The sequence below is a fragment of the Micromonospora musae genome (assembly GCF_003626635.1).
GTDB lineage: Bacteria > Actinomycetota > Actinomycetes > Mycobacteriales > Micromonosporaceae > Micromonospora > Micromonospora musae.
This window is the reverse complement of sequence record NZ_RAZT01000011.1, coordinates 56,973-113,788: the sequence shown is the minus strand read 5'-3', so window position 1 is coordinate 113,788 and position 56,816 is coordinate 56,973. Positions and strand designations below refer to the sequence as shown.

55 protein-coding genes and 2 tRNA genes (2 of these 57 cut by a window edge) are annotated in these 56,816 nt (G+C 71.9%); 33 read left to right on the top strand and 24 right to left on the bottom strand.

The genetic code is table 11. The annotated features are described in order from the left end of the window. From D7044_RS22135 to D7044_RS22110, 6 genes are all read left to right on the top strand, one after another. Positions 1-959: the 3' portion of a protein kinase family protein gene (locus tag D7044_RS22135; RefSeq protein WP_120683077.1), read on the top strand. Its footprint begins 643 nt before the window's first position; 959 of the gene's 1,602 nt are visible here — the last part of the coding sequence; its start codon lies off the left edge, out of view; its stop codon occupies positions 957-959. Between the two features lie 43 nt (positions 960-1,002). Beyond that, positions 1,003-1,764 (top strand): RNA polymerase sigma factor SigM, encoded by a 762-nt coding sequence (gene sigM / locus D7044_RS22130; protein ID WP_120690087.1) that lies wholly within the window; start codon positions 1,003-1,005, stop codon positions 1,762-1,764. Further along, positions 1,761-2,840, top strand: a complete 1,080-nt coding sequence (locus D7044_RS22125; protein WP_120690086.1) for a hypothetical protein — start codon at positions 1,761-1,763, stop codon at positions 2,838-2,840. Before sigM ends, D7044_RS22125 begins: the two co-directional genes overlap by 4 nt. Before the next feature lie 182 nt (positions 2,841-3,022). Further along, positions 3,023-3,976, top strand: coding sequence for a thioredoxin-disulfide reductase (gene trxB / locus D7044_RS22120; RefSeq protein WP_120690085.1), 954 nt, complete (start codon positions 3,023-3,025; stop codon positions 3,974-3,976). 31 nt (positions 3,977-4,007) lie between these two features. Further along, a complete protein-coding gene (trxA, locus tag D7044_RS22115; protein WP_120683085.1) occupies positions 4,008-4,331 on the top strand; it encodes a thioredoxin in 324 nt (107 codons plus the stop codon). 147 nt (positions 4,332-4,478) lie between these two features. Next, positions 4,479-5,645, top strand: a complete 1,167-nt coding sequence (locus D7044_RS22110; protein WP_120683087.1) for an N-acetylmuramoyl-L-alanine amidase — start codon at positions 4,479-4,481, stop codon at positions 5,643-5,645. Positions 5,646-5,656: 11 nt separating this feature from the next. On the opposite strand, the gene D7044_RS22105 is transcribed toward D7044_RS22110, so the two are convergent. After that, positions 5,657-6,322, bottom strand: a complete 666-nt coding sequence (locus D7044_RS22105) for a GNAT family N-acetyltransferase (RefSeq protein WP_120683089.1) — start codon at positions 6,320-6,322, stop codon at positions 5,657-5,659. Between the two features lie 283 nt (positions 6,323-6,605). On the opposite strand from D7044_RS22105, the gene D7044_RS22100 reads away from it, so the two are divergent. Both D7044_RS22100 and D7044_RS22095 read left to right on the top strand, forming a co-directional pair. Next, a complete protein-coding gene (locus D7044_RS22100; protein ID WP_120683091.1) occupies positions 6,606-7,916 on the top strand; it encodes an aminotransferase-like domain-containing protein in 1,311 nt (436 codons plus the stop codon). Positions 7,917-7,923: 7 nt separating this feature from the next. Next, the gene (locus tag D7044_RS22095; RefSeq protein ID WP_120690084.1) at positions 7,924-8,922 is read left to right on the top strand and encodes a D-alanine--D-alanine ligase family protein; all 999 of its coding nucleotides are present in this window, start codon (positions 7,924-7,926) and stop codon (positions 8,920-8,922) included. A gap of 273 nt (positions 8,923-9,195) precedes the next feature. On the opposite strand, the gene D7044_RS22090 is transcribed toward D7044_RS22095, so the two are convergent. The 9 genes from D7044_RS22090 to rpmH form a co-directional block, all read right to left on the bottom strand. Continuing rightward, complete coding sequence (locus D7044_RS22090) at positions 9,196-10,173, bottom strand: hypothetical protein (protein ID WP_233563536.1); 978 nt, start codon at positions 10,171-10,173, stop codon at positions 9,196-9,198. A 572-nt stretch (positions 10,174-10,745) separates the two neighbouring features. After that, positions 10,746-11,759, bottom strand: a complete 1,014-nt coding sequence (locus tag D7044_RS22085; RefSeq protein ID WP_120683095.1) for a ParB/RepB/Spo0J family partition protein — start codon at positions 11,757-11,759, stop codon at positions 10,746-10,748. A gap of 27 nt (positions 11,760-11,786) precedes the next feature. Further along, positions 11,787-13,019 (bottom strand): ParA family protein, encoded by a 1,233-nt coding sequence (locus D7044_RS22080; RefSeq protein WP_120683097.1) that lies wholly within the window; start codon positions 13,017-13,019, stop codon positions 11,787-11,789. Positions 13,020-13,402: 383 nt separating this feature from the next. Then, positions 13,403-14,113, bottom strand: a complete 711-nt coding sequence (gene rsmG, locus D7044_RS22075; RefSeq protein ID WP_233565089.1) for a 16S rRNA (guanine(527)-N(7))-methyltransferase RsmG — start codon at positions 14,111-14,113, stop codon at positions 13,403-13,405. Positions 14,114-14,264: 151 nt separating this feature from the next. Next, complete coding sequence (locus tag D7044_RS22070; protein ID WP_120690082.1) at positions 14,265-14,873, bottom strand: Jag family protein; 609 nt, start codon at positions 14,871-14,873, stop codon at positions 14,265-14,267. A gap of 212 nt (positions 14,874-15,085) precedes the next feature. After that, positions 15,086-16,060, bottom strand: coding sequence for a membrane protein insertase YidC (gene yidC, locus D7044_RS22065; protein WP_120683105.1), 975 nt, complete (start codon positions 16,058-16,060; stop codon positions 15,086-15,088). Positions 16,061-16,063: 3 nt separating this feature from the next. Continuing rightward, complete coding sequence (gene yidD / locus D7044_RS22060) at positions 16,064-16,303, bottom strand: membrane protein insertion efficiency factor YidD (protein ID WP_222864393.1); 240 nt, start codon at positions 16,301-16,303, stop codon at positions 16,064-16,066. A gap of 44 nt (positions 16,304-16,347) precedes the next feature. Then, complete coding sequence (gene rnpA / locus D7044_RS22055) at positions 16,348-16,761, bottom strand: ribonuclease P protein component (protein ID WP_120683110.1); 414 nt, start codon at positions 16,759-16,761, stop codon at positions 16,348-16,350. Between the two features lie 37 nt (positions 16,762-16,798). Beyond that, complete coding sequence (gene rpmH, locus D7044_RS22050; protein ID WP_007073824.1) at positions 16,799-16,936, bottom strand: 50S ribosomal protein L34; 138 nt, start codon at positions 16,934-16,936, stop codon at positions 16,799-16,801. 628 nt (positions 16,937-17,564) lie between these two features. Between rpmH and dnaA the strand changes: the two genes are divergently transcribed. From dnaA to D7044_RS22025, 5 genes are all read left to right on the top strand, one after another. Then, entirely contained in the window at positions 17,565-19,379 is a 1,815-nt protein-coding gene (gene dnaA / locus D7044_RS22045) for a chromosomal replication initiator protein DnaA (RefSeq protein ID WP_120690151.1), read from the top strand. Between the two features lie 780 nt (positions 19,380-20,159). Next, complete coding sequence (dnaN, locus tag D7044_RS22040) at positions 20,160-21,293, top strand: DNA polymerase III subunit beta (protein ID WP_120683112.1); 1,134 nt, start codon at positions 20,160-20,162, stop codon at positions 21,291-21,293. 38 nt (positions 21,294-21,331) lie between these two features. Next, positions 21,332-22,204: a phosphogluconate dehydrogenase (NAD(+)-dependent, decarboxylating) gene (gene gnd / locus D7044_RS22035; RefSeq protein WP_120683114.1), complete on the top strand. Its 873-nt coding sequence runs from the start codon at positions 21,332-21,334 to the stop codon at positions 22,202-22,204. Positions 22,205-22,219: 15 nt separating this feature from the next. After that, the gene (gene recF / locus D7044_RS22030) at positions 22,220-23,353 is read left to right on the top strand and encodes a DNA replication/repair protein RecF (RefSeq protein WP_120683116.1); all 1,134 of its coding nucleotides are present in this window, start codon (positions 22,220-22,222) and stop codon (positions 23,351-23,353) included. A gap of 184 nt (positions 23,354-23,537) precedes the next feature. After that, on the top strand, positions 23,538-24,095 hold the full coding sequence (locus D7044_RS22025; protein WP_120683194.1) for a DciA family protein: 558 nt from the start codon (positions 23,538-23,540) through the stop codon (positions 24,093-24,095). Between the two features lie 10 nt (positions 24,096-24,105). Here D7044_RS22025 and D7044_RS22020 read toward each other — a convergent pair whose 3' ends face one another. Continuing rightward, on the bottom strand, positions 24,106-24,327 hold the full coding sequence (locus D7044_RS22020) for a hypothetical protein (RefSeq protein WP_120683118.1): 222 nt from the start codon (positions 24,325-24,327) through the stop codon (positions 24,106-24,108). A 102-nt stretch (positions 24,328-24,429) separates the two neighbouring features. Here D7044_RS22020 and D7044_RS22015 point away from each other — a divergent pair, with 102 nt between their 5' ends. Continuing rightward, positions 24,430-24,897: a MarR family winged helix-turn-helix transcriptional regulator gene (locus D7044_RS22015; RefSeq protein WP_120690081.1), complete on the top strand. Its 468-nt coding sequence runs from the start codon at positions 24,430-24,432 to the stop codon at positions 24,895-24,897. An 88-nt stretch (positions 24,898-24,985) separates the two neighbouring features. Here the strand turns inward: D7044_RS22015 and D7044_RS22010 are convergent, their stop codons facing one another. Then, complete coding sequence (locus D7044_RS22010; RefSeq protein WP_120683121.1) at positions 24,986-25,567, bottom strand: hypothetical protein; 582 nt, start codon at positions 25,565-25,567, stop codon at positions 24,986-24,988. Positions 25,568-26,096: 529 nt separating this feature from the next. Between D7044_RS22010 and gyrB the strand changes: the two genes are divergently transcribed. The 6 genes from gyrB (at position 26,097) to D7044_RS21980 (ending at position 32,069) form a co-directional block, all read left to right on the top strand. Further along, a complete protein-coding gene (gyrB, locus tag D7044_RS22000) occupies positions 26,097-28,043 on the top strand; it encodes a DNA topoisomerase (ATP-hydrolyzing) subunit B (RefSeq protein WP_120683125.1) in 1,947 nt (648 codons plus the stop codon). 130 nt (positions 28,044-28,173) lie between these two features. Further along, positions 28,174-30,693 (top strand): DNA gyrase subunit A, encoded by a 2,520-nt coding sequence (gyrA, locus tag D7044_RS21995; RefSeq protein ID WP_120683127.1) that lies wholly within the window; start codon positions 28,174-28,176, stop codon positions 30,691-30,693. Positions 30,694-30,697: 4 nt separating this feature from the next. Next, entirely contained in the window at positions 30,698-31,558 is an 861-nt protein-coding gene (locus D7044_RS21990) for a DUF3566 domain-containing protein (RefSeq protein ID WP_120683129.1), read from the top strand. Between the two features lie 145 nt (positions 31,559-31,703). Further along, a tRNA-Ile gene (locus D7044_RS21985) sits at positions 31,704-31,777 on the top strand. A gap of 44 nt (positions 31,778-31,821) precedes the next feature. Next, positions 31,822-31,950: a DLW-39 family protein gene (locus tag D7044_RS33065; RefSeq protein WP_222864512.1), complete on the top strand. Its 129-nt coding sequence runs from the start codon at positions 31,822-31,824 to the stop codon at positions 31,948-31,950. A gap of 43 nt (positions 31,951-31,993) precedes the next feature. Next, positions 31,994-32,069, top strand: a tRNA-Ala gene (locus D7044_RS21980). 49 nt (positions 32,070-32,118) lie between these two features. On the opposite strand, the gene D7044_RS21975 is transcribed toward D7044_RS21980, so the two are convergent. The 3 genes from D7044_RS21975 to D7044_RS21965 all read right to left on the bottom strand — a co-directional run bounded on the left by D7044_RS21975 (position 32,119) and on the right by D7044_RS21965 (position 34,347). After that, entirely contained in the window at positions 32,119-32,631 is a 513-nt protein-coding gene (locus D7044_RS21975; RefSeq protein WP_120690079.1) for an NUDIX domain-containing protein, read from the bottom strand. Positions 32,632-32,796: 165 nt separating this feature from the next. Continuing rightward, on the bottom strand, positions 32,797-33,408 hold the full coding sequence (locus D7044_RS21970; RefSeq protein ID WP_120690078.1) for a cadmium resistance transporter: 612 nt from the start codon (positions 33,406-33,408) through the stop codon (positions 32,797-32,799). A gap of 27 nt (positions 33,409-33,435) precedes the next feature. Continuing rightward, entirely contained in the window at positions 33,436-34,347 is a 912-nt protein-coding gene (locus D7044_RS21965; RefSeq protein WP_120690077.1) for an alpha/beta hydrolase family protein, read from the bottom strand. A gap of 135 nt (positions 34,348-34,482) precedes the next feature. On the opposite strand from D7044_RS21965, the gene D7044_RS21960 reads away from it, so the two are divergent. Then, complete coding sequence (locus D7044_RS21960) at positions 34,483-34,980, top strand: cupin domain-containing protein (protein ID WP_120683501.1); 498 nt, start codon at positions 34,483-34,485, stop codon at positions 34,978-34,980. A gap of 75 nt (positions 34,981-35,055) precedes the next feature. After that, positions 35,056-35,451: a VOC family protein gene (locus tag D7044_RS21955; RefSeq protein ID WP_120690076.1), complete on the top strand. Its 396-nt coding sequence runs from the start codon at positions 35,056-35,058 to the stop codon at positions 35,449-35,451. A 135-nt stretch (positions 35,452-35,586) separates the two neighbouring features. Here D7044_RS21955 and D7044_RS21950 read toward each other — a convergent pair whose 3' ends face one another. Both D7044_RS21950 and D7044_RS21945 read right to left on the bottom strand, forming a co-directional pair. Continuing rightward, positions 35,587-36,798 (bottom strand): FUSC family protein, encoded by a 1,212-nt coding sequence (locus D7044_RS21950; RefSeq protein WP_120690075.1) that lies wholly within the window; start codon positions 36,796-36,798, stop codon positions 35,587-35,589. A 94-nt stretch (positions 36,799-36,892) separates the two neighbouring features. Beyond that, positions 36,893-41,389, bottom strand: a complete 4,497-nt coding sequence (locus tag D7044_RS21945; RefSeq protein WP_120690074.1) for a cation-translocating P-type ATPase — start codon at positions 41,387-41,389, stop codon at positions 36,893-36,895. 216 nt (positions 41,390-41,605) lie between these two features. Between D7044_RS21945 and D7044_RS21940 the strand changes: the two genes are divergently transcribed. The 6 genes from D7044_RS21940 (at position 41,606) to D7044_RS21915 (ending at position 45,920) form a co-directional block, all read left to right on the top strand. Continuing rightward, entirely contained in the window at positions 41,606-41,866 is a 261-nt protein-coding gene (locus D7044_RS21940) for a hypothetical protein (RefSeq protein WP_233563563.1), read from the top strand. A gap of 156 nt (positions 41,867-42,022) precedes the next feature. Continuing rightward, positions 42,023-43,330, top strand: a complete 1,308-nt coding sequence (locus D7044_RS21935; RefSeq protein ID WP_120690073.1) for an MFS transporter — start codon at positions 42,023-42,025, stop codon at positions 43,328-43,330. Between the two features lie 204 nt (positions 43,331-43,534). Further along, positions 43,535-44,185 carry a GAP family protein gene (locus D7044_RS21930; protein WP_120690072.1) on the top strand — a complete coding sequence of 217 codons (651 nt, stop codon included), beginning with the start codon at positions 43,535-43,537 and terminating at the stop codon, positions 44,183-44,185. Positions 44,186-44,203: 18 nt separating this feature from the next. Further along, on the top strand, positions 44,204-44,989 hold the full coding sequence (locus D7044_RS21925) for an SDR family oxidoreductase (protein ID WP_120690071.1): 786 nt from the start codon (positions 44,204-44,206) through the stop codon (positions 44,987-44,989). A gap of 37 nt (positions 44,990-45,026) precedes the next feature. Beyond that, positions 45,027-45,221: a hypothetical protein gene (locus D7044_RS21920; RefSeq protein WP_120683517.1), complete on the top strand. Its 195-nt coding sequence runs from the start codon at positions 45,027-45,029 to the stop codon at positions 45,219-45,221. A gap of 150 nt (positions 45,222-45,371) precedes the next feature. After that, positions 45,372-45,920: a YbaK/EbsC family protein gene (locus D7044_RS21915; protein WP_120690070.1), complete on the top strand. Its 549-nt coding sequence runs from the start codon at positions 45,372-45,374 to the stop codon at positions 45,918-45,920. 118 nt (positions 45,921-46,038) lie between these two features. Here D7044_RS21915 and D7044_RS21910 read toward each other — a convergent pair whose 3' ends face one another. From D7044_RS21910 to D7044_RS21895, 4 genes are read right to left on the bottom strand one after another with little or no spacing between them, the layout of a single operon-like run. After that, positions 46,039-46,674, bottom strand: a complete 636-nt coding sequence (locus D7044_RS21910; protein WP_120683521.1) for a DsbA family oxidoreductase — start codon at positions 46,672-46,674, stop codon at positions 46,039-46,041. A gap of 20 nt (positions 46,675-46,694) precedes the next feature. Continuing rightward, positions 46,695-47,123: a SufE family protein gene (locus D7044_RS21905; RefSeq protein WP_120683523.1), complete on the bottom strand. Its 429-nt coding sequence runs from the start codon at positions 47,121-47,123 to the stop codon at positions 46,695-46,697. Between the two features lie 56 nt (positions 47,124-47,179). Continuing rightward, positions 47,180-47,605: a CBS domain-containing protein gene (locus D7044_RS21900; protein ID WP_120683526.1), complete on the bottom strand. Its 426-nt coding sequence runs from the start codon at positions 47,603-47,605 to the stop codon at positions 47,180-47,182. A 58-nt stretch (positions 47,606-47,663) separates the two neighbouring features. Then, a complete protein-coding gene (locus tag D7044_RS21895; RefSeq protein ID WP_120683528.1) occupies positions 47,664-49,427 on the bottom strand; it encodes a proline--tRNA ligase in 1,764 nt (587 codons plus the stop codon). 154 nt (positions 49,428-49,581) lie between these two features. Here D7044_RS21895 and D7044_RS21890 point away from each other — a divergent pair, with 154 nt between their 5' ends. The 5 genes from D7044_RS21890 to D7044_RS21870 all read left to right on the top strand — a co-directional run bounded on the left by D7044_RS21890 (position 49,582) and on the right by D7044_RS21870 (position 54,657). Then, positions 49,582-50,112, top strand: a complete 531-nt coding sequence (locus D7044_RS21890) for a SigE family RNA polymerase sigma factor (protein WP_120683530.1) — start codon at positions 49,582-49,584, stop codon at positions 50,110-50,112. Beyond that, positions 50,109-51,290, top strand: coding sequence for a TolB-like translocation protein (locus D7044_RS21885; protein ID WP_120683532.1), 1,182 nt, complete (start codon positions 50,109-50,111; stop codon positions 51,288-51,290). The genes D7044_RS21890 and D7044_RS21885 overlap by 4 nt, the downstream gene beginning before the upstream one ends. Before the next feature lie 326 nt (positions 51,291-51,616). Beyond that, on the top strand, positions 51,617-52,744 hold the full coding sequence (locus D7044_RS21880; protein ID WP_120690069.1) for a hypothetical protein: 1,128 nt from the start codon (positions 51,617-51,619) through the stop codon (positions 52,742-52,744). Between the two features lie 171 nt (positions 52,745-52,915). Beyond that, on the top strand, positions 52,916-53,683 hold the full coding sequence (locus tag D7044_RS21875; protein WP_120683536.1) for an SGNH/GDSL hydrolase family protein: 768 nt from the start codon (positions 52,916-52,918) through the stop codon (positions 53,681-53,683). 71 nt (positions 53,684-53,754) lie between these two features. Continuing rightward, positions 53,755-54,657 carry a sulfurtransferase gene (locus D7044_RS21870; protein ID WP_120683538.1) on the top strand — a complete coding sequence of 301 codons (903 nt, stop codon included), beginning with the start codon at positions 53,755-53,757 and terminating at the stop codon, positions 54,655-54,657. 72 nt (positions 54,658-54,729) lie between these two features. Here the strand turns inward: D7044_RS21870 and D7044_RS21865 are convergent, their stop codons facing one another. The 3 genes from D7044_RS21865 to D7044_RS21855 all read right to left on the bottom strand — a co-directional run. Further along, on the bottom strand, positions 54,730-55,914 hold the full coding sequence (locus D7044_RS21865; protein WP_120690068.1) for a hypothetical protein: 1,185 nt from the start codon (positions 55,912-55,914) through the stop codon (positions 54,730-54,732). Further along, a complete protein-coding gene (locus D7044_RS21860; protein ID WP_120683542.1) occupies positions 55,911-56,438 on the bottom strand; it encodes a SigE family RNA polymerase sigma factor in 528 nt (175 codons plus the stop codon). Before D7044_RS21860 ends, D7044_RS21865 begins: the two co-directional genes overlap by 4 nt. 70 nt (positions 56,439-56,508) lie before the next feature. Then, positions 56,509-56,816, bottom strand: partial view of a TetR/AcrR family transcriptional regulator gene (locus D7044_RS21855; RefSeq protein WP_120690067.1) — the 3' portion only. The gene runs 274 nt beyond the window's last position; the window shows 308 of its 582 coding nt (coding positions 275-582); the start codon falls outside the window, past its right edge; the stop codon is at positions 56,509-56,511.

Below are 56,816 nucleotides of genomic sequence, written 5' to 3'. Positions count from 1 at the left end.
GGCCGCACACCGAGGCTCCGTTGCGGGGTGCCACCGCCGGACACGGCCGGGCCGGCATCGCCGACGCGGTCCGGGACGCCGACGGCGCGCTCGCCGCGCCCCGGCAGGTACGCGCGGGCGTGCCCGCCTACCTGGACGACCTGACCATGGACCTGCTCGACACCGAGATCGCTCCGCCGTCGTCGGACGTGCTCTCCGCCGAGCTGGCCCGGCTCGACGTGCCGGCCGAGGATCAGTTCCTCGAGAACAGCGGCCCGCTGCGCTTCTCGGCCGAGGCCGGGGAGGAGCCGTCGCCGCTGGCCGCCGCGGGCGGCCGCAAGGTCGCCATCGGCATCGCCGGGCTGCTGGCGGTCGCCCTGGTCGGTCTCCTGATCGGCATCAGCACCCTGGGCGGCGACGACAAGGACCCGCAGACCAACCCGGTGGCCGCGCCCAGCTCCAGCGCGCCCGCCCAGGCCGACCCGCCGGCCGCGGCCGTCGGTCCGCTGCGCATCGAGGACGTCCGGATCATCGACCCGGACAGCACCAAGCGCGACGAGCTGGATGACGCCGACAAGATCACCGACGGCGACAAGGACAAGGGCTGGCGGACCGACAACTACCCGAACAACAAGTACGGCAACCTCAAGCGCGGCATGGGGGTCTGGCTGGACCTCGGCGCCCCGCACACGGTGAAGTCCGTACAGGTCACCCTCTCCGCCACCGGCGCGACCGCCGCGCTCTACGCGGGTACGACCAACCCGCCGTCCACCTCCTCCGGTGACAAGCAGGTGCTGCGCGACTTCAAGACCCGGATCGGGCAGCCGTTCGAGGAGCACGACGGCACCACGATGGCCTTCGACGGCTTCAACGCCGACCAGAAGTACCAGTACCTCTTCTTCTGGGTCACCCAGCTGCCGGCCGAGGACGACGGCGGCTTCCGGCTCGGGGTCCAGGAGATCACGGTTCAGGGGTCGTGAGCCGGCCACCGCGCTCCGGGCACCGCCTCCGCCGGACGTGGTGATGGAGGAGCGCGAGACCCGTACGACGACCGCGCCTTCGGCGGGTCCGCCCACTCCGGCCGGGCCCGCCGACCCGTCCGACGACCTGGCGCTGCTGCGCGCGCACGTCGCCGGCGACCGGGATGCCTTCGCTCAGCTCTTCCACCGGCACCGCGACCGTCTCTGGGCGGTGGCGCTGCGGACGATGGGCGACCGCGAGGAGGCCGCCGACGCGCTCCAGGACGCCCTGCTCTCCGCCCACCGGGCCGCGAGCCGGTTCCGCGGTGACTCGGCCGTCACCACCTGGCTGCACCGGATCGTGGTGAACGCCTGCCTCGACCGCATCCGCCGCCGGCAGGCTCATCCGACGGTGCCGCTGCCCGACGGGGTACGCACCGACAGCGGATCCGCCACGGGAGGTGTGGAGCCGGCCGCCCCGACGCACGACCACGACACCGCGCTGGTCGTACGGGAAGCGCTCGCCGCGTTGCCGGCGGAGCAGCGTGCCGCGCTCGTCCTGGTGGACGTGCAGGGTTACCCGGTCGCCGAGGTGGCGAAGATCCTCGGCGTGGCGGAGGGGACGGTGAAGAGCCGCTGCTCCCGGGGCCGGGCTCGGCTGGCCGTGCTGCTGGGTCACCTCCGCCCCACGGCGGGTGACGCGGCGACGCCGGTCGGCGGCGGCTCCGACGTGCCCCCGGTCACGCTGGGGAACCCGCGCCGGGCCGACGGCGTCGGATCGGGGTCGGGGCGATCCCGGCGGGACGCCAAGCAGGAGGACTCGTGACGGTCGGGCGGTTCCGGGAGGTCGACCACGACCTGCTCGCCGACTACCTCGGTGGCGCGCTGGACGGCACGCCGGAGCACGTGGTGGTCGCGCGGCTGGTCGCCGAGGACGTCGCCTGGGCCGAGGCGTACGCGCGGCTCGCACCGGCCGTGGCGGCCGTCGAGGGGGACCTGGCCCGCTGGGGGGAGCCGGTGGCCGAGATGCCGCCGGAGGTCGTCGACAGGATCACCGGGGCGCTCGCCGCGGCACCTCCGCCAGCCGATGAACTCGCGACCGGCCGATCCGCGATCGACGACGCCCCCACTCAGCCGGACCTGGACGCGGAGACCGCTCCCGGCGAAGGCGCCGGGTTCGACGGAGGCGCGACGTCCGGTACGCCCACGGAGGAGCCCTCCAGGCCGGGCGGAAGCCCGCTCGTTCCGGCGCAGGGCGGTCCGCGAAGGCCGGCTGCCGGCGTACCGCGCTCGGATCGGGGCGTGGCCACCGGGCCCGGCCGCCGGCGGCGGCGTCTGATCCGGATGGCCGGTCCGGTGGCGCTGGCCGCGGTCGCCGTGGTGGCCGTCGGCATCGGCCTCGACCGGCTGGCCGGCGGTGGCGACGACACCGGGACCTCCGGCACCGCGCTGGAGGCGCCCGCGAACGCTCCCGAGGCGGCGGCCGCGCCGGTCCGGACCACCGGGCCGTCGCTGCGCAGCGGCACCGACTACACACCCCAGAACCTCGGCTCGGTCTTCGCCTCCGACCTGCCCAAGACCCTGGAGGGCAACCCCGCCCCGACCAACCGGAGTGCCGGCGACGCGAACGGCGACCGGATGTCGGCGCCCGACGGAAGGGACCGGCTCGTCCGGCTCGCCGACCCGGCGGCCCTCAACACCTGCCTGGGCGAGATCGCCCTGGAGCATCGGGGGGGTCCGCTCGTGGCCGATCTGGTCGACTACGCGGCCTTCCAGGGGGAGCAGGCCCTGGTCGTACGCTTCACCGACGCGGCGGGTGCCCGGTGGGCCTGGGTGACCGGACCGGAGTGCGGAGTGCCGGGCTCCGGCGCGGACACCCGCTACCGCACGCGGGTAGGGTGAGTTCACGGTCATCCGGGCGTTCGGGCATCCGCGTGACCTGACCCACCGAACGACCGGCGCGGGAATTCCCGGTTCGTACGATGACGTTTCGCAAGTAGCTGCCGGCACCTTCAGGCGCCGGTAACTCGGATCGGCATCGTGCGCGCGTCGATGCCGAAACACACACAACTCGGGAGACGGCAGTGGACGAGGTCCGCAACCTGATCATCATCGGCTCCGGGCCGGCCGGTTACACGGCGGCGGTCTATGCCGCACGCGCCAACCTGAAGCCCCTCATCATCGAGGGCGTGCAGTCGGGTGGCGCGTTGATGACGACGACCGAGGTGGAGAACTTCCCCGGCTTCGCCGACGGCATCCTCGGCCCTGAGCTGATGGACAACATGCGCAAGCAGGCCGAGCGGTTCGGCGCCGAGTTCCTGACCGACGACGTGACCCGGGTCGAGCTGGTGGACACCGGCGACACCGGCTCCGGCGCGGTCAGCACCGTCTGGGTCGGCGAGACCGCCTACCGGGCGCACGCGGTCATCCTCGCCACCGGTTCCGCCTGGCGGCCGCTGGGCGTGCCGGGCGAGCAGGAGTACCTCGGCCACGGCGTCTCGTCGTGCGCGACCTGTGACGGTTTCTTCTTCCGTAACCAGCACATCGTCGTCGTCGGCGGTGGTGACTCGGCGATGGAGGAGGCGAGCTTCCTCACCCGCTTCGCCGACTCGGTGACCATCATCCACCGGCGTGACTCGTTCCGCGCCAGCAAGATCATGGCCGACCGGGCGCTGAACAACGACAAGATCAAGGTGGAGTGGGACACCGTGGTCGAGGAGGTCCTCGGCGCCGACGGCAAGGTCACCGGCGTCCGCCTCCGGAACGTGCACACCGGGGAGACCAAGCAGCTCGACGTGACAGGCGTCTTCGTGGCGATCGGCCACGACCCGCGCAGCGAACTCTTCCGTGGGCAGGTGGAGGTCGACGACGAGGGGTACGTGAAGGTGCAGGACCCCAGCACCCGGACCAGCGTGCCTGGCGTGTTCGCGGCCGGAGACCTGGTAGACCACACCTACCGGCAGGCGATCACCGCCGCCGGTACGGGCTGCGCCGCCGCCCTCGACGCCGAGCGCTTCATCGCGACTTTGCAGGGCTGAGAACCGAAACAACCCCCGGAGGAGGGCCATAGTGGGAACAACCAAGGCGGTCACCGACAAGAGCTTCGTCAGCGACGTCCTGCAGTCCGACAAGCCGGTGCTGGTCGACTTCTGGGCCGAGTGGTGCGGCCCGTGCCGCAAGGTGTCGCCGCTGCTCGAGGAGATCGCCGGCGAGATGAGCGACCAGGTCACCATCGTCAAGGTCAACATCGACGAGAACCCGGAGACCGCGCGGGCGTACCGGGTGATGTCGGTGCCGACCCTGACGATCTTCAAGAACGGCCAGCCGGTGCAGTCCGTGGCCGGCGCCAGGCCGAAGGGCGAGCTGCTCAAGCTGATCGAATCGGCGCTCTGACCACCGCTTACGCCGCGACCCCGTACCCGGTTGACCCGGGTGCGGGGTCGCGTTTTTTCGCCGGGCGAGCCACCTCACCGGGCCGGAACGCATAACCTCAAGCACGGGCCGCCCGGCCAGCCAGCATCCGTGCAGAGGGGGTCGTGCGTGCGTCCGATCCGTCCCGGTGACCGCGGGCCTGCGGTCACGGAGATCCGTACGGTCCTGGCCGGTCTCGACCTGCTCCCGCCCGCGGACGGCGCGCAGCTCGACGAGTTCGACAGCACGACCGAGCGGGCGGTACGCGCCTTCCAGCAGTCCCGCGGTCTGAGTGTGGACGGCCGGGTCGGCGCGGAGACGTGGCGAGCCCTGGAGGCGGCCCGCTGGCGGCTCGGCGCGCGCACCCTCTACCACGCGGTGCCCGAGCCGCTCACCGGCGAGGACGTCCGTTCCCTGCAGGAACGCCTGCTGGAGATGGGGTACGACGCGGGCCGGGCGGACGCCATCTACGGCATCCGGACCTCCCGGGCGGTCGCCCAGTTCCAGCGGGAGGTCGGCCTGACCCCGGACGGCGCGTGCGGGCCGCACACCATGAACGCGCTACGCCGGCTCGGCCGGAAGGTGGTCGGCGGGCGCCCCCAGTGGCTTCGCGAGTCCGACGCGATCCGGCAGTCCGGCCCGACCCTCGTCGGCCGTACCGTGGTCATCGACCCGGGGCACGGCGGCACCGACCCCGGCGTGGTGGTGCCGGACGGGACGCTGCGCTGGACCGAGGCGGAGCTGGTGCACGACCTGGCGAGCCGGCTGGAGGGGCGGCTGGCGGCCTCCGGGGTGCGGGTACAGCTCACCCGCGGCCCCGCCCCCGGCGAGTGCCTGCCGGACACCGACCGGGCCCAGCTGGCCAACGCGCTCGGCGCCGACGTGTTCATCTCGTTGCACACCGACGGGCACGTCAATCCCGCCGCCGACGGCGTGGCGACCTACCACTACGGCACCGACAACGGGGTGACCTCGGCGACCGGTGAACGGCTGGCGGGGCTCGTGCAGCGGGAGATCGTGGCGCGTACCGGGCTGCGGAACTGCGGCACCCACGCCAAGGCGTGGGACCTGCTCCGGTTGACCCGGATGCCGGCCGTCCGGGTGGAGGTCGGCTACCTCACCTCGCCGACGGACCGCGCCCGGCTGGTCGACCCGCGGTTCCGCGACCGGGTCGTCGAGGCGATCGTGGCGGCCGTGCAGCGGATGTACTTCCCGATCGAACGGGACGTGCCGACCGGCTCGATCGACGTCAGCGAGCTACGGGCCGTGGTGGCGGCCGGCACGGTGGTCGACTGACGAGGCGCTGCTCAGTTCGTGCCGGACCGGGTGGCCGCGGCGGGCCGGACGGGGCGGAGCAGGCTCTCCGGGCTCATCGAGCCGAGCAGCTTCTCCAACGCGTACTCGACGTCGGACTTCCAGCTCAGCGCGGTACGCAGCTCCAGGCGGAGCCGCGGGAAGCGCGGATGCGGACGTACCGTCTTGAAGCCGACGGAGAGGAAGAAGTCGGCCGGCGCGACGCAGGCCCGGGAATCGTCCGGAGCGTCACCGAACTTGGCGTCACCGAACGCCTCGATCGCCTTGATCCCGCGCTTGGTGAGGTCCCGCGCGACACCCTGGACGAGCATCCGCCCCAGACCACCACCGGCGAACGACGACACCACGTTCGCCGTCATCAGCAACGCGGCGTCGGCGGAGACCGGTGAGGTGGGGAAGGCCATCGAGCGGGGAACGTACGCCGGCGGGGCGTACATGACGAAGCCGGCCGGCATGCCGTCGACGTAGGCGAGCTTGCCGCACGACCCCCACTCGAGCAGCGTCTGGGAAACCCAGGCCTCCTTCTCCAGGCCCGGGTCACCGGCGGCGCAGGCCCGATCGGCGGAGACCGGATCCAGCTCCCAGTAGACGCACTGTCGGCAGGGGCGCGGCAGGTCCTCCAGCGTGTCCAGGGTCAGGTTGACCAGACGTCGCGACATTGGCGCACCCCACACTAGGCTCGGTGGTGAACCGGCACGGAACGACAGCGCCGCCTTCCTGCCCCCGACGAGCGATCGTACGCCGCCGGCCGACCGTACGGGAGGGGACGCGCAAAGGGCCCCCGCGCGGGTGACCTGTCCGGGGAGTGGACGCACCTGATGTCCGGTGCCCAGCTCCGCCCCGGCGGTCTAGGATCGAAAATCGGCGTCCCCTGCCGCCATGGTCGCCGGTGTCCGGGGTACGCCTGGGACGGAAGTCCGCCTTAGCGATCGAGGTGATGTCATGGCCGGCACGACGCTCGACGACTACACCGACCGGTACGCCCGGCGCGTGCGCGGCATGACGGCCTCCGAGATCCGGGCCCTCTTCGCGGTGGCGAGTCGTCCCGAGGTCGTGTCGCTGGCCGGAGGCGCCCCCTACATCGCCGCGCTGCCGCTGGACGCGGTGGGCGAGATGCTCGGCCGCCTCGGCTCCGAACACGGCGCGACGACCCTCCAGTACGGCATCGGTCAGGGCACGCTGGAGCTGCGCGAGGGAATCTGCGAGGTGATGGCCCTCTCCGGAATCGACGCCGCCTGCGGCGCGTCGCCGGACGACGTGGTCGTCACGGTCGGCGGGCAGCAGGCGCTCGACCTGGTGGCCCGACTCTTCCTCGACCCGGGCGACGTGGTGCTCGCCGAGGGCCCGACCTACGTCGGTGCGCTCGGGGTGTTCCAGGCCGCCCAGGCCCAGGTGGTCCACGTGCCGATGGACTCCGACGGGCTCATTCCGGAGGCGCTGGAGACCGCCATCGCCGAACAGGCCCGCGCCGGGCGGCGGGTCAAGTTCCTCTACACCATCCCCACCTACCAGAACCCGGCCGGCGTCACGCTGACCGAGGAGCGCCGGGAACGGGTCCTCGACATCTGCGAGCGGGCCGGTCTGCTCGTGATCGAGGACGACCCGTACGGCCAGCTGGGTTTCGAGGGCGAGGCGCCGGCCCCGCTGCGGGCCCGGCGGCGGGAGGGCGTCTTCTACCTCAGCACCTTCTCCAAGACCTTCGCTCCCGGCCTGCGGGTGGGCTGGATCCTGGCGCCGCACGCAGTCCGCGACAAGCTGGTGATCGCGAGCGAGGCGCAGATCCTCTGCCCCAGCGGCTTCGCGCAGGCGGCCGTGGCGACGTACCTGAACACCATGCCGTGGCGGGAGCAGCTGAAGGTCTACCGGGAGGTCTACCGGGAGCGTCGGGACGCGCTGCTCGACGCGCTCGCCGACCTGATGCCGGCCGGCACCAGCTGGACCAGGCCCGGCGGCGGTCTCTTCGTCTGGGCCACGCTCCCCGACGGCCTCGACTCGAAGGCGATGATGCCGCGTGCCGTCGCCGCCCGCGTCGCGTACGTGCCGGGCACCGGCTTCTACGCCGACGGCTCCGGCGGCGGCCACATGCGATTGAACTTCAGCTTCCCGCCGCCGGAGCGGATCCGGGAGGGCGTTCGTCGGCTCGCCGGGGTGATGGAGCAGGAGATCGCGACGCGGCAGGTCTTCGGCGCGGTACGTGGCGAGGGTCCCCGCCGCCGGGCCGGTTCGGACGCGCCGGGTCCGGCCTTGGCATGATTCCGGCATGGGTAAGACCGCTGCCGAACGCCCCGAGCTGACCGAACCCGCCGGAATCGACGACCTGCACGTCCTGGTCCTCGCCGGCGGACTCTCGTACGAGCGGGACGTCTCGCTGCGCTCCGGCCGCCGGGTGCTCGACGCGCTCCGGGCTGTCGGCATGGACGTCGAGCTCCGGGACGCCGACATCGCGCTGCTGCCGGCGTTGGCCGCCGACCCGCCGGACGCCGTCGTCATCGCCCTGCACGGCGCGACCGGGGAGGACGGGTCGCTGCGCGGTGTCCTCGACCTCTGCGACGTCCCGTACGTCGGCTGTGACGCCCGCGCGTCCCGGCTGGCCTGGGACAAGCCCTCGGCGAAGACGGTGCTCCGCGAGGCGGGCATCCCGACCCCCGACTGGGTCGCTCTGCCGCACGACCGCTTCTCCGAGTTGGGCGCCGTGGCGGTGCTCGACCGGATCGCCGACCGGCTCGGACTCCCGCTGATGGTGAAGCCGGCGCAGGGTGGTTCCGGCCTGGGTGCTGCCGTGGTCCGGGAGAGCGCGGCCCTACCGGCCGCCATGGTGGGTTGCTTCGCGTACGGCTCGACGGCGCTCGTCGAGCGGTACGTGCCGGGGATGGACGTGGCGGTCTCCGTCATCGATCTCGGCGGCGGCCCGCAGGCCCTGCCGGCGGTGGAGATCGTGCCCCGCAACGGCGTGTACGACTACGCCGCCCGGTACACCGCCGGCCGGACCACCTGGCACGCGCCCGCCCGTCTCGACTCCGGGGTCGCGGCGAACGTGGCGGAGGTGGCCCTCGCCGCGCACCGCGCCCTGGGCCTGCGGGACCTGTCCCGGGTCGACCTCATCGTCGACGCCGACGGGCAGCCGCACGTGCTGGAGGTCAACGTGTCGCCGGGGATGACCGAGACGTCGCTGCTGCCGCTCGCCGTCGCCGCCTCGGGGCTGGATTTCGGGCAGGTGCTGAGCGCGCTCGTGGCCCGCGCAGCCGCCCGTCGGCCCTGACCTAGTCGTCCCAGGCGCACCGTCGCGGGCGGTCCTCGGCTCAGTGCGGCTAAGGCCTCGTCCCCCGCCGTACGACACCGGGGGCCGCACGGTGGCCCGGTTGCGGCCCGGGCCGAACGCTCGCGGCCGGATCCGCGCCGATCCCGCGCACTCGGCCCAGGCCGACGGGTCACACCGGCGCGACCCGTGTGCGACCCGGCCGACGCGATCGACGCGGTCGAACCGCTACCGACCAGACCGAGGCGGGCCGGCGCCGGCGAGTTCCGGCAGGGTCTAACTGGCGGTGGTCGGCTTCGCCGCGGCTACGTCGTCGTCGGGGCGCCTCGGTGACGGCACCTTCGGCTGCTGCCCGGCATCCCCGTCCGAGGCGTTCTCCGCGGCCGCAGAGCCCGCCACAGGCGTCGGGATCTCCGTCGCCTCCTCAACCACCGGGCGCCCCGTTTCGACCCCGCTGACGGGCACCTCGCCCGGGGAAAGCGCCTTCGCGTCGCCGTCGTCCCAGCCGTCCTGGGCCGCGCCGAGGGCCGAGCGGTCGGCACCCAAGTCGGCGTCAGCGTTCCCGTCGGCCGGCTCGTCGTCGATCGGCCTCTCCTCGGCTGCCTCGATCACCGAGGTCTCCGCGGCGGCCTCGGCGTCCGTGTCGGGAATCGACGAGGCGATGCTGGACGGCGCCTGCCACTGGATCCGGGGCGGCTCCGCGAGCGGGCGGCCGCCGAAGTCGGCGAGCCAGGCGGCGACCAGCGCGAGGTTCTCTCGCCACTTGGCCTCGGGAATCGGTGGCAGGATCGAGTCCCAGAGGGACAGGAACGTGCCGCGCAGCTGCAGATAGCCGCGTGGGCGGGCGAGGAACCACAGGTGCAGGTGGGCTGAGCCGTCGCCCCACCGGTTCACGTGCACCCGGGCCACATCGTCCAGCGACCGGATCGCGCGCTCCAGCCGTACCGTCATCACACCCAGCTCGGCGGCGAGCAGGTTCGGCAGGTCGCCGAGGTCGAGGTGGGATCGGGTCTCCAGGATGAGGACCATCGGCAGACCGGTGGGCCGGTCCATGGCGCGTACCCGCCACCGCTCGCCGACCCAGATGTACGCCTCGTCGGGAGCGCTGCACGTGATGCACTCCCGGCTGCCCTCGCCCTTGCGAGGCGGCTCGACCGGGACCGGATCGTCGAGTTGCTTGACGCGAAGATCGCCCTCGAAGGGGAACGAGGGCCACTGGGTGAAGTCCGGAACTGCGGGAGGGGTGTCTTGCACGAGGGTGACCCTAGTCGAGTCCGGCACCGCTGTCCCTACTCCGCACCGACCGTTGTGGCGGGCCCTCCAGAGCCTTCCCGGCGGGCCCGAGACGGGGATATCCACAGGCCCCCGGAGGCTCCGTGTTCGGGCGTAATCCACAGGTACGCAAGGGGTTCCACGCGCTGTTTCACGTGAAACGGCAGTCGCCTGTGGATAACCGGTGTGGATAAGTTCGCCCGCTGCCGTCGCCCCGGCCGCACCCCGCTCCGGAGGCCCCGGGCGCCTCCGTTTCACGTGAAACGAGGAGGGTCGCGGTGGGTGCCCGGGCGTCGCCCCTCCGGCCGCATACGTCACTCGTGAGGGCGGCATCATCGCGGGTTCAGGGCTGCCGTTCGCTAGGTGGGCAGGCCGACCCGGGGCCGCGTACCTTCGCGGGGCGCGGGACCGAACGGCGCTGCCGAAGCTCGGCCTGACCGTTCCGGCTTCGCCGGAATACGCGCGGCAGGGCAGCAGGGGCGGGTCCGTGGCTGCCCTGACAGCCTGACGGCCGCACACCCGGCGAGGGTATGCGGCCGTCAGGTGCGTTCAAGTCAGGACTCGGGCGTCTCCTCTTCGACGCCGATGATCCCGACGATCCGCTCCAGGTCGTCGACCGTGGCGAACTCGATGGTGATCTTGCCCTTGCTCCGGCCGATGTCCACCTTCACCCGGGTGTCGAAACGGTCCGAGAGCCGGTCGGCCAGATCGTTGAGCGCAGGCGCGTGCGGCTTCGTACGCGCTCTCGCCGCCGGAGTCTTCGCCGGCCCGTCGCTCAGGGCCAGAGCCACGATCTCCTCGGTCGCGCGTACCGAGAGACCCTCGGCGACGATCCGCTTGGCCAGCTGCTCCTGAGCCTCGGCGTCGTCGAGGCTCAGGAGGGCCCGGGCATGCCCGGCGGAGAGGATGCCGGCGGCCACCCGGCGCTGCACCTGAGCGGGGAGGTTGAGCAGCCGGATGGTGTTGGAGATCTGCGGTCGACTACGCCCGATCCGGCGGGCCAGCTCCTCGTGGGTGGCCCCGAACTCCTCCAGCAGCTGCTGATAGGCCGCCGCCTCTTCCAGCGGGTTGAGGTTCGCCCGGTGGATGTTCTCCAGCAGGGCATCCCGGAGCATCGCGTCGTCCCGGGTGTCCCGCACGATCGCCGGAATGGACTCCCGGCCGACCGCCTGGGCGGCACGCCACCGGCGCTCGCCCATAACCAGCTCGTACTTCTCGTCGTCGAGCTGGCGTACGACGATGGGCTGGAGGAAACCGACCTCCTGGATCGAGGTCTTCAGCTCCTCGAGCGCCTCCTCGTCGAAGACCTGTCGGGGCTGCTTCGGGTTCGGCACGATCGCGTCGACCGAGATCTCGGCGAACCGTGCTCCCGGCACCGGGCTCAGCGTCGAATCGGGCTGCGCCGGAACGACCGGGGCTTCCGAGATCGGCACGCCGGTGGCCGCCGGCTCCGCGGCCGGCAGACCGTTCGGCGGCTCGGCGAGCTCCGTGCCGGTGCCCGCCACCGGGCCGGTCGGAATGAGCGCCCCCAGGCCTCGACCCAGGCCGCCCCGAGGACGGTTCTTCATGCCACGCCTCCAGACGACTTCCCCGCACTACGCATTGCGGCCCACCGGTTCCTTGACACCGCGCTCGGCGATCTCCTGGGCCGCCTCGAAGTAGCTCGTCGCGCCCCGCGACCCGGGATCGTAGGTCATCACCGACTGGCCGTAGCTGGGCGCCTCGGAGACGCGTACGTTCCGCGGGATGACCGACCGGAGGACCTTGTCGCCGAAGTGGTTACGGACGTCCTGCTCGACCGCGTCGGCGAGGCGGGTACGCCTGTCGTACATGGTGAGCAGGATCGTGGAGACCTCGAGCCGCGGGTTGAGGTGCTGGCGGACCAGGTTGATGTTGTTGATGAGCTGGTTCAGCCCTTCGAGCGCGTAGTACTCGCACTGGATCGGGATCAGCACCTCCTGCGCGGCCACCAGAGCGTTCACGGTGAGCAGGCCGAGCGACGGCGGGCAGTCGATGAAGACGTAGTCGAAGTGGCCCGGGTACGCCTCGATCGCGCGGGAGAGCCGGGACTCCCGGGCCACCACTGAGACGAGCTCGATCTCGGCACCCGCGAGGTCGATGGTCGCCGGTACGCACCAGAGGTTCGGGATGCCCTCGACCGGCTGGGCCACCTCCTCCAGCGGCAGGCTGTTGATGAGGCAGTCGTAGACGTCCGGCACACCGGTGTGGTGCGGCACGTTCAGGCCGGTCGAGGCGTTGCCCTGGGGGTCGAGGTCCACCACCAGCACCCGATTGCCGTGCAGCGCGAGCGCCACGGCCAGGTTGACGGTGGTGGTCGTCTTCCCCACGCCGCCCTTCTGGTTCGCGACGCACATGACCCGGGTCCGCTCCGGTCGAGGCATCGTCACCTCGCCACTGGGGTTCAGGATCTGCACGGCGCGCATCGCCTCCATTGCCAACGGTGGGTCATCATCTTCGGCTGTTTCACGTGAAACGTACGAGGGGTCAACCGGCTCGGGCTCGTACGGCTCGGCCGGAACGGTGGGGGCGTCGGGCGCGACGGCCGCGTCCCGTACCGCGTCGGGGGTGGGCTGCTGCGGGACGGCCTGCTCGAATCGGGCCGACGCCGTGGTGTTGCGCCGGTTCGCGGCGGACCGCGACTCCGACGGTGCGTTCACCGGCCGGGCTGCGGGGTCGGCCGGGCGATTCGCCGCCTGCTCCGACCCGGACCCGTCAGGGGACCAGCCGGGGTAGCTGGTTTCACGTGAAACATGGTCGTTGGCCGACCTGTTCGCTCGTGGGTCGTCGTACCTGCCGTCGTCATGCACCTGTCATCCCCGCCCGCTCCGGATGGTCGGTCCGCACCCGTCAACTGGCCACGCCCTCGCACGCTTCCGCGGTGTCCGTAGCCAGCGGGAGCGGCCGGGACCGTCAACGTCCGTCGCCATCCGCTCCACACTATCGACGCGCGGTCAGCCTACGGCGCACGGGCGCGGCCGGTCCACGTCGGGTTCTCATCCCTTCCCTCCACCCGCACCGGTTCAACGACCAAGGCACCAACCGGGAAAGGCTTGTGCCACAACGGATCCGCTGGTCATTCGCCGCCCTGCGGCGCGCCCGAGGCGCCTCCACCTGCAGGGGGGCGACAGGCGTCACAGCCGTGCAGGCATCAGGACCGGCAGCCCCACGCGGCGGCATCCGGGCGCGCCCCTCAGCGACGGCGGGAGCGTCCGCCCTGGGACCGTTTGCCGGCCGCCGCGCGGGCCCGACCTACCAGCCGTTCCCGCACCACCTCGACGACCGTGGTCGGCGGGTCGATGACGCCGACGCCACACCTGTGCACGGCAGGCTCCCCGCCGCCGAGCTTCGCCACCGCGGCCGCGTGCTCGGCGATCTCCTCGGCGGCCGACGCCCCCTTGAGCGCGACCAGCCGTCCGTTCGGCACGGCGAGCGGCAGGCACCAGGCGGCGAGCCGATCCAGCGGGGCAACCGCGCGGGCGGTGACCACGTCGGCGCGCAGTGGGGCAAGCCCGGGCGAACCCGTGGCCGCCTCCTCGGCCCGACCACGGAACACGCGGACGGTCCCACCCAGTCCGAGCCGCTCCACCGCCTCGATCAGGAACGAGGTGCGCCGGGCCAGCGGCTCGACCAGCGTCACGGCGAGGTCGGGACGCGCGATCGCCAGGACGATTCCGGGCAGGCCGGCACCCGACCCGACGTCCAGCACCTCGACCCCCTCCGGGATCCGCTCGGCCACCGCCGCGCAGTTGAGCAGGTGGCGGTCCCAGATCCTGGGTGCCTCGCGCGGACCGATCAGACCGCGCACCACCCCGTCGGTGGCGAGCAGTTCGGCGTACGCGGCGGCGATGTCGAGGCGGTCGCCGAAGAGGGTGCGGGCCGCGCCGGCCAGGTCGACCGGCAGGACGGCGACCGTCGGGTCGGGAGCCTCCGCGCCACCGCCGTCGGACGATCGCGAGTCGGCGGGGCCGGCGGAGTGTGCGTCGGGCCGGACAGCCGACGGCCCGGGTGAGGTACCACCCGGGCCGGTCGGGGCGTCGTCGTGGGTCACCCGGTCAGTCCACCGGCCGGACGACGATGCGGCGGTTCGGCTCGACGCCCTCCGACTCGCTCTCCACGCCGGCGATGGCGTTGACCACGTCGTGCACGCACTTGCGCTCGAAGGCGGACATCGGGTCCAGCCGGACCGCCTCGCCGTACTCCTTGACCTTCTCCACCGCGTTGCGGGCCACGGCCGCGAGCTCCTTGCGCCGGGTGGCGCGGTAGCCGCCAACGTCGAGCAGCAGCCGGCTCGGCGTACCGGTCTGCCGGAAGACGGCGAGCCGGGTCAGCTCCTGCAACGCCTCCAGGGTGGCGCCGCGCTGGCCGACGAGGCTCTGCAGCCGACCGCCGACGACCTCGACCACCGGGCGACCGGCGGAGACCAACTCGTCGATGTCGCCGTCGTAGTCGAGGATGTCGAGCAGACCCTCCACGTAGTCGGCCGCGATCTCGCTCTGCCGGAACAGCTCGCTGTCGGCCGGAGACTTCTTCTCCCGGCCCGCGCCGTTGGCCTCCTCGGCGTCGACGTCGGTCTCCTCGTCGATCTCCTCGTCCACGGCGACGGGGGTGGTCGCCTCGTCGTCCAGGGACTCGTCGGCGCGGGGGATGCTGGTATCGGTCACGGTCTCATCTCCGTACTCGCTCGGCCGGACCGTCGGGTCCGTTGGTCTCCCGAGGCCCGGCGGGAGGTCGCCGGTGCCACGGGCACGTCTGTACGGGCAGTTTCGCCCGTGCCCGCGTCGCGCGCGGTGCGTTCCGCTCGGCGCCGGCCGTACGGCGGCTGCACGGTGCGGAAACGGGCCGCCGGCGGTCTCCCGCGGCGGCCCGCATCAGGTCAGCCCTGCCGCTTGGCGGGGCGCCCCTTCTTGGGGTTGGCCGGCTTCGCGCCCGGCTTCGGAGCGGCGACCTTCGGCGCGGTGGCCTTGGTCGGCGGCTGCGCGGCGGGCTTGCGACCGAAGAGGCCACCGGTCTTCGCCGGCTGCACCGGGTTCCGGGCCGACGTGGTGGTCTTGGCGGTGACCGGCGGCGGGTACTTGCGGAGCACCCACTGCTGCTGGCCGAGGGTGAAGAGGTTGTTGGTGACCCAGTAGATGATCACACCGATGGGGAAGATCGCACCGGAGACGAGCAGAGAGAGCGGGATGCCGTAGAGCATCAGGCGCTGGATCATCCGCTGCTGCGGGTCCTCGGCCCAGCCGGTCTTCAGGATCATCTGGCGGCTGGTGAGGTAGGTGGTGCCCATCATCACCAGGACCAGGACGCCAGCAATGATCTTGACGGTGGTGCCGTTCGCGCCGAGGCGCGCCAGCTCGTCGACGGTCGAGCCGAACTTGCCGGCGATCGGCGCGGTGAAGAGCTTCGCGTTGGAGGCGCTGTCGAACTGGTCGACCGACCAGCCGTACAGCGTCTTGGCCTGCTTGGCCGGGTCGAGCCGGCGCAGCACGTGGAAGAGGCCCAGGAAGACGGGGATCTGGAGGAACATCGGAAGGCAGCCCATGAGCGGGTTGGCCTTTTCCTTCCGATAGAGCTCCATCATCTCCTTCTGGAGCGTCTCCCGGTCACCCTTGTGCTTCTCCTGCAGCGCCTTGACCTGCGGCTGCAGCGCCTGCATGGCGCGCTGCGACTTGATCTGCTTGACGAAGACCGGGAAGAGGATCACCCGGACGGTGACCACCAGGAAGATGATCGCCAGAATCCAGGCGAAGTTCGTGCCGAGAACGGCGTCGACGGGCACCCCGATGGCATCCCAGGCCGAGTGCCAGGTCAGCAGGATCCACGAAATCGCGTAGTAGACCCAGTCGAGACTCAATTCTCAGGCTCCAGTCACTTCGGCACGGCGGCGACCGCCCGGCTCCGGCACCGGGTCATGCCCACCTGGATGGAAGGGGTGACAGCGCAACAACCGCCGGACCGCCAGCCAGGTTCCGCGGACCGCGCCGTGCCGGGACACCGCCTCGAGGGCGTACGCACTGCACGACGGGTAGAACCGACAGCGGGCCGGCAGTGCCGGACTTATCCAACGACGGTACGCGATGATGGGCCCGATCAGCACACGGGCGGCCAGGCTGCGGGGCCGGAAGGCGGCCGAACCGACACTCACCGGTGCCGCCTCCGGGGTTTCTGGGCGGCCGCGATCGCGTCGTCCAGATCGGCGCCGAGCCGTGGGTAGGAGGCGTCGGCGGCCTCGGGGAGTGCCCGGACGACCAGGGTGCTGCCCGCGGGAAGCTCGCCCAACCGCTCCCGAACCAGGTGCCGCAGGCGCCGACGGACCCGGTTGCGGACCACCGCCGGTCCGACGGCCTTGGATACGACGAAGCCGGCGCGGGTCGGCACGGAGGGGTGCTCCGCGCCGGCTTCCCGCGCCGGCTCCGGCGATGTCGACGTCGCCGCCTCGGGGGAGATCGGCAGGGTCAGGTGCACCACGACTGCGCCACGGCCGGCGCGTCGGCCACCCCGGACCGCTGCGGCGAACTCGCTGCTGCGCCGCAGTCGCTGCGCGGCGGCCAGCACGACTGCCCCACGTCCCCCCGGCCCTGCCCGGTCGGCCTCAGGCCGACAGGCGGGCGCGGCCCTTGGCGCGACGGGTCGAGAGGATGGCCCGCCCGGCCCGGGTGCGCATGCGCAGCCGGAAGCCGTGGGTCTTGGCACGCCGGCGGTTGTTCGGCTGGTAGGTGCGCTTGCTCACGTCAGGCTCTCCGTTGTCCTACGTCCCGGGTTCTTGCGGACCCGGGAGTCGTGTGGTGGTCCAGGCCACTGCGGGGTGGCCTCCGATCGGCGCTGCCGGGCGACCGGGGAACCCCCTTGACGCGGGGGATCCAGTCGGGCAGCGAGCACCCATCACCCTAACAGAGGGCGTGAGAGCAGCCGCTCCAGCCTACGCAGGGGGGCAATGACCGTCAAACAGCACACCCCCGGTCCTCGCGGACGCGCCGACGACCGAAGCGGCGGTTTTCACTCATACCGAGAACGTACGGGCCGCGTCGCCGGTTGATGGCGCAGGGACAACGCTGTTACCGTGCCCGATTGCGGTCGGCGTCGGGGGTTGAGGCGTCGCCGCCCGGCAAGACCGGACAAGGTAGTTAATCGTTCGGCACGGTGTACCCGCTTCAGCGCTCGATCAGGCAGGGGCAGGTCCCACCCGCGTCCGACGAACGGCCACAATCGGTCGGTACACAGGCTGTGGATAACTTGTGGACGACGACTGGTCGGCCGTTCGGGTGGTGAAGCGCCATCCGCGCGAACGCGGCGGGCCCGCGACGGCCGGCTGGCAGACAGCCACGGCCGGGGAGCAGAGGCGAGGGGGTGGCACGACGGTGGCCGGTTCGACCGATCTTGCCGCGGTATGGACGGCGACGACCGACGAGCTCGCCGACGAGATCATCTCCGCCCAGCAGCGGGCCTACCTCCGGCTGACCCGACTGCGCGCGATAGTCGAGGACACCGCGCTGCTCTCCGTACCGGACGCCTTCACCCGGGACGTGATCGAGTCGAGGCTGCGCCCGGCGATCACCGAGGCGCTCACCCGGCGTCTCGGCCGGCCGATCCAGGTGGCGGTCACCGTCCGGGTCCCCGAGGATCCCGCCGGGCGACCGGCCGGAACCGTCTACCGCAGCACCCCGGAACCGGGGCCGGTCGGGCCGGCGACCCTGCTCGACGCGGCGTACCCCGCTGACGCCGCTGCGCACGGCGGCCCCGCCCGACCGGCGGCGCAGATCCCCGAACAGCCGCACGCCGAGCACGCCCTGGAGCATCCGGCGCTCGGCGAACCCCACCACGCCGACTTCGGCGGGCGGGACGCGCAGGAGACGCTCTTCAGCGCCGCCTTCGGCGACCCGACGCCGCCCCCGCCGGCTCCGACCCCGCTGAGCGGACCGGAGCGCCGCAGTTTCGACGAGCAGGCGGCCCGACTCGACCCGCCGGGGCCGGACACCAGCCCCTACGAGCCCCGGTACCGCGACGACGGGCCGTCGCCCCGTGATCAGCACGTGATCCGGGCGCTGCCGCGCGACAACGGCACCGACAGCGGACCCGGCCGTGGTGGTACGGATCACCGACCGGGCGGGCGGGACGAGCGACGACTCCCCGGCGCCGACACGGGCGGCAACCGGCTCAACCCGAAGTACATGTTCGAGACGTTCGTCATCGGCTCGTCGAACCGCTTCGCGCACGCCGCTGCGGTCGCGGTGGCGGAGTCTCCGGCGAAGGCGTACAACCCGCTCTTCATCTACGGCCACTCCGGGCTCGGCAAGACCCACCTGCTGCACGCCATCGGGCACTACGCCACGACCCTCGGCAACGCCCGCTCGGTCCGGTACGTCTCGACCGAGGAGTTCACCAACGACTTCATCAACTCGCTGCGGGACGACAAGACCAGCGCGTTCCAGCGGCGCTACCGGGATGTGGACATCCTCCTGATCGACGACATCCAGTTCCTGGAGAACCGGGAACGGACGCAGGAGGAGTTCTTCCACACCTTCAACACCCTGCACAACGCCAACAAGCAGATCGTGATCACCTCCGACCGGTCACCGCGCCAGCTCGCCACCCTCGAGGACCGGATGCGAACCCGGTTCGAGTGGGGGCTGCTGGCCGACATCCAGCCGCCGGACCTGGAGACCCGGATCGCGATCCTGCAGAAGAAGGCAGCGCAGGAGCGGATGTACGCCCCGCCGGACGTGCTGGAGTTCATCGCCTCGCGGGTGTCGAACTCGATCCGGGAACTGGAGGGTGCGCTGATCCGGGTGACCGCCTTCGCGAGCCTCACCCGGTCGACGGTCGAGCTGTCGCTGGCGGAGGAGGTGCTCCGGGACTTCATGCCCGACGGCGCCGGGCCGGAGATCAACGCCGACCAGATCATGGCCTCGACGGCCGACTACTTCGGGGTGAGTCTGGAGGACCTGCGCGGTCAGTCCAGGTCCCGGGTGCTCGTCAACGCCCGGCAGGTGGCCATGTACCTGTGTCGGGAGCTGACCGAGCTGTCACTGCCCCGGATCGGGCAGGCGTTCGGTGGACGCGACCACACCACGGTGATGCACGCCGACCGGAAGATCCGTCAGCAGATGGCCGAGCGCCGTTCGCTCTACAACCAGATCGCCGAGCTGACCAACCGGATCAAGCAGAACACCTGAGACGTACGCGGCCCGACCCGCTACCGCAGCGGCACCGATCCACGCGAGCCCCGCCCACGGCGGGGCTCGACGCTTTCCACAGCCCGGTCGGCTTGACCTTCGAGCCGGTCGAGCCCCCAGGATCGGCCCGTGTCCGTCCACCGCCCCCGCTCGTTGTCCACATCCCGTTCTCCACCGTCGGTGGATAACTACGGTCGGTCCGGGCTCCGTTACCCACAGGTTGTGGACAAACCCTGGGGACGGCGTGTGGACGGCTGGGGACAACGGCGTCGTCATCCACCGATGACGGCCGACCTGTGGGCAAGCTGTTGAAGGTTCTGGGGATGACGGCGGTCGAGACGGTCTGCGTAGTCCACAGGCCTGGGGAGAAAGTCGGTGGATTGTCGGTGGATAACCGGTGGACGACGGTGGACAACCTGGGGGCGGAGGCGGCCTGTGGACACAACCCCCGGGTTACACCCCGGTTCTCCACAGCTAAATCACCGGTGGATAACCTGTCTCACCTGCGCAAACGTCGGTTCTCCACAGTTTGCACAGGTGCGATGAAGACGATGAGTTATCTCTTCTGAAAGAACAAAAACCAATCATCACCGTTGGACTTTCTGTGGATCGGGCCGGACGCTGCCTCGGCAGCGGTGAGCAGGGGCTCCCTCCGTGGGGTCGGGCACACAGCCGATGTCGTCGCGTCTTAAGGTGCGATGAGCACCCGCACGGTCGGGCGGGTCGGCAGGCAGCGGTCGGCATGAGAGAGTGGTCGTCGACGTCGACGCGGAGGCATTGATGAAGTTCCGAGTGGAGCGCGACGCGCTCGCCGAGGCCGTGGCCTGGACCGCGAAGAGCCTGCCCAGCCGGCCGTCCGTTCCTGTACTGGCCGGCGTGATGCTCCGGGTCACCGACGGCAACCTGCAGGTCTCCGGGTTCGACTACGAGGTCTCCAGCCAGGTGACCGTCGAGGTCCAGGGGGACGCCGACGGGGCCGCGCTGGTCTCCGGCCGGCTCCTCGCCGAGATCACCAAGGCGCTGCCGGCGAAGCCGGTGGACATCGCCGCGGTCGGGGCGCACCTCGAACTGGTCTGCGGCAGCGCCCGGTTCACCCTGCCCACCATGCCGGTGGAGGACTACCCGTCGCTGCCGGAGATGCCGGAGAGCGCCGGCACGGTCGACGCGGCCACCTTCGCCGCCGCGGTCGCCCAGGTGGCCATCGCCGCCGGGCGTGACGAGACCCTGCCGATGATGACCGGCGTACGGATCGAGCTCTCCGGATCCACTCTGGCGATGCTCGCCACCGACCGCTACCGGCTGGCGCTGCGCGAGATCCAGTGGAACCCGGACGACCCCGAGGTGAGCATCAACGCCCTGGTGCCCGCGCGCACCCTGCACGACACCGCCAAGGCACTGGGCCCGCTCGGTGGCGAGGTCACCATGGCGCTGGCCGCCGGCGGCGCGGGCGAAGGCATGATCGGCTTCGCCGGCGGGACCCGGCGTACGACCAGTCGCCTGCTCGACGGCGCCAACTACCCGCCGGTCCGCTCGCTCTTCCCGAGCAGCCACAACGCCGACGCGCGGGTGTCGGTGAGCACCCTGATCGAGGTCGTCAAGCGCGTGGCGCTGGTCGCCGAGCGGACCACTCCGGTGCTGCTCAGCTTCAGCGCCGACGGGCTGGTCGTGGAGGCCGGCGGCTCGGAGGAGGCGCGGGCGAGCGAGGCGATGGAGGCCACCTTCACCGGCGACCCGCTCACCATCGGCTTCAACCCGCAGTACCTGATCGACGGCCTCACCAACCTGGGCGCGCAGACCGCGGTGCTCTCGTTCGTCGATGCCTTCAAGCCCGCGGTGATTTCACCCGCCGGCGAGGATGGCGAGGTCGTCCCCGGGTATCGCTACCTCATCATGCCGATCCGCGTGTCTCGCTGATCGAGCCCGCAACACCCACGCACCGGAGGTAAGAACACATGCAGCTCGGCCTGGTAGGACTCGGCCGGATGGGCGGCAACATGCGCGAGCGGTTGCGCGCTGCCGGCCACGAGGTGGTCGGTTTCGACCACAACGCGGAGCTGAGCGACGTCGCCACTCTCGGGGCGCTGGCCGAGAAGCTCGAGTCGCCGCGGGCGATCTGGGTGATGGTGCCGGCCGGCGTGACCGACGAGACGATCGACGCGCTGGCCGAGGTGCTCGACGCGGGCGACATCATCATCGACGGTGGCAACTCGCGGTTCAGCGACGACGCTCCCCGCGCCGAGCGCCTCAACGAGCAGGGCATCGGCTACATCGACGTCGGCGTCTCCGGTGGCGTCTGGGGCCGGCAGAACGGGTACGCGCTGATGGTCGGCGGCTCCGAGGAGCATGTCGCCCGGCTGATGCCGATCTTCGAGTCGCTCAAGCCGGAAGGCGAGTTCGGCTTCGTGCACGCCGGGCCGGTCGGTGCCGGTCACTACGCGAAGATGGTGCACAACGGCATCGAGTACGGCCTGATGCACGCCTACGCCGAGGGCTACGAGCTGCTGGCCGCCTCAGAGCTGGTCACCAACGTGCCCGGCGTCTTCAAGTCGTGGCGTGAGGGCACCGTGGTCCGCTCCTGGCTGCTCGACCTGCTCGACCGGGCCCTCGACGAGGACCCGGAGCTGGCCGAGCTGAGCGGCTACACCGAGGACACCGGCGAGGGCCGGTGGACGGTGGACGAGGCGGTCCGGTTGGCCGTGCCGTTGAACGTCATTACCGCCTCGCTCTTCGCCCGGTTCGCGTCGCGTCAGGACGACTCGCCCGCGATGAAGGCGGTGGCCGCGCTGCGCCAGCAGTTCGGCGGGCACGCCGTTCGTAAGCGCTGACGGTAACCACAACCTGTGTACGTCCGCCGGCTGGAACTGGTCGACTTCCGCTCGTACGAGCGGGTCGGCGTCGACCTGGAGCCGGGGGCGAACGTCCTGATCGGGGCCAACGGCGTCGGCAAGACGAACCTGGTCGAGGCGCTCGGCTACGTGGCGACCCTGGACAGCCACCGGGTCGCCACGGACGCGCCGCTGGTGCGGATGGGCGCAAGCTCGGCGGTGATCCGCTGCGCGGTCGTGCACGACGGGCGGGAGCTGCTCGTAGAGCTGGAGATCGTTCCGGGCAAGGCGAACCGGGCACGGCTGGGCCGTTCGCCGGCCCGCCGGGCCCGGGACGTCCTCGGCGCGCTGCGGCTGGTGCTCTTCGCCCCGGAGGATCTGGAGCTCGTCCGGGGCGACCCGGCGGAGCGGCGCCGCTACCTGGACGACCTGCTGGTCAGCCGGCAGCCCCGGTTCGCCGGGGTGCGGGCCGACTACGAGCGGGTGGTCAAGCAGCGCAACGCCCTGCTGCGCACCGCGTACCTGGCTCGTAAGACGGGTGGGTCGCGGGGTGGTGACCTCTCGACGCTCGCCGTCTGGGACACCCACCTGGCCCGCCACGGGGCGGAGTTGCTCGCCGGCCGGCTGGAGCTGGTCGCGGCGCTGACGCCGCACGTGGCGAAGGCGTACGACGCGGTGGCCGCCGGGCGTGGTGCGGCCGCCATCGCGTACCGGCCGTCGGTGGAGCTGACCGAGCCGACCGTGGACCGGACGGTGCTCGCCGAGGCGTTGACGACCGCGCTGGCCGAGTCGCGGTCGGCGGAGATCGAGCGGGGTACGACGCTGGTCGGCCCGCACCGGGACGAGTTGGCCCTCACCCTCGGTCCGCTGCCCGCGAAGGGGTACGCCAGCCACGGCGAGTCCTGGTCCTTTGCGCTGGCGCTGCGCCTGGCCGGGTACGACCTGCTGCGCGCCGACGGGGTCGAGCCGGTGCTGGTGCTCGACGACGTGTTCGCCGAGTTGGACGCAGGACGCCGCGAGCGGCTGGCCGAGCTGGTCGCCGGGGCGAGTCAGCTGCTGGTGACCTGCGCCGTAGACGACGACGTGCCGGCGGCCCTGCGCGGCGCCCGGTACGAGGTGGGCGAGGGGACGGTACGCCGTGCCGAATGATCCGGAACGGATGCCGGAGGGGCGCCCGCAGGCGGGGCGACGGAGCCGCACCGCCTCGACCGGTGACCCCGGTGCGCGTACCGAAGCGGGTGGCGTGCCGGGCGGCGGTGGCCCCGGCGCCCGACGGGGCGGGACCGCGGCGGACGGTGGGGCCACCCCGGGCTCCGGCACCCGGCGGGACGCGGTGCCCGAGGCGGGCCCGGCGGGCGACGGCGCCGAGGCGGGCGGGTCGGACGGAGTGTCGGGGCCGCAGCTGGCGCGGGCGGTGCTGGACGCGGCGAGGGCCCGGCGGGAGTCGACGGCGAAGACCCGCCGGCGGGCCGCCCCCGGGGGAGCCGGTGGTGGCGAGCGGAGGCTGCGCGGCTACTCGGGCCCCGGGCCGGATCCGCGTGACCCGCAGCCGCTGGGTGCGGTGCTGAACCGGCTGATGAAGGCCCGCGGCTGGCAGCAGCCGGCCGCCGAGGCGACCGTCTTCGGCGCCTGGGAGCGGGTGGTGGGGCCGGAGGTGGCCCAGAACAGCCGCCCGGTCAAGCTGGAGAACGGTGAGCTGACGGTCGAGGCCCGCTCCACCGCCTGGGCGACCCAGCTGCGCCTGCTCGCCGGCTCACTGTTGAAGCAGATCGCCCGGGAAGTCGGTCACAACGTGGTGCGCAAGCTGCACATCCACGGTCCGGCGGCGCCGTCGTGGTCCCGTGGGCCGCGCCGGGTCCGTGGCCGCGGCCCACGCGACACGTACGGCTGATCGCGGCGGCTCAGCCGCCGTTGCGGGCCTCGCGCGCCGCGCGCTTGCGTTCGCGCTGCTCCCGGCTGTAGCGCTTGCGGTTCTCCAGGTCCTGCTTCCACAGTTCCCGGGCCATCGCCGAGCCGCCCTGGACGGCGCCCTGGACCTCGGCCGGGCCGGCCAGGTGCCGGTACGCCCACCTCATGAGCCGGCCGCCCTCACCCGGTGCCGGGACCGGCTTCTGCTCACCCATGCCACCCACCTCCCTGATGGTTGGACCCCCAACAGTTGGTGTACCAATTATTGGGGCACCAAATGACGGTACGATAGCACCGGTCTACGAGGGAGGCGAGCAGTGCGCGACGAGGTGGCGGGGCGGGATCCGCTGGCCCTGGAGGAGCAGGTGTGCTTCGCGCTCTCGGTCGCCGCGCGCAGCGTCGTCGCGGTCTACCGCCCGCTGTTGGAGCCGATGGGGCTGACCCACCCGCAGTACCTGGTCATGCTGGCGCTCTGGCAGCACGCCCCGCTCTCCGTGCGCGAACTCAGCCGGCTGCTGCAGCTCGACCCGGGCACCCTCTCCCCGTTGCTGAAGCGGCTGGAGGCGACCGGTTACGTCCGCCGGGAGCGGGCGGCCGGCGACGAGCGCAGCCTCGCGGTCACGTTGACCGCCGCCGGGGCGGCGCTGCGGGCCCAGGCAGAGCAGATCCCGGCCGCGGTCGTGGCCCGGCTCGGACTTCCGGTGGCGGAGTTGCAGCAGCTGCACGCCGCGCTGACCACCGTGATCGCCGCCGCGAACCGGGCCGGCGCCGAGCCGGCCTCCTGAGGAGCGGACCGGGCTCGCTTCGGCGGACCGGGCCGGCCTCTTGGGGAACCGGCCGGGCTCACTTCGGCGGACCGGGCCGGGCGCGCGGTCAGGAGTGGGTGGCCCGGCGTGGGGCGGCGGACTCGGCGTAGACGGCGAAGCCCCGGTCGGCGCAGCGCCGGTAGAACGCGGCCAGGACGCTGAGCTCGGCGCAGGTGAAGTTCCACTGCGGCGGCTCGCCGCTCTCGTCGCGCAGCGCGTCGAGTCGCCCGTCCAGCCAGCGCAGCTGCTGCTCGGCGAGGCGTCCGTCGGCGAGCAGCTTGCCCAGCACCTCGCTCACCGACTCGAACGTGACCGCCTCGCCGTACGCCCGGTGCCCGGCGACGAAACGCTCGATGCCGTCGGCGATCCAACCGCAGCCGTCCGGGTCGATCACCGGATCCTCGTCCTCGGCCGCGGCGTCCGTGGCGTAAAGCACACCCTCCAGGCCGAGCAGCAGATCGACCAGCTCCGTGTACCCGGTCGCGCGGACCGTGCCGGTCTTGGCGATCAACTCGGCCAGCGCGGCTGTCGGCGCGGAGATATTCGGCAGATCGACGATCTCGCCGAAGTCGACGAACTCGGCCGGCGCGACCGGATCGTAGAAGCGGCCGGTACGCGGCCAGTGGACCGCGACGTTGTCCAGCCCCATCTGGGGTCACCTCTTAACAGCACGTGTGGGGTCGATCGACTCGATCGTCCGGTTCCGGGCCAGAAAGATCAAGTCCTGTCGGGGACCGCCGCCAAGGTACGGCACCACCGCCCACTCCGCGACCCCTCGACCCGCCCGACCCCGGGTGCACCCGCGAGCGGCCCGGCCCGTCGATCTTGGCTTCTCGCGTGGGGGGAGTCGCGGACGCGGCGATTCGGCCCGCTACGGAGTTCTCAGCCGCTTTGCGAGGGTGCCGAGTGGCGGTTCTACCCCCAACGCACAGTAAGATTGGCGTAGAGACGAAGACCCGATGCGGAGCGAGGAGACCCGGGCCCCAGAAAGGGCCCGCGATCATTGTCCACGTCGGGTTGAGCCGATCGCGATCCGCGGGCAACCGCGGCGACCGGCGCGTACCGACCCGTGACCGGACTATCCGGTGCCGGTCCGCGCCGACGTCGCGTCCTGTCCGCCGAACCCCGCGCCCGAAGCGCCCACCTGCGGTGCTGACGGTGCGAGAAAGTGGCCGAGGGTGGCAGCGCAGGACAACCAGCAGTACGGCGCAGAATCGATCACCGTTCTCGAAGGGCTTGAAGCGGTCCGGAAGCGGCCCGGTATGTACATCGGGTCGACCGGCGAGCGGGGTCTGCACCACCTCGTCTGGGAGGTAGTGGACAACGCGGTCGATGAGGCCCTCGCCGGCTACTGCGACACCATCGACGTGGTGCTGCTGGCCGACGGTGGCGTCCGGGTGACCGACAACGGTCGTGGCTTCCCGGTCGACCTGCACCCGAAGCTGAAGAAGCCCGGTGTCGAGGTGGCGCTCACCGTGCTGCACGCCGGTGGCAAGTTCGACGGCAAGGCCTACGCGGTCTCCGGCGGCCTGCACGGCGTCGGCGTCTCGGTGGTGAACGCCCTCTCCACCAGGATGGCGGTGGAGATCCAGAAGGACGGCTTCTACTGGCGGCAGCAGTACGCCAACTCCAAGCCCAGCCCGCTGGAGAAGGGTGAGCCGACCGACCGGAGCGGCTCGGCGGTCTCCTTCTGGCCGGACGCGACGGTCTTCGAGACCGTCGACTTCGACTTCCAGACCATTTACCGGCGCCTCCAGGAGATGGCCTTCCTCAACCGCGGCCTCACCATCCACCTGCTCGACGAGCGGGTCGCGGAGGGTGAGGAGGGCAAGCCGCGCGAGGTGACCTTCCTCTACAAGGGCGGTATCGCCGACTTCGTCCGGCACCTCAACGCCTCGAAGAACCCGATCCACCGGACGGTGGTCGAGTTCGGCGCCGAGGAGGAGGGCATGTCGGTCGAGATCGCCATGCAGTGGAACGAGTCGTACGGCGAGTCGGTCTACACCTTCGCCAACACGATCAACACCCACGAGGGCGGTACCCACGAGGAGGGCTTCCGGGCCGCGCTGACCAGCGTGGTCAACCGGTACGGCACCGACCGCAAGCTGCTCAAGGGTGACGAGAAGCTCTCCGGCGAGGACATCCGCGAGGGGCTCGCGGCGATCATCTCGGTGAAGCTCGCCAACCCGCAGTTCGAGGGGCAGACCAAGACCAAGCTCGGCAACACCCCGGTCAAGAGTTTCGTGCAGCGGGTCTGCAACGAGTGGCTGGTCGACTGGTTCGACCGCAACCCCGCCGAGGCGAAGACCATCATCCAGAAGGCCTCCCAGGCGGCCCGGGCCCGGATCGCCGCGCAGCAGGCGCGCAAGCTGGCCCGGCGCAAGTCGCTGCTGGAGTCCGGCTCGATGCCCGGCAAGCTGGCCGACTGCCAGTCCACCGACCCGCGCGAGTCCGAGGTCTTCATCGTCGAGGGCGACTCGGCCGGCGGCTCGGCGAAGCAGGGTCGCGACCCGCGGACCCAGGCGATCCTGCCGATCCGCGGCAAGATCCTCAACGTGGAGAAGGCCCGGATCGACCGGGTGCTGAAGAACAACGAGGTCCAGGCGCTCATCACCGCGCTCGGCACCGGCATCCACGACGACTTCGACATCGAGAAGCTGCGCTACCACAAGATCGTGCTGATGGCGGACGCCGACGTCGACGGTCAGCACATTCAGACGCTGCTGCTCACCCTGCTCTTCCGCTTCATGCGGCCGCTGGTCGAGCTGGGGCACGTCTACCTGGCCGCCCCGCCGCTCTACAAGATCAAGTGGAACAAGCGGGGCGACGACGCCCAGTACGCGTACTCCGACCGGGAGCGCGACGGCCTGATCGCGCTGCGCCAGCAGCAGAAGCCGAACGCGAAGCCGGACGACATCCAGCGGTTCAAGGGTCTCGGCGAGATGAACTACCCCGAGCTGTGGGAGACCACGATGAACCCGGCGACCCGCACCCTGCGTCAGGTCACGCTCGACGACGCGGCAACCGCCGACGAGTTGTTCAGCGTGCTCATGGGTGAGGACGTCGAGGCACGCCGGTCGTTCATCCAGCGCAACGCCAAGGACGTCCGGTTCCTGGACATCTGACGGTCGCCGGCGGGTCGGCCGGACATCCACCGATCGACCCGCCGGTCCACAGAGTTATCCACAGCTAGGCCGGTTTCCACAGCGGTTATCCACAGCACGAAAACGACTCTCAGTCTGATAAGGGTAAACAGTGACCGATTCTCCCGAGTCCACACCGAACGAGCCCGAGGCCGCCGAGGCCGCCGGTGCCGTGGTCGCGCACGACCGGATCGAACCGGTCGGGCTCGAGGTGGAGATGCAGCGCTCCTACCTCGACTACGCGATGAGCGTCATCGTCGGGCGTGCGCTGCCGGATGTCCGGGACGGGCTCAAGCCGGTCCACCGCAAGATCCTCTACGCGATGTTCGACTCCGGCTACCGGCCGGACCGCGGCTACGTGAAGTGTTCCCGGGTCGTCGGCGACGTGATGGGTCAGTTCCACCCGCACGGCGACTCGGCGATCTACGACGCGCTGGTCCGGATGGCCCAGCCGTGGTCGCTGCGCTACCCGCTCGTCGACGGCAACGGCAACTTCGGCTCACCGGGCAACGACCCGGCCGCGGCCATGCGGTACACCGAGTGCAAGCTCGACCCGCTGGCCATGGAGATGCTGCGGGACATCGACGAGGACACCGTCGACCTGCAGGACAACTACGACGGCCGGGCCAAGGAGCCCACCATCCTGCCGTCCCGGATCCCGAACCTGCTGATCAACGGCTCCGAGGGCATCGCGGTCGGCATGGCCACGAAGATCCCGCCGCACAACCTGCGCGAGATCGGCGCGGCGGTGCAGTGGTGCCTGGAGAACCCGGAGGCCGACGAGGCGACCACCCTCGAGGCGCTGCTGGAGATCGTCAAGGGCCCCGACTTCCCGACCCACGGCCTGATCGTCGGCCAGGCCGGCATCCAGGACGCCTACCGGACCGGCCGCGGATCGATCCGGATGCGGGCCGTGGTGGAGGTCGAGGAGGACAAGCGCGGCCGCCCCGCGCTGGTCGTGAGCGAGCTGCCCTACCAGGTCAACCCGGACAACCTCGCCGAGCGGATCGCCGATCTGATCAAGGAGGGCAAGCTCGGCGGCATCGCCGACATCCGCGACGAGTCCTCCGGGCGTACCGGCATGCGGATCGTGCTCGTGCTCAAGCGCGACGCGGTCGCCAAGGTGGTGCTCAACAACCTCTACAAGCACACCCAGCTCCAGGAGACGTTCGGCGCCAACATGCTGGCGCTGGTCGACGGGGTGCCGCGCACGCTCAACCTCGCCCAGTTCATCCGCTACTACGTCGAGCACCAGATCGAGGTCATCCGCCGGCGCACCGCGTTCCGGCTGCGCAAGGCGGAGGAGCGGGCCCACATCCTGCGCGGTCTGTCCAAGGCGCTGGACGCCCTCGACGAGGTGATCGCCCTGATCCGGCGCTCGCCCACGGTCGAGGACGCCCGGCAGGGCCTGGTCCGGCTGCTGGAGATCGACGAGATCCAGGCGACCGCGATCCTGGACATGCAGCTGCGCCGCCTCGCGGCGCTGGAGCGGCAGCGGATCCTCGACGACCTGGCCAAGCTGGAAATCGAGATCGCCGACCTCAAGGACATCCTCGCCAAGCCCGAGCGGCAGCGGAAGATCGTCTCCGAGGAGCTGGGCGAGATCGTCGCCAAGTGGGGCGACGACCGGCGGACGAAGATCATCCCGTTCGAGGGCGAGGTCTCGATGGAGGACCTCATCGCCCGCGAGGACGTGGTGGTCACCATCACCCGCACCGGGTACGCCAAGCGCACGCGGGTCGACCAGTACCGCTCGCAGCGCCGAGGCGGCAAGGGCGTCAGCGGCGCGACCCTGCGCCAGGACGACATCGTCAGCCACTTCTTCGTCTGCTCGACGCACGACTGGATCCTGTTCTTCACCAACCAGGGTCGGGTCTACCGGGCCAAGGCGTACGAGCTTCCGGAAGCCAGTAGGGTGGCCAAGGGCCAGCACGTGGCCAACCTGCTCGCGTTCCAGCCCGATGAGCAGATCGCACAGATCATCGAGATTCCGAACTACCAGGTGGCTCCCTACCTGGTACTGGCCACGAAGAACGGCCTGGTGAAGAAGACGCGGCTTGAGGAGTTCGACTCCAACCGTTCCGGCGGCATCATCGCCATCAACCTGCGCGATGAGGACGAGTTGGTCGGCGCTGCGCTGGTGGGGCCGGAGGACGACCTGCTGCTGGTCTCCAAGAAGGCGCAGGCGATCCGGTTCAACGCCACCGACGAGGCGCTGCGGCCGATGGGTCGCGCCACCTCTGGCGTGATCGGGATGCGCTTCACCGAGGACGACGTGCTGCTGGCCATGGAGGTCGTCCGGCCGGGTCTGGACGTCCTGGTCGCGACGAACGGGGGATATGCGAAACGTACCCCCATCGAGGAATACCCGGTCCAGGGCCGGGGAGGTAAAGGCGTGCTGACTGCGAAGATCACAGAGCGACGCGGTGGTCTGGTCGGCGCGGTGGTGATCGATCCGGACGACGAGCTGTTCGCGATCACCAGTAACGGTGGCGTCATCCGGACTCCCGTGAAGCCTGTACGCCGTACGCGTGACCGGAACACAATGGGGGTCAAGCTGATGGACCTTCCGGACGGCGTGACTATCGTGGCGATTGCTCGCAATGCCGACGAGCCTGACGAACAGGACTAGTTGAATGACGGAGACACAGGCGAAGTCGGGGAACGCGGGGTCCTCGGCCAACCCGGTCGACGAGGAGGCCGCAGGAGGCGGCGCATCGGCGACCGGCCGAGCGGCCGTGGGCCGCGCGACGGTCCCCGCCGACGCGCCTGCCCCGAAATTCACCCGGGCTCCCGGGATGACACCGCCGCCGGACAAGCCGACCGACGACGAGGGGTCCAGCGAGAAGACCCAGGCGGTGCCGGCCGAGGCGGCCAAGGCGGCCGCCGCCCGGCCGTCGAGCAGCAGCACCCAGCAGATCCCGGTCCGGGCCGGCGCGGCCAGCACCGGCACCCAGACCCGGGTCAGCGGTACGGCCAATCCGGAGGCCACCCGGCCGGGACCCGGGGGCCGGCCACCGAACGGCGGCAGCCTCCCCGCCGGCCTCGGCAACCCGTCCGCCGTCGGGGCGGCGCGGGTGGGTGACGCGGTACGCGCCGCGCGTTCGTCCGTGAGTTCGGCCGCGTCCCGCGGACCGCGCCGGGCCCGGCTGAACCTGAAGCGGATCGACCCCTGGTCCGTGATGAAGTTCGCATTCGCCGTCTCGGTGGTGCTCTTCATCGTGGTCGTGGTGGCCACCTCGGTGCTGTACCTGGCCCTGGACGCCATGGGCGTCTTCCAGAGCGTCAACGACAGCCTCACCGACCTGTTCAACGCCGGCGGGCAGAGCACGGACGGCTTCCAGGTCACTGCGAAGGGCGTGATCCTCAGCTCGGCGCTGATCGGTCTGGTCAACGTCGTGCTGTTCACGGCGCTGGCCACCCTCGGGGCGTTCGTCTACAACGTCTGCGCCGACATGGTCGGCGGAATCGAGCTGACCCTCGCCGAGCGGGACTGATCGACATCGGACGCCGGGGCGCCGCGAAAAGCGGTCGTCCCGGCGTTCGGCGTTCCGGTAGGTTCGACGGCGACGGGCAGCGCGCGGGGCCACCCCCGATTTGGGGCGGCGCGCGCGGATGGGTTAACCTTGCTCGTCGCTACGCGGGGCTATAGCTCAGTCGGTTAGAGCGCAGAGCTGATAACTCTGAGGTCGCTGGTTCGATTCCAGCTAGCCCCACCGCACGTCCTCCGACGGCCAGTCGAGCGCAAGGGGTCACCCCAATGGTCAAGAAGCTTCTGATTCTCGCCGGTGTCATCGGCGTGGCCGCGGTCGTGGCCAAGAAGATCAAGGCTTCCAACGACGAGCGTGCCCTCTGGCATGAGGCGACCACCGCGCCCGACCTGCGCTGAACCGACCGTCGGCCACAATTGACCAGCGGCGTCGTCCGCTTCCGGGGCCCTAGCTCAACTGGCAGAGCACTGCCTTTGCAAGGCAGGGGTTAGGGGTTCGAGTCCCCTGGGCTCCACCAGCACTTCCCTTGGTTGTTCTCTGTACCGAGTCGTAGCTGCGACCGCCGCCTACCGCACTCCGTCGCTCGACGAATCCATCCCGGCACATGCACGACAGTCGGCCTTGGTTCCTCGGTCGTCCTGGATACAGCCGGTGATATCCGAGTGCCTGGGGGCATATTCAAACTCAGGCAGAGCAGGAACCATGGCCGCCAAGACACCGTGCACGAGGGGAAGGCCGCCCAGCTCGCTGATCTTGACCCAGGCGATGTCGTCATGCTCGTCAGGTGCACGGTTGGTGGGAGAGCCGACCCATTCTCCGATTTGCCAGACGCCCACGTGAACGGCGTCGTCACCACTGCCGTCATGCACGACGTCCAACCGTGAAGCGGACTCCGCCACGATGTGAACACCGAGCTCCTCGTGCATCTCACGCGCGAGGGCTTGCAGTTCCGACTCACCCGCTTCGACCTGCCCCCCGGGCAGATCCCAGACATCTGGGTACGCCCGTTTGGTCGGCCTGCGGTGTACCAGCAGGATCGCACCGTCTTCAACGAGCGCGCCTGTGACGACGACATGCATGACGGGATTAGAGCACGGGCATAGGACATGCTCGATCCAGCCGGACGGGGCACCCGGAGGTCCGGATCTGCCACGATTCGATTGCTACGGGATGTGGCAGCCCATCGCCAGCGGTTCGGCCAGGCCGCGACGCGCGCCCGAGCCGCGGTCCAGACTGTCGAATGGCTATCGCCCGCCTGCGTGGGCCAGGACGCCGGACTCGATCACGATGACCGCGCCGATGGTCATGAAGACCGCCGGCACGATCCAGTGCCCGAATCGCTGCACCACGTCGATGATCCTCCGGTGGGAGCCCAGCCAGGATCCCGCCGCGCACCAGACGGCGACGCCGACGGCGAAGACGGCCACGGTGACCAGGGTGTTTCCCAGACCGATGGCACGGAACACAGGCGTGTAGACGGAGAGGTTGTCAGCGCCGTTGGCGGTGGTCACCGCCATCACCGACACCAACCCGGTGGCCACTGCCGGATTCGGCGGATCCTCCTGGCCGCGCGTTCGGATCGCACCGATCATGCCGCGTACGCCCAGGGCGAAGGGGATCAGGCCGAGCAGCCCCACCCACCGGTCCGGCACGATCGTCAGACCCAGAGCGGCCACCGCGGAGAGCGCCACCAGGACCGAGATGCCGGCGTACTGCCCGGCCCAGATCTGCCACGGCCGAGGCCGCCCGGAAGCCCGGGCGGAGAGGAACAGCACCGTCAACACGATGATGTCGTCGACGTTGGTGCCGACGAACACGCCGACTGCCGTGCCCAGGGTGCCCGCAAGATCCCCCACAGTCGGGCAGCTTACGGCGATCAGGGCTCAATCAGTGATCGTCGAACCGAGTCGACCGAGCTGGGAGCCGAGCCAGCTGAGCAGTTCGGCGCTGTACTGCCCGCTGATGGCGGCGAGGTCTTCACCGCCGTCGAGCGTGGGCAGGTGATCACAACCGTCGAGCCGGCATACGCTCACCGGCGTCCCGCTGGCGGCAGTCGCACGTCGCCAGGCCGCGATGCTGGCATCGATCGGCACCCACGCGTCCGTCGTGCCGTAGCAGAGCAGCACCGGGCAGGACACCCGCGCGAAGATCGGCTCCGGGTCGAAATCCAGGTCGGCCCAGGTGCCGGGGCGTGGCGCGAGCTGCCGAGGCACCCACGCCAACGGAAACCAGGCCCGCTCGGCCACGCCGTCCACGACGCGTTGGGCGGTCTGCCTATCGAGGCGTCCTCGCTGGTAGTCCTCCACGGCGGCCCGGAGGTGGTGCAGCTCGGCGACGTCCGGCTCCGGGAAGCCGGAACGGCGCAGCTGCTCGGCGGTGCCATAACGCATCTGCGCCGCCGGGCTGACTCCGCTGGACGACACCAGGATTAGGAAGTCGACCAGGTCGGGTTGGCGGGTAGCGGTCAGCGAGGCCGCCCAGGCCCCCTGGCTCCAGCCCCACAGGCCGATGGGGGCGTCCCCCACGTACCGCCGCGCGCACTGGATGGCGGCGGCGGCGTCGTCGGACTGCCGGGACAGCGGCACGTCGGCTCCGCGCACCCCCGGCCGGCGGTCGAAGCGAAGCACCGCGATGCCGGAGCCGGGCAGGAGCTGAGCCAGGTGCGTGTAGCAGAAGTACGAGCGTTCCCCGGCCGCGGCGCCGTGCAGGGCGACCACCGCACCGCGAACCGGACCTGCCGGTAGGTCCAGCGTTGCCGGGAGCTGCCCGCCGTCGACGTCGATGCTCAGCTCCATGCCCGGCAGTCAAGCACGACCGGACTGCTAGCGTCGGGCTGGTCCGCGCCGTCCGGCAGATCGGCATCGGCCGACCGAGACCCGGAGCAGCCAACCCCGGGCGGCAGGCAAACTGCACCTGGGAGGGAACCCCCTTTGTCAGCACCCGACTATCCGCCTCCCCGCTACCACGGGGAGCAGGGGCACACCCACACGCACCTGCGCCGGGCGGACCAACCACCGGACATCACCTATCCGAACGGGGTGAGGGTCACCTACCTCGCTCGCGGCTCGGAGACGTCCGGCGACTTCGGCCTCTACCGGTGGGACTTCAGCCCGGAGCCGAGCGGACCGGGCCCGCACTTCCACCGGGGAATATCCGAATCGTTCTTCGTCCTCAGCGGACGTGTGCGGCTGTATTCGGGCGACCGTTGGATCGATGGCACCGCCGGTGACTTCATGCACGTACCGCCGGGCGGTCTGCACGGCTTCCGCAACGAGTCCGGCGAGCCGGCGTCGATGCTGCTCATGTTCACTCCGGGAGCGCCCCGGGAGTCGTACTTCGAGACCCTGCTGAAGCTGCGGGACGGGTCGTTGGAGCTGACCGAACCGGAGCTGGACGCCTTCGGAGAGCGGCATGACAACTGGACTTGACCGCCGGGCGGAGGGTGGTGGCGCCGACGTCAGCCAGCCATTGGCCGGTCGCTTGCGCGCTGCTAGCGTCGGCGGATATTCTCCGCGCCGCAGGTCAACATCTACTCGGCCGACGTCGTCCGCGCGGTCGAGTTCTATCGCGAGATCGGCTTCGAGGAGTCCTTCCGTACGCCGAGCGAGGGCATCCCGATCCACGTCGAGTTGAAGCTCGACGGATTCACGCTCGGCGTCGCCTCGGTGCAGTCGGCCCGTGCCGACCACGGGCTCGACCTCGACCTGGCCATGCCCGGCCGGGGCATGGAGATCGCACTGTGGACCGATGACACGGACGCCGCCCTCGCCCGGCTGGTCGCGGCCGGCGCCCGGGTGCTCTCGGAGCCGCACGACTGGCTAGGGACCCTTCGAGTCGCCTGGGTGGCCGATCTCGACGACAACCCGATCGAGCTGGTGCAGCGTCGACCGGTGGGCTGAGCGGGTACGTCTCGCCGCGCTCGACGGTGCGAACCTGCCGGACGACGCCTCTTCGTCGCCGCGTCTCGGCCGCACCGGTCGGCGCCCCGGAGCCGAGGGTGACCGTGCGGAGGCGGAGCGGTTCAGCGGAGCCGGTCAGCCGGCCGGCGGGTTTCGGTGCGGGTCGGACTGCGCCGACGCCACCTCACGAATCCTCCGCAGTGCCTCCGTCCGGTCCATCCCGGTCGCCTGCAACACGTCGCTGGCCGCGGTCCGGACCTGCCCCACGATCACGGTGCCGGAGAGGTGGGTCCCAGCGAGCTCGGCCTGCGTCGCGTGGGCGACCGCCCGCAGTGCGTGCCGGCGGGTGGCCTCGGGGCTCCAGCCGGAGAGCACCTCGTTCTGCAGGGCGTGCACGGCCGCCCCGAGTTCGTCGACGGCGTTCGGCAGGCCCTCCGGTATCGGCTCCCCGTCCTCGATCAGCACGACCACCCGCCGGGCCAGGACCCGCGTGTTCCAGACGGTCTGGTCCACCTCGGGCGCGCCCAGCTGGTAGTGCCGGACGGCACGCCGCCAGGGCCACCGAGCCGGAGCGAAGTTGACCGTCTCCTTCGCGCCGCCGAAGGCGTCCCAGAACCTCCCCAACTCGGCACCGACCCCCTGCGACCGGTTCAGCGCCCGGTTGGCCAGCTCGTGATCGCGACTCCGCAGCGCGGACGCCGTCTGCCCGAGCTGGTCGGCGAGCTGCCGCAGGGTCGGCGCCGCCACCCGTCGCATGATCCGGAGCGGGTTGATCGGCAACAGCAGCAACGTCACCGCCAGCCCGACGCCGCCACCGATGACCGCGTCGATGAAGCGGGGGAACTCGAGGGTGTGCCGCGACGACGAGAGGGCACCCAGGAGCACCGCGGTACCGCTGGCGTTGCCGACGACGCCGCCGCGAGTGCTGAGCGCGAGGGCCACCAGGATGGCCGCCGCGACGATCACGCCGGTCTGCCACACGCCGACACCGGTGACCTCGATCAGCAGGTCCGAGACGAAGATGCCGAGCGTCACCCCGGCGAGCAGTTCGATGGTGCTTGTCAGGCGCTGCCCGAGGGACGACGTGATCACGGCTACCGCGGCGGCCGGGGCGAAGATGGGACTCGGCATACCCGTGAGCCAGCGTGCGGCCGCCCAGGCCAGCGCCGCTGCCAGACCTGCTTGGACAGCGAGCAGGAATTTGATCTGAAGTTGCTGGATCCGGGCGCGGCCCGCGCTCCGGCCACGCTTGTCGACGCGTTCCAGTGCCTCGTCGAACCGCTCCGAATCGAGGCCCGCGCGCCGCGAACCGCGTCGGCCATCCCTCCGCTGCCGCCCTCCGTTCACCGGCGGCGGCTACCCGGAATACACCGCCCGCAATCGCGGGTGCGGCCGGGCTGCGGGTAGCGGATCATCCGGTGCGGTGTGGTCCGAGAGCCCGTCACCGCGACGAGGCAGGGCCGTCGGAGTCGTCCGCGTCTGAGCCGTCCGCGTCTGAGCCGTCCGGGTCCGAGCCGTCCGGGTCCGCCGGGCCGCCCTGAACCTGCGGCAGCCGCTCCACCAGCCGGCTCAACGCGCCGTTGGCGAAGGTCGCGCCGAACGCCGATCCGGTGGCGATGCCCCAGCCGATCGGTCCCAGCGGAGTGCAGCCGAAGAACTGGCTGAGCCCCGGTGTCTGCACGACCGCCGTGAGCGCGCCGAGCGAGACCGCAGTGGAGGCGAGCACCGCCGGGCTCGTACCCCCGGCCAGGACGGTCTGACCGAGCTGCGTACCGACCAGGGAGACCAGGGCCACCGTCCCCGCCCGGCGGGGCGAACCGGTGTACCGGGCCAGCGCCCACGCCGCGGTGGCACCGAGGGCGGTGGCCCCGGCGCGCAGCCCGATCTCCCGGTTGAGCGTCCCGCCCAACGAGGTGTCCGGCCCCTCCTTGAGCAGCCCGTCAGCGCGGTCGGCGCTCGGCGGGCGCACCGCGATGGCCAGCGCCGGCGCCAGGTCGGTGAGCAGGTTCACCAGCAGCAGTTGCCGTCCGTTGAGGGCCGACTGCCCGGTCGCCGCGGCGGTCAGCACGCTGAACGCGATCTCGCCGAGATTGCCGCCGACCAGGATGCTCAACGCGTGCCGGACCGAGGACCACATGGCCCGCCCCTCGGCCAGCGTCGCGATGATCGTCTCCAGCCGATCGTCCGTGACCACCAGATCGGCGGCGGCGCGGGCGGCCGGGGTGCCCCGCTGCCCGAGGGCGATGCCCACGTCGGCCAGACGGATGGCGGGGGCGTCGTTGGCGCCGTCCCCCGTCATGGCGACGGTGCGTCCGCACTTCTGCAGCGCCTGGATGATCCGCACCTTGTGGGCCGGGGTGCAGCGAGCCACCACGTCGGTGTGGGCCAGCCGCTCGGCGACGGCCTCGTCGTCGAGCTGGTCGAGTTCGGTCGCGGTCACCACCCGTTGTTCGTCGTGCTCGGTGATGGTGGCGGCTATCGCCTCGGCGGTCGCCGGATGGTCCCCGGTGATCATGATGGTGTGCACGCCGGCCTGCCGGATCCGGCGCACCGCCGGGGCGGCACTCTTACGCACGCCGTCGGCGAGGGCCAGGAACCCGACGAAGCTCATGTCGCGCACCTCGTCGTCGGTGATGGTCGGAGACTGCACCCCGCACTCGGCGACCGCCAGGATCCGGTGCCCGGCGCCGGCCCGCTCGGCGAGTATCCGCTCCAGCTCCGCCCGGCCGCCGTCGTCCAACGGCTCGTCGCGCCCGTCGCGGCGGCGGTACGCGCAACGCGGCAGCACCGACTCCGGGGCGCCCTTAACGCTCAGCAGCAGGCCGTCGTCGCTCTCCCCGACGCTCGCGTGGTAACCCCGGGACGGCTCGAACGGCAGCCCGCCGACCGGCCGCCAGCCGGGCGAGCCCGCCTGCTCGACCACGTTCCCGGCCGAGGCGCCGTGACGTACCGCCCGATCGGTCTGCTGGGTCAGCTCCTCGGGATCGACGGCACCGGGGGTGGCCCGCAACGCCGCCCCCAGGGTGAGCCGCAGCCGGTCGTCGAGCTGGTCCACCGCCGCGTACCGGTCGCCGTCACCCACCCCGGCCAGCTGCAGCTGACCCTCGGTGAGGGTGCCGGTCTTGTCGAAACAGAGCACGTCGACCCGGCCGAGCGCCTCGATCGTACGGGGGTTGCGGACCAACGCGCCGTGCTCGGCCAGCCGCCGGGCCGCCGCCAGCTGGGCGGCGCTCACCAGGAACGGCAGCCCCTCCGGCACGGAAGCCACCGCCAGGTTCGCGGCGGTCGCCGCGGTCTGCGCCAGCGGTACGCCCCGCAGCAGGCCCGCCCCCGCCACCGCGACCGCGGAGCCGGCCGCCAGCGGGATCGACGCCCGGGTCAGTTGACCGAGCCGGGCCTCCACCCCGCCGGCCGAGGGCGCCTGCCGGGCCATCGCGAGACTCCGGCCCGCCTCGGTCTCGGTGCCGGTCGCGACCACCACGGCGGTCCCGTTCCCGGCGGCGATCGTGGTGCCCTCGTACACCATGGAGTGCCGGTCCGCGACGGCGGCGGCGACCACCGGCTGCGCGGTCTTGCTGACCGGCAGCGACTCCCCGGTCAGTGAGGACTCGTCCGTCTCCAGGCCCACCGCCTCGATCACACGGCAGTCGGCCGGCACCGCGTCGCCCGGTTCCAGCCGGATGACGTCGCCGTTGACCAGGTCGTCCGCCGCCATCACCTGGTCGGCGCCGTCGCGCCGGACCCGGGCGGTGACCGCCGAGCGGGACAGCAGCTCCGCGAGGGAGCGTTCGGTGTTGCGCTGGTGCACCGCGCCGATCAGCGCGGACCCGCCGACCACCCCGCCGACCAGGGCGGCGTCGACGACCGAGCCGAAGGAGGCGGAGAGGATCGCGCCGGCGGCCAGCACCGGGGTGAGCGGGTTCGCCAGCTCGTCGACGAACGCCCGGAACAGGCTGCCCGTACCCCCCGCTTCGCCGGCCTCGCCGCGGTGCCGCCGCCCCGCCTCGTCGCCGGAGAGACCGTCCGCGGTGGTGGCCAGCCGGTCCAGGACGGTCGCCACCGGCATGAGATGCCAGGCGGTGGCGACCGGCGCCGGTGTGTCGTCCGGCTTCGGCAGCCGGCTCGCCCGCCACACGCCGTTGCCGAACGCCATCGCCGCCGCGCCGTTCACCGCGTGCAGGCTCCGGCTCGGCAACTGCTGCGGCGCGGCGGTGAACGCGTTGAGCGCGCCGAGACCCGTCCCGGCCATCGCGATTCGGATGTTCTCTCGGGTCATCCGCCGGGCCACGCCGGCCGCCTCGATGATTAGCGCCACCACCCGCAGGTCGGCGCCGATGAGCAGATGTGCGCCCCACGGCGGCAGGTCGTCCGGGCCGTAGAGGCCGAGCCCGCAGTCCGAGGCGCCGAGCGCTTCCCGGTCGCCGGAGGCGAGCATGACCGTCGCGCCGTCCCGCTGGAGCGTGCGTACCGTCTCCGTCAACCGGTCACCACCGGGCAGGACGGCGTCGGCGAAGTCGTACCGCTGCTCGTCGCCGCCGGCCACCACGAGCCGCAGACCGGCGTGGCGGGCGGCGGCGGGCAGGCCGTCGCCACCCGGGGCGGGCTCGGTCTCCACCCGGACCAGCGCGGCCAGCGTGCCCCCGGTGGCGAGGCCGAGCAGCCGGCCACCGCCGGAGCGGAGCCGGGCGCTCTCGTCGGTGTCACCCGGGTCGTCGGCCCCCAGCCGGTCCAGTGGCCCGATCCGCCAGCCGTCGACCTCGTACTCGCCGTCCGGGTCGGCGGGGTCGAAGAGGGCGAACGCGCGTTCGGCCACCTGACCGGTGTCCGCGCCGGGCAACGGGGCGAGATCGGCGAGGACACCCCGGTCCGAGCCGAGCACGGCGGCGTCCAGGACGAGGGTGTCGATCCGGTCGAGCTCGCGCAGCACACTGCGGTCCATCGCGATCACACCGCGGCGCGCCAGGACCCGGCCCAGTTGGGCGCCGTACCCCTCCCGGCCGCTCCCCGGCGCCTTCGGCAACGCGGAGAGCCCGAGCGCGGCGGCCCGTTTCCGGCCGACCACCGGCGCGGCTCCGGTGGCCGCCACCGCGCCCGCGGTCAGCATCCGGATCGCGTACCGCTCTAGCGGGCTGTCCGGCTTCGGTCTGGGCCGTTCGCTCACCGGCCAGCGGGAGACGGCCCGCTCCGGGTCACCGGTCAGCTCGGGTTCGGCCTTCTCCCAGAGGGCCAGCTGGGCCCGGTCCTCACCCCACTGAAGGATCCGCTGGGCGCCGTCGAGGACGATCCCGGTCCACCCTCCGGTGAGACCCTGCACCACCGCCTCGGCGAGCGGGAAGATCAGGTCCGCTCGGGGATCGGCGCGCAGCCCCCGGCCGGCCAACGCGTGCAGTCGCGGATGCAGGTCCACGGCGCCCAGCAGGCCGGCCACCTCGCCGGGCACCGGCGTGAACGGCAGGATCCGGGTGGCCGCGGAGATGGTCAACCCCAGTGCGTCGGAGGCGAGCGCGCCGAGGGTACGGGGGGTACGCGGGCCCTCCTCGGGCGGATGCGGCGGCGGCACCTCCCGATCCGGTTCGTACGGGCAGGCACGTTCGGCGCGGACGATCGTGGCGATCAGGTCGCGCAGCTTCGGTTCGGGCGACTCGACGGCCACCACGACCCGCCCGGACGGCGCGTTCACCCGGGCCCACGCCACGCCGGGCGTCTGCTCCAGCGCCGACTCGACCTGCCGGGCGAGGGTGTCGCCGCCGTCCTGGCAGACGCCGTGCACCTCGATGTGGTGCCGTCCCGGCCGGGACCACACCCGCCGGCCCGTCAGGCCGACCAGCCGAGCCATCCGCGCGGCCGCGGAGCCCACGGTCTGCGTCGCCTCCTCGACGAGCTTCGGCACGCCGACCGGTGCGAGGAGTCGAGCGGCGGCGCGGGTCGGCGGGATCATCGAGGCGTACGGCCGGACCGGTGCCGGCGTGACTCCCCTGCCCAGCTCTCCCTGGCGTACGCCATTTCGCCTCCCACCCGTCGCGTCCGGCGGCCTGGCTTCCCGCACTGCCGTCCGTTATGCCCTCCCGGTGGGGGAAATTCCCGCCGTTGACGGCGCATGGACCGGATCGCCGGTGGAATGCGGTCGCTGGTAGGAGTCAACGGGGAGGCCGAAATGAGCACAGTGACCCGACATCTCAACGGGGCCCGCGAGACGGTGCAGATGTACAACCGGCGGGTGCAGGTGCCGCTGCTGGGCGAGCTGGCGGTCCCGCCCGCCGACAAGATCGCCTACTACGGCGGGCTCGGGCTGCTCGCCGCGCTCCAGATCATCGAGTGGCCGGTGGCGCTGGTGATCACCGCCGGCCATCTCCTGGCCGATCAGCATTTCTCCGGACTGGTGAAGGGCATCGGCGAGGCGCTGGAGAGCGCCTGACGGGGGATCCGCCCCACACGCGGGTTGACCTGAATCGGGGTTGAGGTCGCAAGCTGGGCGCATGTCGATCGAAGCGTTCAGCTCCGGCCCTTCGGGCCCGAAGTGACGGCAACCCTCGCTCCCCGACCGGGTCTCTTCACCCCACGGCTGCGTGCGATGACGGTGGGCAGCGTCGCGCTCATCTCGTTGCTCGCCTTCGAGGCGTTGGCGGTCGGTACGGCGATGCCGACCGTGGCCCGCAGCCTGGACGGTCTCGCCCTGTACGGGTTGGCCTTCGGCGGTCCCTTCGCCACGGGCGTGCTCGCCATGGTGCTCTCCGGCATCTGGTGCGACACCCGTGGACCGGGCACGCCGATGTGGCACGGGCTGCTCTGGTTCGTGGCGGGGTTGGTCGTCGCCGGCACGGCGTCGGCGATGGAGGTGCTGGTCGTCGGCCGGGTGGTGCAGGGCTTCGGCTCGGGGCTGCTCTCCGTGGCGCTGTACGTGATCGTCGGGCAGGCGTACCCGGAGGAGCTGCATCGGCGGATCTTCGCGGCGTTCGCCGCGGCGTGGGTCGTGCCGTCGCTGGTCGGTCCGGCGCTGGCCGGGCTGGTCGTGGAGCACCTGCACTGGCGCTGGGTCTTCCTCGCGGTACCGGTGGTGGCCGTGCCGGCGGCGCTGCTCATCCGGCCCGGCCTGCGGTCCATCGCGGTAACGGCGGTGACCAGGGTGCCGGCGGGTGCGGTGGCGCGGATCGGCTGGGCGTGCGGGGCGGGGGTGAGCGCGGCGCTGTTGCACATCGGGGGCCAGCAGCGCGGCGCGTCCGCCGTGGCGCTCTCGGCGGTCGCGATCGCCGGCCTGCTGATCTGCGCACCGCGCCTGCTGCCGCCGGGGTCGCTGCGGGCCGCCCGGGGGCTGCCCACCGTGATCGGGCTGCGCGGGCTCGCCTCGGCGGCGTTCGTCGGCGCCGAGGTGGTCATACCGCTGATGCTCTCCCGGGAGCGTGGTCTCTCACCGACGGCGGCCGGGCTGGTGTTGACGGTCGGGGCGCTGTTCTGGTCGGCGGGCTCCTGGATACAGGGGCGCCGGACGGCACCGGCCTCCCGGGCCAGCCTTCCGCGCGCCGGGCTGGCCTGCCTCACCGCCGGGATCGGCACGGTGGCGCTCACGCTCGTGCCGGGTACGCCGGTCGCTGTGGCAGTTCTCGGCTGGGCCGTCGCCGGGCTGGGCATGGGCCTGCTCTACCCGTCGCTGTCGGCCCTCACCCTGGAGCTCTCCGCCCCCGGGGAGCAGGGCCGCAGCAGCTCTTCCCTGCAACTCTGCGACTCGCTCGGCGCGGCGACCGTGCTGGCGCTCACCGGCGCCGTGCTCGCCTCCGGCTCCGCTCCCGCCGCGGGGAGCTTCCTGGTCACCCTCGCGATCTCGGCGGCGTTGGCCCTCTGCGGGGTCCTGCTCTCCAACCGCGTGACCCCGGCCCGCGCCTGACCCGGCCCGCGCTTGAGGGCCGGCCCGCGCTTGACCTGGCCTGCGCTTGACCTGGCCCGCGTCTGTCTGACCCGGTCTTGGCTGCTCGGGGTGGCGCCTGACCCGGTCGGGGCCGCTCGGGTAGCGGCCGACTTGGCCGGGAGCGACCGGGGCCGGGGCGAACCGGCTTCGGTGGGCGTCCGGGGCGGGAAGGATGGGCGCAGGATGAACTTCCTGACCGTCCTGCCGCTGGCCGTGGTGATGGTCGCCGGGACGCAGTTCGTCGCGGCGGTGCTGCTCCCCTCGGCCGATCGCCCGCGCGCGGCGCCGCTCGGATATCTGGGCGGGGTGGGCGCGGTGGTCACCGTCGGGGTGACTGTCGGTTGGCTCGTCACGAGGGTGGTGCGGGGCTTCGCCGACCGGGCGGCGACCGACGTCGGTCATCTGGAGCGCACCGCGCGGCGGATCGACTGGGCGGTGCTGGCGCTGCTGGCCGTGCTCGCGGTGGTCGTCTACCTGCGCCGCCGGCAGACCGGCACGCCACGCTGGTTGACCACGCTCCAGCACGCCGGACCGGGTCGGGCGGCCCGCCTCGGCGCGTTCCTCGTCGCCACCTCGCCGTCGGACGACCTCACCATGGCGGCGGTCGGCGCGAGCGTCGCCCGGCACGACCTCTCGTGGTGGCACCTGCTGCCGTTCGTCGGGCTGACCCTCGGGCTGCTGGCGCTACCCCTGCTCGCCCTGCTGCTGGCGGGTCGGCGCGCCGCCCCGTTGCTGCCCCGGATCCGGCGGTGGTCCGATCGGAACGCCTGGGTGATAAGCGAGGTCGTGATCGTGTTCTACGTGTTGGTGACCGTGCTCGACCTGCTGCGCTGAGAGTTCGAGGAGGATCGGATGAGGGTGTTGGTCACCGGAGCGGGCGGTCGCCTCGGGCAGGCGGTGCTGCCGCGGCTGCTCGACGACGGCTTCACCGTGCGGGCCACGAGCCGGCGGCCGCGCAGCGATCCGGCGCTGGAGTGGGCGGTGGCCGACCTGGCGACCGGGACGGGGCTGGCCGAGGCGGTGTCCGGGGTGGACGCGATTCTGCACCTGGCCACCGAGCCCAGCTCGGGGCGGCGCGCCTACCAGGTCGACGTGCTCGGCACCCGCCGGCTGGTGGTCGCCGCCGGTCGGGCCGGCGTACGGCACCTGGTGTACACCTCGATCGTCGGCGTGGACAAGGTGCCCATCCCGTACTACCGGCACAAGCTCGCCGCCGAGCAGGTGGTCGCGGCCGGTCCGGTGCCCTGGTCGGTGCTGCGCGCCACCCAGCTCCCGGAGTTCCTCGACGAACTGCTCCGGACGGCCAGCCGGCTCGGCCCGACGATCGGTGACCCGGGCATACTCGCCCAGCCCGTCGACCGGGGCGAGGTCGGCGTACGGCTGGCGGCCCGGCTCGCCGCGGGACCGCTGGGCGGCGTCGAGGAGCTCGGCGGCCCCGAGGTGCTCCGCTTCGACGAGGCGGTACGCGCCTGGCGGACCGCCCGGCGTTCGCGTCGACCGCTGCTGCCGGTACGCGTACCGGGGCGGCTCGGCCGGGCGCTACGCGACGGTGGGCTGGTCAGCACGGCCCTGCCCTGGGGCGTCCGTACCTGGGGCGACTATCTGGCGGACACGTACGGGGGAACCGGGCGGAGATGAGAACGTGTCTGGTTCACGTTCGACCTAGCGTGACGACATGGTCGCTGTCTTCGTCGCTGTCATCCTCTACTGTTTCGGTTTCGTCTTCCTCTACGGCGTGATCCGGCTCGCCGTCCGGCAGGCTCTGGAGGACCTGGAGGTGCGTCGGGCCCAGGCGCTGCGGGCGGAGGAGCTCGCGGCCCACCGGGACCGGACGTTCCTCAAGGAGAACGCCTTCCTCGCCGGGAGCTGAGTGCCCCCGCGAGTGGCCACGCCACCGGTGTGGCCACTCGGTGTCGGCGGTGGTGCTCGGTCGGCCTCGGTCCCGGTCGTGGATCGGTGGGCGTGGCGTGGCTGACCGGCTGGTCGACGCGGCCCGGCGGGTGGAAGGATCACATCCGTGATGGGGACGTTGAAGACCGAACCGGCCCGGACCCGCCCCGACCTGCTCGCCCCGCCGGTCGCCGCGGCGCTCGGGGAGTGGCCCGCCGACGCTCCGGTGGACGTGGACGAGGTGCTGGTCGCGCCGATCGACGCCGAGCTCGCCGACACCGCCGCCTTCTGCGCGGCGTACGACGTCGGGTTGGACGTCTCGGCCAACTGTGTGGTGGTGGCCGGCAAGCGGGAGGGCGTGGTCCGCTACGCGGCCTGCATCATCCTCGCCACCACCCGGGCCGACGTGAACGGCGTCGCCCGGCGCGCGCTCGACGTGCGCAAGGCCAGCTTCGCGCCGATGGCGGATGCGGTCGAGCTGACCGGCATGGAGTACGGCGGGATCACCCCGATCGGCCTGCCGGCCGCGTGGCCGATCCTTGTCGACTCCCGGGTGATCGCCACGCCGCACGTCATCATCGGCTCCGGCGTACGGCACAGCAAGATCGCGCTGCCCGGCCCGGCGCTCGGGGCGCTGCCCAACGCCCGGGTGGTCGAGGAGCTGGCCCGGCCCGCCTGACCGGCGGCAAACTCCCGGCCGGGGTGCTCACCGGCGTCGATACCGTTGCACGTGAAACATCATCGATGTCGATTTCGCCCGGCCGGGCGGGTTCACCGCCGGCCGGGCGAGCGTGGGCTCACTGCCCGCCCGACTCCAGGCGCTCGACCTCGGCCAGCGCGGCGAGCAGCGTCTGCGGCTCCTGCGCGCCGCTGATTCCGTACTTGCTGGCGAGCACGAACATCGGCACGCTGCTGATGCCGAGGTCGTGGGCCTTGGCCAGCTCGGCGGCGACCTCCTTCGTGCCCTCGTCCGAGTCGAGGAACCGGCGCGCGTCGGCGGCGTCCAGCCCGACCTGCTCGGCGAGTTCGGCGAGCGCGTCCCGCGAGCCGATGTCGATTCCGCCCACGAAGTGCGCCTGGTAGAGCGCCTCCACCATCTCGCCGGACCGGCCGCGCTCGGTGGCGTACGCGACGAGCCGGTGGGCGTCGAAGGTGTTCGCGGCGATAGCCCGGTCGTAGTCGAGCCGCAGCCCCGCCCCGGCCGCCGCCTCGGTGACCCGCGCGACCATTTGCCGGGCGTTCGCCGGGCCGCCGAAGCGGGCGCCGAGCGCCTCGACCACGGGCACCGGCTCGGACACTGGCGACGGATCCAGCTGGAACGGCCGGTAACGCACGGTCACCTCGCCGTCGTACGAGGCGAGGGCCTCCTCCAGTCGGCGCTTGCCGATGTAGCACCAGGGGCAGACCACATCGGCGTAGATCTCGATCTCCATGATCGGTGGCAACTCCCGGGTCAGCCGAGTTGTTCCCGCACCTGGCGCTTCAGCCGCGCCAGGATCGCCGTGCCGCCGCGCACCCGCAACGGGCTGATCGCCTGGGCCAGGCCCATCCGCTGGTAGAGGTCGTCCGGGACGGCGAGCACCTGGTCGGCGCTCGCCCCGGCCAGCCCCTCGGCGAGGATGCCGGCGAAGGCGCGGGTGGTGGGCGCCTCGGGCGGGCAGTCGAAGAGCGTCTCCACCGTCTTCTCGGGTGTCACCCGGGCGCGCAGGAAGAACGCGGTCTGGCACTCCGGCACCTGCTCCATCCCCTCCCGCTCCGGCGCGTCGGGCGGAAGCTGCGGGATGACGTCGGCGTACTCGAGCAGCATCTCCAGCACCAGGTCGCGGGGTGCGGCGGCGAACTCGTCGACGATCTCGGCCAACCTGGCCGGCATGGCGGACATGCGGTCGAGGCTACCCCCGTCGACACCTGGCCTCCCCGGCAAGGAAGAGGCCCTCCTCACACCGTGGGCGACTGCTCGCTGATCTCGCTGAGGGCGGACTGCGGGTCGAGCTGCATCGCCAGGTCGCCGAGGGAGACGATGCCGACCAGCTTGCGGTCGCTGTCACAGACCAGCACCCGCCGGATGCCGCGTTCCCGCATCAGCGCCGCCGCCTCCCCGGCCGTCGCGTGCTGCTCGATCATCACCACCTCCCGGGTGGTGATCGAGCCGATCGTGGTGGTGGACGGGTTCGCGCGTTCGGCCACCGCGCGGACCACGATGTCCCGGTCGGTGAGCATGCCGGCGAGGCTGGCGCCGTCGGTGACCACGACATCGCCGATGTCAGCCTCCCGCATCACCGCCGCTGCCTCGTCCAACGTGGTCTCCGCCGGCAGGTAGACGACCTGCCTCGTCATCACGTCACTGACCCGGTAACCGGTCATGAGAGTCCTCCGCAACACGTACGCGCCGATCCGGATTCGGTACCCCGTAACACGCCGACTACACCCGGTGCGTGACAGACACCTCGTCGACTATCCGCCGCACCAACCCGTCGAGCGGCAACTCGGCCCGCTCGCCGGTGGCCCGGTCGCGCAACTCGACGTACCCGTCGGCGAGCCGGCGCCCGACCACGACGGTGCGCGGCACACCGATCAGCTCGGCGTCGGTGAACTTCACCCCCGCCGAGACGCCGGAGCGGTCGTCGACCAGCACCCGCAGGCCCGCCGCGGAGAGCCGCGTCCCGAGGTCGATCGTCGTCTCCAGCTGCGGCCCCTTGCCGGCGGCCACGACGTGCACGTCGCACGGTGCGACGGCCGCCGGCCAGACCAGCCCGCGATCGTCGTGGTGCTGTTCGGCGACCGCGGCGACCGCCCGGGACACGCCGATCCCGTAACAGCCCATGGTCGGGCGGACCGGCTTGCCCTCCGCGCCGAGCACGTCGACGGCGAAGGCGTCGGTGAACCGGCGGCCGAGCTGGAAGATGTGCCCGATCTCGATGCCGCGCCGGATGGTCAGCGCGCCGGACTCGCAGGCCGGGCAGGGGTCGCCGGGGCGCACCTCGGCGGCCTCGATCGTGCCGTCCGGGGTGAAGTCCCGGCCACTGACGACTCCGGTGGCGTGCCGCCCCGGCTCGTTGGCCCCGGTCAGCCAGGCAGTGCCCGGCGCGACCCGCGGGTCGACCAGGTAGCGCAGGCCCAGCTTGTCGAGGATCTGCGGGCCGAGGTAGCCGCGGACCAGTTCGGGATGCCCGGCCCACTCCTCGAAGACGGTCACCGTGGCCGGGTGCAGCGCCGCGCCGACCCGCTTCAGGTCGACCTCCCGGTCGCCCGGCACGCCGATCACCAGCAGCTCGACCTCGTCCGCGCCTGGCCGGTGTACGGAGAGCACGATGTTCTTCAGCGTGTCGGCCGCCGTCCAGTCGCCGCGACCGGCGAGGCGGCGGGCGTTGGCCAGCTCGACCAGACCGGCGATGGTGGGCGTCTCCGGCGTGTCGTGCACCTCGGCGTCCGGGTACGCCTCCGGGTCACCGGCCGCCGGGGCCCGGGTGGTGACGGCCTCGGTGTTCGCCGCGTAGTCGCACACCGTGCAGCCCACGAAGGTGTCCTCGCCGACCGGGGTGGCGGCGAGGAACTCCTCCGACGCCGAGCCGCCCATCGCACCGGACATCGCGTGCACCACCGTGTAGTCCAGACCCAGCCGGTCGAAGATCCTCCGGTAGGCGTCTCGGTGCCGGTCGTACGCGGCCTGGAGGCCCGCCTCGTCCAGGTCGAACGAGTAGGCGTCCTTCATCAGGAACTCGCGCCCACGCAGCAGGCCGGCCCGCGGCCGGGCCTCGTCCCGGAACTTGGTCTGGAGCTGGAAGAGCGTCGCCGGAAAGTCCCGGTACGAGGTGAAGAGGTCCTTCACCAGCAGCGCGGCCATCTCCTCGTGGGTCGGGGCGAGCAGGTGCTCGGCACCCTTGCGGTCGGCGAGAGTGAAGATGTCGTCCCCGTACTCGGCCCACCGGCCGCTGGTCCGGTACGGCTCCGCCGGCAGCAGCGCCGGGAAGTGCACCTCCTGGCCGCCGATGGCCGCCATCTCCGAGCGGACCACCTCGCTGATCCGGTCCAGCACCAGCTTGCCGAGCGGCAGCCAGGTGTAGCCGCCCGGAGCTGCGCGCCGGATGTAGCCGGCGCGCAGCAGGAGCCGGTGGCTCGGCACCTCCGCGTCCGCCGGGTCCTCGCGGAGGGTCCGGAGCAGCAGGGTCGACATGCGCAGCAGCATTGGCGCAGCTTACGAGCGGTGTGAAGGGGTCGGCGACCCAATTGCGCCGTCTGTCGTCGAGACTTTCGCGCGAATCCGGCTGCCCGGACGGCAACTCGGCGATCCCGAGTTCGCGTCTGGGAGGTCGTCAACGACTACCCAAGGATCGGCTTGTGTGGACCCCTTGCTGAATGAGTTCGACTCGTTCGTCCGTACCCGAACGCCAGCCCTGCTGCGCTCGGCGTACCTGCTGACCGGTGATCAGCACCTCGCCGAGGACCTGGTCCAGTCGGCGCTGGCCCGTACCCACCGGTCGTGGAACCGGCTGCACCACAGCGGCAACGCCGAGGCGTACACCCGCAAGACCATGTACCACCTGCAGGTCTCCTGGTGGAGGCGGCGGCGGGTACCCGAGTCGATGACGGGCGACCTGCCCGAACCCCGCGGAGGCGACTCGGGCCCCGACCATGCCAGCCAGACGACTCTGCGACTCACGCTGCGGGCCGCTCTGGCCAAGCTGTCTCCGAAACAACGCGCGGTACTGGTGCTGCGCTACTTCGAGGACCGCACCGAGGTCGAGGTCGCCGAGCTGCTCGGCGTCACCGTCGGCACCGTGAAGAGCCAGACCTCCAAGGCCCTGGCCAAGCTGCGCAGCGTGGCCCCCGAGCTCGCCGAGCTGTACGTCCTGGAAGGAAGCGCCCGATGAACGATCAGCGTCTTCGGCTCGACCTGGCCGACCTGGCTGAGGAGGTCACCCCGGTCGACCTGCGGGACCGCGCGCTGCGGACGTCCCGCCGAATCGGCACTCAGCGCGCCGTCGCCACCTCCGCCGCAGTCGTGTTGATGCTGGCCGCGGCGACCGGCACCGCCTTTGCGATCCTGCCCGGCCGAGGGGCGGACCCGCTTCCGGCGACCACCCCGTCCATCACCGCGAGCCCGTCACCCTCCGCGTCCCCGACCCCGTCGGTCAGTACCGACCCGTCCACCCCCAGCTCTGGCGCACCGGCGTCACTGGGCGACACCGCCACCTTCGACCGGCTGTTCTACGTCCCGGAGGACGTGACGCCCGGGGCGCAGAGTGTGCGGCTGCGCTCCTGGCGGCCCGGTGACGACCCGACGCGACTGGCGTCGCTGCCGCAGGTTCCGGCGCTGACCAGCGCCAGCGTCTCTCCGGACGGCCAGCGGGTCGCCTGGGTGGAGGATGGCGACCAGCCGACTCTGTACGTGGCGAATGTCGACGGCTCGGGCAGGAAGCCGATGGTCGTCGGGGCGGACCGCGCCTGCGTCACCCCGACCTGGTCACCGGATTCCCGCCATCTGTTGTTCCGGGAGAGCGCGGACGACACGGGAGTTCCGCGCCGCTACGGCGTCCTGGACACACGGTCCGCGAAGAAGACGGTGCATTGGTGGACCGCCGAACCCGAGGCGTGCCACGCTCTCTGGTCGGCCGATGGCAACACCATCGCCATGAACACCAGCGCCGGGGTGACCCTCTTCGACCCGGACGGCAAGCGGAAGCGTGACGTACCGGGGCTGAGCCACAACGGCAACTGGTGGAGCGGTCACATCGCCAGCATCGCCCCGAACGGATCCCGGATCGCTCTGTACCGCTTCCACCCGCAGGAGGAGGACCAGCGAGACGTCGCCAGGTTCCTGCGGGCCAGCGCGGTGCTGGACACGCGTACCGGCAAGGCGGTCAGTCTGCCCCTGGGTGGGCGGGAACTGCGTCAGGTCTTCTTCCAAGCGGACGGCTCGATGGTGGTCCGAGTGCGCAGCGGAGGCCACTCCACCCTGATCCTCGTGGACGAGGACGGGACGAAGATCAGCGAGGAGGCCGAGCCGTCGAGCCTCACGAACATGCAAATCATCGGGACGGCCGGCTAGGCACGGCTGATCGACTCCGAGTCGGCGATGTGGTGGTGTCCCCGCGTTGGGATGCCGCCACATCGCCGTTCCGGCGCGGGTTCTGGGTCAGAGGCGATCGGCGTGGTCGAACGACTTCCAGGTGCGTGGTGAGCACGGGTTCTTCCTGTCGCGTTCCATGACGACGCCGGGGTGGTTGGGTCCAGACGCCTGCCAGTGCCCGGATGGTTGCCGTCCAGGGCCGGAAAAAGCTGTCGGATAACAGCATTCACCAGCGGCAACTGTGCTCCACAGGAGACGCGTCATGGGTGGCGTCACAACGAGATCACCTTCCCGGAGGCAACCCCATGGATCGCAACATCACCCCCCGTGTCCGCGTCGCCCCGCGCGCGTTGATGGCTGCCGCCGCGCTGGTGCTGCTTCCCGTAGCCGCCTCCGGGTGCGCCGCGCCGGCACCGGCGAACGAGATTCCCCCGCTGCCGGCCACCGCCCCCGCCACCGAGCCGGCGCACGCGGTCCTCGCGGCCGGCAGCGGCGGTGCCGGCGGGTCCACTCCGCCGGCGGCGGCATCCCGTCCGACGTCGCCGTCCCCCTCGGCCGTCGCCGTCCGAAAGAGCTGGCCGCAGCTCGCCTGGCACTCCGAGCCGGAGTACGGAGTCGCCGGCGGTGCGCCCGCTCGGGTTTGGCGGAGCACGCCGGACGGGCGCTGGGAGCTCGTCCGCGAGGCGAGCAGCGCCGACCCGGATGTCGAGGGCAAGGTGGTCGCCTCTCCGGACGGCCGGCGGGCGGCCTGGCTCTCAGCGAAGCCGAACCGGCTGGCGATCAGCCGCTTCGAGGGTGGGTCGGTCGTCTCCGTTCCGCTCCAGGGCACCCTCGATTGCGCGCCGCAGTGGCTGGACAATCTCACCCTCGTCTACGCCGAGGGCCAGCAGGGTGACTGGACGGTGATCGAGACCAGGGCCGACCGCGCCACCCGAAACGTCATCGCGACGCACCAGGCCACCTGCCCGATCGCCGGGCACAACCTGATCGGCTTCGTCCAGGACCGGACGCTGCGGGTCGGCGACGGCAGCGGCGCCTTCCGTACGGTGGCGCCGCGCATTCCGGCCAACCTCAGGATCCACGGCCTGGCCGGCTTCTCCCTGGACGGCCGGAGCCTCGTGATCAGCGCTCACGTGCCGAACGCCGGCGAGTGCGCCTGCACCTGGCGGATCCGCAACTACCAGGTGACCCTCGCCACCGGTGCGGCCACCGAGCTGGCGCCGCTCGACCCGGCCTGGCGCGAGGCGACCGGCCACGGGATTGCCGAGCACGTGACGTTCCGGCCGGACGGGACGTTGCTCGCGCAGATCAACACCGCCACCCCCACCGACGACGCGCCCGCCTACCGGCTGGTCCGGTACGCCGCCGACGGACGGGTGCTGGCGAGCCTGCCGGTCCCGGCCGGCACCCCGTGGGGCCGCCTGCTCGGCTGACCACGGACGCGGACGGACGACGGGCCACACCGACGGGGGGTGGCCCGTCGTCGTACGTCCGCTGGGCGGGTGTCACGTGTGCCACGTTCCTCCGCTGGAGGGCACCGCCGGACGGGCCCTCGGTGCCAAACTGGTCGCCGCAGGCAACCAGGGAGCGTGAAGGAGGCCGCCGTGCGTTGGCGCAGCTTCGTGGCGGTGGGCGACAGCTTCACCGAGGGAATGGACGATCCGTACCCGGACGGCAGCTACCGGGGCTGGGCGGACCTGGTCGCGACCCGGCTGGCCGCCGAGGCCGGCCCGGATTTCCGGTACGCGAACCTCGCCATCCGCGGTCGGCTCTTCCCGGACATCGTGGCGAACCAGGTTCCCGAGGCGCTCGCCATGAAACCGGACCTGGTCAGCTTCGCCGCCGGCGGCAACGACGTGCTGCGCCGCACCTTCGACCCGGAGACGCTGGTCGCCCGGTTCGACGAGATCGTGGGAAGGTTCCGGGCGACCGGCGCCGACGTGGTGATCTTCCGGTTCGCCGACGTGATGGCCCGGCTGCCCGGCCAGCGCCTGGTCAAGCCCCGGGTGGAGCTGCTCAACCGGGCGGTCGGCGAGGCCGCCGAACGGCACGGCGCGATCATGGTCGACCTGTACGCGGACGACACCTACCTCAACCCCACGCTCTGGGGCATCGACCGGCTGCACCTCTCGGCGGCGGGGCACCGGCGGGTCGCCGGCCAGGTCCTCGACGCGCTCGGGGTCGGCTGCGACGAGCAGTGGCTCCTGGTCCCACCACACCCGGCGCCGACGCCGTGGCTGGCCGCCCGCGCGGCCGACGCGCGCTGGGCCGGCCAGCACCTGGCACCGTGGATCAAGCGTCGGCTCACCGGCCGCTCGTCCGGGGACACCGTCACCGCGAAACGCCCGCTGCTCGGCCCGATCTCCGACTGACCGCTGCCCGGCCTGCCTGGCCGGTCACGTTTACGGGTTGACGCCGGGGAGTCCGGCGTACCTTGGGCATCATGTCTGTGCCGAGCGATCCTGATTCCCGTCTCCAGGCGTACGCGGACCCGCAGCGCCTGGTCACCACCGCCTGGCTGGCCGAGCACCTCGGCGACGAGGGCCTCGTCGTCATCGAGTCCGACGAGGACGTCCTGCTCTACGACACCGGCCACATCCCCGGCGCCGTCAAGGTGGACTGGCACCTGGAGTTGAACGACCAGGTGACCCGGGACTACCTGGACGCCAAGAGCTTCGCCGAGCTCTGCGCCGCCAAGGGCATCGGCCGCGACGACACCGTCGTCTTCTACGGTGACAACTTCAACTGGTGGGCCGCGTACGCCCTCTGGGTCTTCTCCCTCTTCGGCCACGCGGACGTACGGCTGCTCGACGGTGGCCGGCAGAAGTGGATCGCCGAGGGGCGGGAGCTGAGCCGCGACAAGGTGAGCCGACCGCGGGCCGACTATCCGGTGCCGCAGCGGGACGACGCCCCGATCCGGGCGTACCGCGAGCAGGTGATGGCGCACGTGGCCGCGGGCCGTCCGCTGGTCGACGTCCGATCGCCCGGCGAGTACACCGGCGAGATGCTGCACATGCCGGACTATCCGCAGGAGGGCGCGCTGCGCGGCGGGCACATCCCGGGCGCGGTGAACAAGCCGTGGAAGTCCGCGGCCAACGACGACGGGACGTTCAAGTCCCCGGACGAGCTGCGTGCCATCTACGCCGACCAGCTCGGGTTGAGCCCGGACGACGACATCGTGGCCTACTGCCGGATCGGGGAGCGCTCCAGCCACACCTGGTTCGTGCTACGGCACCTGCTCGGCTACCCGCAGGTGCGCAACTACGACGGCTCGTGGACCGAGTGGGGCAACCTGGTCCGCGCCCCCGTCGTGCAGGGTGACCAGCCCGGTGGCCTGAACCCCTGACCTCGGTCGACGGAAAGGGCCCGATCGCGCCGGTTCCGGTGCGACCGGGCCCTTCGACGTAGCGCCGGTGGGTCAGCGGGCGGCGAGGGAGAGCTTGCCGTACAGGTCCCGGACCACTCCGGTGATCTCGCCGGTCGCCGGCCGCCAGCGCAGCAGCCCGCCCGGGTCGTGGCGGAGCAGCACGGCGTCGCCGTCCCAGCCGAGCACCTCGCAGCAGCCCTTCGAGCGGTCGCGGCCCAGGTCGAGCAGGCGGGTCACCACTCCGGTCCGGGCGTCCAACACCGCGACCCCCTCCGCCCCGTCCATGATCCCGGTGGTGATCCAGGCCGCCCGGGCGATCTCGTCGCCGCGCTGCCAGCCCCGTCCGTAGAACTCGTTCACCGAGTTGCCGGTCGGCAGGGCGCGGAGGTCGAGCGGCCGGTCGCCCCGATCGGTGCCGTCGGCGCTGCGCGTCCAACGAGTCAGGGTGACGCCGTCCCGGAGGCCCCCCAACGCCAGCAGGTCGTCGTCTCGGCCGGCCGGGTCGGGGGTGACCAGCTCCCAGGGTGAGAGCGGCACGGTCCGGGTGGCACCCGTCTGCCGGTCGAGCTCGTACGTCGTGTCGTCGTCCCCGACCAAGAGCCGGTCGCCGGCCCAGAGGACGTGCTCCAGGTAGCCCTTGAGCGGGTAGCGGCGGACCTGGGCGGTGGTCAGCTCGACCACGATCACCTCGTCGGTCTGGGCGAACGCGGCGAGCCGTCCGTCCGGGGAGAGGCTGCCGGACTTCAGGGGCACCGCCTCGTTGCCGCTGGCGTCCCGGGTTCGGGCCGGGGTGACCACGTCGAGGTCCCGCACCACGCCGTCGTCGCCGAGCACCCGGATCCGCCCCTCGACACCGGTCTCCGGGTCGATCGGCTGGTAGAGGGCCAGCGCCTGGCGGACCGGACGGCCGGAGAGCGACGCGGTCACCGGATCACCGAGGCGACCGAGCGGGTCGCCGGGGTAGTTGAGCTCCGTCGGCGGTCGCTGCACCGGCGACGCGTTCGGGGCCGGGGTCGCGGTCGAGGTGGTGGGCGTGGTCGGCGCCGGTGGGTCGGCGGGGCGCAGGGTCAGCACCGTACCGCCGGTGAGCAGGACGACGGCGACGACGGCGGCCGCACCGGCGCGCCGGTGGCGGCGGAGTCGCCGGGCCTGCTCCCAGCCCTCGGCGGCCGGGCGTTCGGGTCGGATCTCGTCGGCGGCCAGGGTCAGCAGGCGGCCGAGCTCCTCCTCCCTCACCGGGTCACCTCCATCCCGTTGGCGAGGCCGTCGTCGCGGCCCAGGTCGGGCGCGACCTCACGGAGTCGGCGCAGCGCCGCGTGGCACTGGCTCTTCACGGTGCCCACGGTCACGCCGAGCACCTCGGCGGTGGACGCCTCGGTCAGGTCCTCGTAGTAACGCAGCACCAGGACCGCCCGTTGACGCGGCGGGAGTTGCCCGAGGGCGTCGTGCAGCGCGAGCCGGAGCGCGCCGTCCCGGTCGGCGGTCGACCGCTCCGGTGGCTGCGCGCTGAGCCACTCCCGGCGGCGGCGTCGCCACCAGGAGACCGCGTCCCGGTAGAGGATCGACCGTACGTAGGCGGCCGGGTCACCGTCGCGCACGCTGGGCCAGCGCAGCGCCAGCTTCAGCAGCGCGTCCTGGAGGAGGTCCTCGGCCTGGTGCCGGTTGCCGCAGACCAGGTACGCGGCGCGCAGCAGCCGGTGCTGGTGGCTCTCCACGAAGGCGATGTAGCCGTCCCGCCCGTCGCTCGCCGCCGGTCCCATCCGCCCCCCTCTCCCGGCCGTCGCGTTCCACGTCACCTGGCAGACGCACGGGAGGGCGGAAAAGGTTGGGTCACTTCTCCGGCAGCCCGGTCAGGTAATGCTGGAGGGTCGGCGCCACCCAGGCGACCAGCTCCTCCGGTGCCATCGCCACCATCGGTGGCAGCTTGACTATGTAGCGGGTGAAGGCGATGCCGAGGGTCTGAGAGGCCACCAGGCCCGCCCGCCGGGCGGTCGTCGCCGGGTCGGTGCCGAAAGCGGCCACGGCCGCGGTGAGCTGGTCGGTGAAGAGGGCCCGCATCCGCTCGGCCGCGCCCGGGTTCGTGCTGGCGGTGCGGAGCAGTGCGGCCAGCGTCTCGTCCCCCTCCCACCGGGTGAGGA

What these genes read in the sequence shown, in the direction of transcription:
- sigM (WP_120690087.1), top strand. Translation starts at nt 1,003, where the DNA reads ATGGAGGAGCGCGAGACCCGTACGACGACCGCGCCTTCGGCGGGTCCG.
- D7044_RS22105 (WP_120683089.1), bottom strand. Translation starts at nt 6,322, where the DNA reads ATGTCGCGACGTCTGGTCAACCTGACCCTGGACACGCTGGAGGACCTG.
- D7044_RS22100 (WP_120683091.1), top strand. Translation starts at nt 6,606, where the DNA reads ATGGCCGGCACGACGCTCGACGACTACACCGACCGGTACGCCCGGCGC.
- D7044_RS22095 (WP_120690084.1), top strand. Translation starts at nt 7,924, where the DNA reads ATGGGTAAGACCGCTGCCGAACGCCCCGAGCTGACCGAACCCGCCGGA.
- D7044_RS22085 (WP_120683095.1), bottom strand. Translation starts at nt 11,759, where the DNA reads ATGAAGAACCGTCCTCGGGGCGGCCTGGGTCGAGGCCTGGGGGCGCTC.
- dnaN (WP_120683112.1), top strand. Translation starts at nt 20,160, where the DNA reads ATGAAGTTCCGAGTGGAGCGCGACGCGCTCGCCGAGGCCGTGGCCTGG.
- gnd (WP_120683114.1), top strand. Translation starts at nt 21,332, where the DNA reads ATGCAGCTCGGCCTGGTAGGACTCGGCCGGATGGGCGGCAACATGCGC.
- D7044_RS22020 (WP_120683118.1), bottom strand. Translation starts at nt 24,327, where the DNA reads ATGGGTGAGCAGAAGCCGGTCCCGGCACCGGGTGAGGGCGGCCGGCTC.
- D7044_RS22010 (WP_120683121.1), bottom strand. Translation starts at nt 25,567, where the DNA reads ATGGGGCTGGACAACGTCGCGGTCCACTGGCCGCGTACCGGCCGCTTC.
- D7044_RS21990 (WP_120683129.1), top strand. Translation starts at nt 30,698, where the DNA reads ATGACGGAGACACAGGCGAAGTCGGGGAACGCGGGGTCCTCGGCCAAC.
- D7044_RS33065 (WP_222864512.1), top strand. Translation starts at nt 31,822, where the DNA reads ATGGTCAAGAAGCTTCTGATTCTCGCCGGTGTCATCGGCGTGGCCGCG.
- D7044_RS21975 (WP_120690079.1), bottom strand. Translation starts at nt 32,631, where the DNA reads ATGCATGTCGTCGTCACAGGCGCGCTCGTTGAAGACGGTGCGATCCTG.
- D7044_RS21965 (WP_120690077.1), bottom strand. Translation starts at nt 34,347, where the DNA reads ATGGAGCTGAGCATCGACGTCGACGGCGGGCAGCTCCCGGCAACGCTG.
- D7044_RS21945 (WP_120690074.1), bottom strand. Translation starts at nt 41,389, where the DNA reads ATGATCCCGCCGACCCGCGCCGCCGCTCGACTCCTCGCACCGGTCGGC.
- D7044_RS21940 (WP_233563563.1), top strand. Translation starts at nt 41,606, where the DNA reads ATGAGCACAGTGACCCGACATCTCAACGGGGCCCGCGAGACGGTGCAG.
- D7044_RS21935 (WP_120690073.1), top strand. Translation starts at nt 42,023, where the DNA reads ATGACGGTGGGCAGCGTCGCGCTCATCTCGTTGCTCGCCTTCGAGGCG.
- D7044_RS21930 (WP_120690072.1), top strand. Translation starts at nt 43,535, where the DNA reads ATGAACTTCCTGACCGTCCTGCCGCTGGCCGTGGTGATGGTCGCCGGG.
- D7044_RS21925 (WP_120690071.1), top strand. Translation starts at nt 44,204, where the DNA reads ATGAGGGTGTTGGTCACCGGAGCGGGCGGTCGCCTCGGGCAGGCGGTG.
- D7044_RS21920 (WP_120683517.1), top strand. Translation starts at nt 45,027, where the DNA reads ATGGTCGCTGTCTTCGTCGCTGTCATCCTCTACTGTTTCGGTTTCGTC.
- D7044_RS21915 (WP_120690070.1), top strand. Translation starts at nt 45,372, where the DNA reads ATGGGGACGTTGAAGACCGAACCGGCCCGGACCCGCCCCGACCTGCTC.
- D7044_RS21910 (WP_120683521.1), bottom strand. Translation starts at nt 46,674, where the DNA reads ATGGAGATCGAGATCTACGCCGATGTGGTCTGCCCCTGGTGCTACATC.
- D7044_RS21905 (WP_120683523.1), bottom strand. Translation starts at nt 47,123, where the DNA reads ATGTCCGCCATGCCGGCCAGGTTGGCCGAGATCGTCGACGAGTTCGCC.
- D7044_RS21900 (WP_120683526.1), bottom strand. Translation starts at nt 47,605, where the DNA reads ATGACCGGTTACCGGGTCAGTGACGTGATGACGAGGCAGGTCGTCTAC.
- D7044_RS21895 (WP_120683528.1), bottom strand. Translation starts at nt 49,427, where the DNA reads ATGCTGCTGCGCATGTCGACCCTGCTGCTCCGGACCCTCCGCGAGGAC.
- D7044_RS21885 (WP_120683532.1), top strand. Translation starts at nt 50,109, where the DNA reads ATGAACGATCAGCGTCTTCGGCTCGACCTGGCCGACCTGGCTGAGGAG.
- D7044_RS21880 (WP_120690069.1), top strand. Translation starts at nt 51,617, where the DNA reads ATGGATCGCAACATCACCCCCCGTGTCCGCGTCGCCCCGCGCGCGTTG.
- D7044_RS21870 (WP_120683538.1), top strand. Translation starts at nt 53,755, where the DNA reads ATGTCTGTGCCGAGCGATCCTGATTCCCGTCTCCAGGCGTACGCGGAC.
- D7044_RS21860 (WP_120683542.1), bottom strand. Translation starts at nt 56,438, where the DNA reads ATGGGACCGGCGGCGAGCGACGGGCGGGACGGCTACATCGCCTTCGTG.